Origin of the sequence: Gordonia sihwensis NBRC 108236, assembly GCF_000333035.1 — a bacterium.
Classification (GTDB): domain Bacteria; phylum Actinomycetota; class Actinomycetes; order Mycobacteriales; family Mycobacteriaceae; genus Gordonia; species Gordonia sihwensis.
This window is the reverse complement of record NZ_BANU01000012.1, coordinates 1-49,800: the sequence shown is the minus strand read 5'-3', so window position 1 is coordinate 49,800 and position 49,800 is coordinate 1. Positions and strand designations below refer to the sequence as shown.

Sequence of the window (49,800 nt, the reverse complement as noted above, 5' to 3'; positions counted from 1 at the left end):
AAGATCACCTCGAACTTCGCCCGCAACTCCGGAGTCGTCGCGCCGCGGACTCTGCTCATCAACTGCCGATCCTGCGGGAGGATCGTGATTCCGCGTTGGCGTTGCCGGTCGACGTGATCGCTCTCCTGCCCGTCCGGATCCAGGTGAGCGAGCAGCCGGTCACCGACCTTGCCCAGATCATCCGGATTCAACCCAGCCGCAGCCTCGGCCAACTCCGCCTCGGCACGGGCTTTGACCTCCGGCGAGATACAGCCGGGCACTTTCGCCAAAACGCCCGAGATCACCAACGCGTGTTCGGCGCCGACAGTCCCGCCCGCCACCGCGGCAGCGGTCGCCGGCTTGCGCGGAGGCAGGGTCTGCCCCTGGAAGTTCGAGAACTCACCGATCGCCTCAGCCATCCGCAACCGCCGACCCGCCTCCCGGGTCCCCAGCCGCAAGCCCTGTGAGAGGTATTGGTGCGGATTCAGATAGCCGGCGGTGCGGTGCGCGTTGCGGTCGGAGACCTCCACCAGCAGCGCCGCGGAGATGCCGTCCCAGCGTCGCCGAATCCGTTCGGCAGTCTGTGTGTGGGCCAGCAGTTCCGGTTCGGTCTCCGGCGACAGGGAGGTCTCGGCGAGTTTGACCGCCGCGGCATCGATCAGTGCCAGTAGTTCGGCGGGCCGCCCCGGCAGCGCACCGGTGGCAACGACAGTCGCGATCGAATCGGTGATCGGACCGCTCATCACTGCCACCTCCCCCGAGTGTTTCAGCTGGTCAAACCATGTTTTCTTGACCTACCAGAACTCTACCAACGGGGTATGACAGAACACATTAGGGAATCGATCATATGTGCCAATCTGCCTCAGCCAGTCCCCACCCTCACCGGTCCTCAGCGGCGCCCGACAGCGTCTCCGGCAGGCCCGCCAGCGAGAACAGTTCGGGCTCGAAGAAGGCACCGACGTGCGCCACCCGACCGTCGACGATCGTCAGGACATCGAGTTGGAAACGACGCCAGACGTCGCCGTCGCGCATGAACATCCCGGCCGCCGGCAACCCGTTGCAGGACGTCTTGATCATCCTGATGTCGCCGGCTTCCTTGGCCGGGCACTGGCTGAGGGTGAGCACGCCGATGTTCTCGGCACCGAGATACCAGCCCGGGAACGGCGGCATCTCCCACACCGCATCGGCGGCGAGCACGTCCACCACGCCGGGGATGTCGTGCCGCTCGAACGCAGCGCAGAACTCGTCCCACACCTGCCGCTCGTGGTCGGACAGTTCCGCGACGCGCCGACCCTCTAGCCGGGTGCCCTCGCCGACCGCCCTGCGTGCGCGCGACAACGCGCTGTTGGCCGCCTCGACTGTCATGTCGAGTGCTTCGGCGGTCTCGGCCGCACTGAACGCGAGCACGTCGCGCAGAATCAACGCCGCGCGCTGACGCGCCGGAAGCTCCTGCATGGCGGCGACCATCGCCAGCCCCACCGACTCCCGCGCCGTCACCGTCGACGCGGGATCGCCCAGCGCGCCGTCCGGCAGCGGCTGCAGCCACGGGATCTCATGGTTCGGGATCACCGGTTCACGGGGATCGGAGGCCTCGGTGCCCAACCCGCTCGGCAGAGGCCTCCGCGCCCGGCTCTCCAGTGCGTTGAGACAGGTGTTGGTCGCGATCCGATACATCCACGTGCGGACCGACGACCGTCCTTCGAAGCTGTGAAAGGCCTGCCACGCACGCAGATACACGTCCTGCAGCACATCTTCGGCGTCGGTGGCCGATCCCAGCATGTGATAGCAGTGCACGAGAAGCTCGGCGCGCAGGGCACCGGTGGCCGCTTCGAAGTCACGGTCGTCGGTCATCGCCTCGTCAACTCCTCCGCCGCTCCTGGGCGGTCACTGGTGTCCCGGTCGTCACTGCGCCTGCTGCTGCGCGGCGTACGCCTCAGGTCCGGTCTCCACCGCGGCCGGATCCATCCACATGATCTCCCAGCCGTGGCCGTCGAGATCGTAGAACGAGCTTCCGTACATGAACCCGTGGTCTTCCACGTCCCCGGCCGTCGCACCGGCTTCCAGGGCCTTGCTCACGATGCCGTCCACCTCCTCACGGCTCTCCGCGCTCAGGCACAGGATCGCGCCGCTGGTGGTCGTGGCGTCGATGATCTGCTTGGTGGGCACGAAACTCTGGTAGAAGTCGCGGCGCAGCAGCATCGCGACGATGGTCTCGCCCAGCACCATCGCGGCGGCGTTCTCATCGGTGAAGCGGTCGTCGAACGTGTATCCCATCTTCCCGAAGAACTCCCGGGACGCGTCCAGGTCGGCGACGGGCAGGTTCACGAAGATCATCTTGTGCATCGGGTTCTCCTTGCAGTCTGCGGCGTCCCTCTCGGAGGCCGTCATAGAGATAGACAGCCCGGCCCGGCAGAACTGATCGGTCGACGTGAGATCTATTTCCGCGAAGAGCTCACAGATCCCGGATCGCGGGGGCGTCCGGGACGGTCAGCACCTCGATCGGATCGCCCGCGGTGATCGTTCCTCGCTCGACGACGCGCAGGTAGGGCCCCACGCGGCGGGCCTGAGCGAATCGTTTCACCCACCCGCGGCCGTCTTCGCCCATCCATCGTGCGAACGTCTGACAGGGGATCCGCGGCGACGTGACCTCGACGATCACCTTCTCGCCGATACGCCATCGCTCACCGATCCGCGCACCGTTCACATCGATTCCGACCGTCCGCAGGTTCTCCCCGAAGAAGCCGGGCGGAATCTCCCGGCCGAGCTCGGCCGCCCAGTAGTCGGCGTCCTCCTGCGCATAGACGTACAGCGCCTTGTCCGGGCCGCCGTGATGCTTGCGATCGGCCTGCACATCGGCGAACGCCCCGTATTCGCCGATCCGGACCGGCCCGCTGACCGGCCGCTTGTCGATGGCCGTCGTCCCCACACTGCCTGGATCCGGATGCAGGGCTGCTACGACGCAGATCGCGGTGACTTCGGCCATGCGGTCAGCCTACGGCGAGGATCTCCCGGGGATCGAAGGTGACGTTCACACGAGTGATGAGGCCGGCCTCGACATGCGTCCAGTTCGCGACCGCGGTCGGAGGCGCCCCGGCCATGCCGAGATCGAACCAGGTGATGACGTCGGTGTCGTCGGCGAGCCGTTTGCGGATCTCGAGGCTGTCGGTCCCGGCCGCCATGCCGTTCAGCCCCTGCAGGAACTCATCGGGTCCGGATGCCGTGCCGAGAACTCCGACGAACTCGCAGTCATCCGCCAGATGAGGCCGCAGGTCGGAGAAGTCCTTGCGCCGCCAGCAGTCGACGTAGAGTTCCGCGATCTGGAGCGGAGTGCGTGCGGGGATGGCAGATGGTGTATCAGTCATGTCTTCACTGTCCGCCCATACGAGGGCATACGTCCAACAGCTGGTACTTCTGCGAACTAGAATCACTGGTTATGGAGCTGCACCAGCTGCGATATCTCGTCGCGGTCGCCGACCACGGCTCGTTCACCGCCGCCGCCGAGGAGTTGCTGGTCAGCCAATCGGGAGTCAGCGCCCAGGTCGCCAAGCTGGAGAAGGAACTAGGGCATCGCCTTCTCGACCGCTCCGGCCGGACCGTCGTCCCGACCGCGGAAGGCGATGAGATCCTGGTCCACGCGCGCGCAGTCGCGCGGGCAGTCCAGGCGGTCCGGACCACCGCTGACGAGCTCACCGGTCTCGTCCGCGGGCACGTTCGGCTGGGCACCGTGATCGGCTGCACCATCCCCGGCTACCTGCGTGGGTTCGCCGACTTCGGGAGTGCCCACCCCGACGTCTCGGTCACCGTCACCGAGGACAACTCCGACCGGCTGATCGCCGATCTGGAACGCGGCCGGCTCGACGTCGCGGTGGTGGCGCACGCCGAACCGCTGCCGGCCGCCCTCGGACCTCGCACCCTGATTCGCGAGCCGTTGGCGGCCGTGGTTCCGAACCGTCATCCGTGGGCCGACTACGACCGTGTCCCGCTGTCGGAACTCGCCGACGTCACCGTGCTCTCGCTCCCCGAGGGCACCGGTGTCCGGGCGGCCCTCGCCGAGACCGCCGCAGCCGAGCAGGTGCCCATCGTTCCGGCCGTGGCAGCGCATTCGCCCTCCGCGGTGCTGGCGCTCGCCGAACTCGGCAGCGGCGTCGGACTGCTCACCGCGTCGATGGCCGCCGGCCATCCGGGGGTGGTAGCGATCCCGGTGGCGCGCTCGCGGCGGACGTCGCTCTCGCTGGCCCGCCGACCGGACCCCTCCGCGGCAGCCCGGGCCATGACCGCAGCGCTCGCCCGCCGGCTCACCCCCGCGCAGTGATCTCCGGACCCGGCGGTCAGCGGATCGTGGTCGCGAACGACCCCGCGGCCAGAACGGTGCAGCCGAACACGACGATCGCCATCGGCGTCGCGCTGGCCTCCCCACCGATACCGACCAGAGGCGAGACGATCGCACCGACTGTGAACTGAAGGGACCCGAGGACCGCGGAGCCGGTGCCCGCGCGCTCCCGGACCTCGCCGAGTGCCAACGCGGTCGCGTTGCCCGCAGTGAAACCGAAACTCGAGGTGAGGCAGAACATCAGCACGAGCAGCAGCCAGTGGACGCCGGGCACGGCCAGTGCGACGACCAGCATCGCGACGCCCACAGCCGAGAGCACGGCCACTCCCGCGGCGAGCAGGGCGTGCGGGCGGAACCGCCTGAGAAGCCGGTTGTTGGTCCACCCCGCGATACCGATGCCCACCGCGTTCACGGCGAACAGCACCGAGTACATCCCGGGCGAGAATCCCATCACCTCTTGGATCACGAACGGCGAGGCCGAGATGTACGCGAACATCGCACCGAACCCGATGCCGAAGGTCAACGTGTAGCCGAGGTAACGGCGGTTGCCGAGAACCGCCCCGATGCCGCATCCGATCGCCCGCGGCTCGATCGGATGCGGCATCGGGGCGGGCAGCGTCTCGGGGACGAAGGCGACGACGGCCATGAGCATCACCGCCGCCAGGCCGGCGAGGACGAAGAACACACCGCGCCACCCGATCGGCCCCACCAGCGCTCCGCCGAGCAGCGGCGCGACCACCGGCGCCGCGCTGGTGATGATCATCATCACGCTGAACAGTTTCGCCGAGCGGTCCCCCGAGGTCCGGTCCGCGATCACTGCACGAGCGACCACGACACCGATCCCGCCGGTGACTCCTTGCAGGAAGCGGCAGGCGATGAGGACGATGATCGACGGTGCGAGTGCGCACCCGAGCCCCGCGACGGCCAGCAGAACGGTACCGACGATCAGCGGCCTGCGGCGTCCGAGTCCGTCCGAGAGCGGTCCCACCAGCAATTGCCCCGCCGCCAGCCCGAGCATGAAGGCGGTGAGCGTGAGCTGAACCGACGACGGCGACGCCTGAAGATCGTCCGCCACCCGCGGGAGTCCGGGCAGATACATGTCCGTCGCGAGCGGAGCGATGGCCGACAGCAGGGCGAGGCTGAGCAGCATCGCCAGACCGATGCCGCTGCCGGGAGCGCTCGCACCGTCGAGGCGGGACGTCCGGTCAGACGTATCCGATGCCATGAGTCGAAGTTACCGGCCACGGCCGGCGATGCCGGATCCGCCGCCGCGGGCCGGTAACCTGCGGGCGTGGACTTCTCCCTGCTGCGACGTGCCCCCGACGTCGAAGGCCCCGGTCTCGTCGCAGCCGATGCCGCCGACCGGTTGATCCTGGACGAGGCGGCCGATCTGCTCGCGGCCGCACCGGACGGCACGGTGGCGGTGATCGACGACGCCTACGGCGCCCTCGCACTCGGCGCGGTCGACGCGGGGGCGACCGACGTCCGCAGTCATCAGGACCTGATCACCGGCGAACGCGCTCTGCAGCGCAACGCCGAGGCGATGGGTGCGGGTGCGGACATCCGCAGTCTGCCCTCTGTAGCCGACGCCGTCGCCGACGCCCGGGTGGTGCTGGTACGACTGCCCCGCGGCCTCGACCGGCTCGCCGAGGTGGCTGCGCTGATCGCCGCCCACGCCGACGCGGACGTGACCTTGGTGGCCGGCGGCCGGATCAAGCACATGTCGGTCGCGATGAACGACGTGCTCGGCGAGTTCTTCGATCGCGTCGACGTCAGCCACGCCCGGCAGAAGTCGCGAGTTCTGTTCGCCCGCCGACCGCGCGCCCGGCTCGCCGACGAACGAGCCCGTTCGTGGCCGCAGACCCGGCGGGACGGCGACCTCGGTCTCACCGTCGCGGCCCACGGCGGCGTGTTCGCCGGAGCCCGCGTGGACGTCGGCACTCGATTCCTGCTCTCGGTACTCGACGGCGCACGACCCGATGCGGCCACCGCGGTGGACCTCGCCTGCGGCAACGGCGTGGTCGGCGCCGCGCTCGCGCGGTCGCGGCCCGGACTCACCGTTCTCGCGACCGATCGGTCGGCCGCCGCGGTGGCGAGCGCACGAGCGACGGCCGAAGCGAACGGCCTCGCCGACCGCGTCCTCGCGGTTCAGGCCGACGGTCTGGAGACGACCCCGGACGGGACCGAGGAATTCGTGGTGCTGAATCCGCCGTTCCACAGCGACGCCGCTCTCTCGACGGGTATCGCCCACCACCTCTTCGCGGAGGCCGCCCGCGCCCTGCGGTCCGGTGGCGAACTGTGGTGCGTGTGGAACTCGCACCTGCGCTACCGCCGGTCACTCGAACGGATCGTCGGCCCCACCAGGCAGATCGCGCGGAATCCGAAGTTCACCGTCACCGCGTCGGTAGCGCGCTGACCCGCCCGATTCAGCGCGGGAGGATTCCGTCGAGCACGATCGACAGGTACTGGTCGGCGATCTGCTCGACGGTCTTGGCACCCCCCGGCCGGTACCAGCGCACCGCCACCCAGACCGTGTCGCGGATGAACCGATAGACGAGTTCGACGTCGAGGTCTTCGCGGAAGTCACCTTCCTCGACGCCGCGCCGCAGGACCGCCGCCCACAGGGCGCGGAACTCCACATTCCGTTCGGCGATGTAGTCGAACCGCTCCTGCCCGATCAGTTGCCGGGATTCGTTCTGGTAGATCGCCACGGCGGTGTGCTGGGAGTCGATGGCCTCGAAGGACACGATCACGAGCCGACGGATAGTATCTGTCGCGGACAGCCCGGCTTCGGTGATCTCCCGATAGCGTGCGAACAACGCGTCGAGGAAGCTCCGGAGCAACTCGTCGACGATCGACTCCTTGGAGTCGAAATGGTGGTACAGGCTGCCGGACAGGATGCCTGCGGCGTCGGCGATGTCACGGACCGTCGTCGAGCGGAGCCCGCGTTCGGCGAAGAGCTGACCGGCGATCCCGAGCAGTTCGTCGCGGCGGGTGGGTCCGGTCGTGGATGTCTTCGACGCCAACGTGCCTCCTCGTACGACTTCCCCCACCCTAGCAAGTGCTTGTTTGGCTGGGGAACGTCGCCGGGATACGGCCGCGCGCGAACACGTTGCGCGCGCGGCCGCCGGCTCAGCGCTTCTTGTTCGACTTCTTGATCGCGCGACGGTTGAGGAACCGCCACACCTTCATCTGCATCGCGGTCATCCGCGCGTCCCGCTTGGTGAACGGCGGAGTCATGACCTCGGCGAAGGAGATCGGCAGCGACGACACGGTGACGGCGCGGGCATGACTGAACGTGTTGAACCCGAACTCACCGTGGTAGTTGCCCATGCCCGACCGTCCGACGCCGCCGAAGGGCAGGCCCTGCGAGAGCATGTGCAGTCCGAAGTCGTTGCCGGAGATGGAACCGCTGCGGGTGTTGTCGGCGACCGTCCGCAGATTCGCGTTGTCGTCCCCGGCCCAGTAAAGGGTCAGCGGGTGACCCGCCGAGTTGATCTTGTCGATCGCCTCCGACAGTTCGCGGTACGGGTAGACGGTCAAGACCGGGCCGAAGACCTCGTCGTCCTCGATCTTCATTCCGGGCTTCACTCCGGTCAGCAGAGTCGGCGGAATCTTGCGCTCCTGCGCGTTCGGCAGTTCCTCGCCGGCGGGCACCACCTGCCGCTTGGTGGCGCCGAGGCTGACCGCGTCGTCGATGAGGCCGACGATCCGCTGGTAGTTCTTCTCGTTGATGGTGGAGGTGTAGTCGCCGTTCCCGACGATCGTCGGGAAGTTCGCCGTCCACCGCGCGATCACCTTGTCGGTGAACTCGCCCACCTTGTCCTCGGGTACGAAGACGTAATCGGGACACAGGCACACCTGGCCGCCGTTGATCATGCGGGCGTCGGCCAGGAAGTGCGCCGCCTTGGTGATGTCGGTGCCGCGGTCGACGATCGCCGGATTCTTGCCGCCGAGTTCCAGAGTCACCGGCACGAGGTTCTTCGCGGCCTCCTGCGCCACCGACGAACCGACCTCCGGCGAACCGGTGAAGAACATGTGGTCGACCTTCAGCTTCGCGAAGTCCGAACCGCCGCCGTGCTTGCTGGTGATGACCGCGAGCTCCTCGATCGAGAAGTAGTCGGGGGCCACCCGGGCGATGACGTCGGTGGTCTTCGCGGTGATCGACGACGGCCTCATGAGGACACGGTTGCCCGCGGCGAACGCGGACGCGGCGGGCACGATCGTCAGCTGCAGCGGGAAGTTCCACGGCCCCATGATCGCGACGACACCCAGCGGGTCGCGGCGCAGCCGCTGGGTGAATCCGACCATCCCGGCCACCTTCGCCACGTTGGTCTCGCGCATCCACTTCTCGGCACTGCGGCGCTGGTGCGCGAGGTCGATCATGCAGCCGGCCACGTCGGCCGCGATCGAGAGATCTGCGGGCCGGGACCCGAAGTCCTCGGTCAGGGCGGCGGTGATCTCGTCGGCGTGGTCGAGCAGCAACTGCCCCAGGCGATTGATCCGGTCGATGCGCGTCTTCGCATCCGGAATGCCGTCGCGCAGGAATGCGGCCTTCTGGATGTCGACCAGTTCTTCCATGGTGTGCGCCTCGGACGACACCTTGTCTCCCGCACGCACTGCCACATCCGCCGGCTTGGTCATTCCACTCTCCACTCGTGAGTCACTGACGTTCTGTGAGACAAATTCTCGTAGTCATCCCAAGTGTAGCCACCGGGTGGCGCGAATCACAGGGCGGGCGGTACGGCGCCGGTCAGCGACTGTCGCGCCGGGTGAGTGGTCACCGTGCGCCGTCTCAGCTCAGCCGAGGCGCTCGATGATGGTGACATTGGCGGTACCGCCGCCCTCGCACATGGTCTGCAGTCCGAATCGGCCGCCGGTGCGCTCCAACTCGTTCAGCATGGTGGCGAACAGTTTGGCTCCGGTCGCGCCGAGCGGATGCCCCAGCGCGATCCCGCCGCCGTTCGGATTCACCCGAGCCGGATCGGCTCCGGTCTCCTTGAGCCACGAGAGCACGACGGGCGCGAAGGCCTCGTTGATCTCGACGACGTCGATGTCGTCGATGCTCATTCCGGTCTTCTTCAGCGCGTACTCGGTGGCCGGAATCGGCGCCGAGAGCATCATCACCGGATCGTCGCCGCGCACCGACATGTGGTGGATGCGCGCGCGGGCCGTGAGACCGTACTGCTTCAACGCCTGCTCGGACACCACGAGAGTGGCCGACGCTCCGTCGCAGATCTGCGACGCGACGGCCGCGGTGAGCTGCGACCCCTCGGCCAGGACGTCGAGCGAGGCCATCTTCTCCAGGGAGGTCTCGCGCGGGCACTCGTCGACCACGCAGTCGCCCAGCGGCACGTACTCGTTGTCGAAGCGACCCTCGGCGATGGCCGTCTTGGCGCGCTGATGGCTCGCGAGCGCGAACTCCTCCATCTCCCGCCTGCTGATGTCCCACTTCTTGGCGATCATGTCGGCTCCGACGAACTGACTGATCTCCTGATCGCCGAAGCGCTGCGTCCAGCCCTTCGACTCGGCCGTGGGAGTGGTGAAGCCGAACGGCTGACCGGCGATCATCGCCTGGCTGATCGGGATCGCGCTCATGTTCTGCACACCGCCGGCGATGACGACGTCCTGCGTCCCGCTCATCACGCCCTGTGCGGCGAAGTGGATGGCCTGCTGGCTCGAGCCGCACTGGCGGTCGACGGTGGTGCCGGGGACTCCCAGCGGCAGTCCGGCCGCGAGCCATGCGGTACGTGCGATGTTGCCGGCCTGCGGACCGATGGTGTCGACACAGCCGAAGACCACGTCGTCGACCACCTCGGGGTCGATGCCGGTGCGGTCGACGATCGCCTTGATGACATGTGCGCCCATGTCGGCGGGGTGGACGGCGGCGAGTGAGCCGTTGCGCTTGCCGACGGGAGTGCGGACCGCGTCGACGATGTAAGCGGAAGTGGTCATGGGAGAGCTCCTAGAGAATCACGGGGTCGGGTCAGGCACGCTGGCTGGAGACGGACACGATCTCACCGGTCATGTACGTGGTGTAGTCGCTCGCGAGCATCGCGATCACCGACGCGATCTCCCAGACCTCGGCGGCGCGGCCGTAGGCCTCCCGCGCGGCGAGTTCATCGAGGAGATCGTCGCTGGTGACCTTCGCCAGGAAGGGATGCTTGGCGATCGAGGGCGAGACCGCATTGACGCGGACTCCGTAGTCGGCGGCCTCGACGGCCGAACAGCGGGTCAGCGCCATCACGCCGGCCTTGGCCGCGGCGTAGTGGGCCTGGCCGCGCTGCGCCCGCCAGCCGAGGACTGAGGCGTTGTTCACGATCACCCCGCCCCGAGGCGACCGGGACTGCGCCGCGTCGTTCTGCGCCGCGTCGCGGAAATAGCGCAGTGCGGCGCGCGTGGCGCGGAACGTGCTGTTCAGCGTGATGTCGAGGACGCGGTCCCACTGCTCGTCGGTCATGTCGGCGACGGGTGTCTCGCCGCCGAGGCCGGCGTTGTTGACCAGGACGTCGATGCGGCCGAGTTGCTCGGCGGCATCCGCGACCAGCGCATCCACCTGTTCGGTGCTTGAGACGTCGCAGACGAAGGAGGCCACCTGCTGCTCGGGGAACTCGGCCGACAGCTTCTCCACCGTCTCGCCGAGGCGGCGCTCATGGAAGTCGGAGACGAGGACGTCGGCGCCTTCGAGCAGGACCCGACGTGCGGTCGAGAACCCGATACCGGTGCCGGCGGCCGCGGTGACGATCACCTTTCTGCCCGTCAGCAGGCCGTGGCCGCCGACCTCCTCGGGCGCGGTCGCCAGCGGCGAGACGGGTCGGGTGTCACTCATGCGCGTGCCTCTCGGGGAAGGCCGAGCACTCGCTCGGCGATGATGTTGCGCTGCACTTCGTTCGAGCCGCCGTAGATGGTGTCGGCGCGGGTGAAGAGCAGAAGTCGTTGCCACTCGTCGAGTTCGACGTTCTCGGGGTCGGTGATGTCGTTCGCGCGACCCTCGGTGGTGGCGGGCGGACCGATCAACGAGGGCGCACCGACCACCGCGACCGCGAGCTCGCCGAGGTCGCGATGCCAGTTGCCCCAGAGCAGCTTGGTCACCGACGCCGCGCCGGCCTCCGACACGATGTCGCCGGCGAGCGTGCGCCGCGCATTGGCCTCCATCACGGTGAGACCGACCTTGGCCCGGCGCAGCCGTTCGGCGACGGCGGGATCGTCGATCGACCCGTTGGCCCGCGCGATGGCGACGATGTCGTCGAGTTCCCTCCGGAAGCCGACCTGCTGGCCCAGTGTGGAGACGCCCCGCTCGAACTGCAGCAGCCCCATCGCGACCTTCCAGCCGTCGCCGGGTTCGCCGACGATCAGGTCGGCGCTGGTGCGCGCGTCGTCGAAGAACACCTCGTTGAACTCCGAGGTTCCGGTGATCTGCTGGATCGGCCGGATGGTGACGCCGGGCTGGTCGAGCGGGACGAGCAGAAAGCTCAGTCCCCGGTGCCTCGTCGAGCCCTTCTCCGTGCGGGCGATCACGAACGCCCACTGCGACAGATGCGCCAGCGAGGTCCAGATCTTCTGGCCGTTGACCACCCACTCGCCGGACGCGTCGTCGAGAACCGCGGTGGTCGCGACCCCGGCGAGGTCGCTGCCCGCGCCCGGTTCCGAGTAGCCCTGCGCCCACAGTTCGGTCACCTCCACGATGCCGGGCAGGAAGCGCGCCTGCTGGTCCGGTGTGCCGTACTCGATGAGCGTCGGGCCGAGGAGTTCCTCGCCGAGGTGGTTCACCCGCGCCGGAGCGTTGGCTCGCGCATACTCCTGGTGGAAGATGATGCGCTGCTCGATGGTCGCGCCGCGGCCGCCGTGCCGTACCGGCCAGCCGAGGCAGGTCCAGCCCGCCGCTGCGAGATGGCGATCCCACTCCAGCCGCTCGGCGAAGAACTCGTGCTCGCTGCCGGGTCCGCCGCGACCGCGGAGCTCGGCGAAGTCGCCGACGAGATTGGCTTCGAGCCAGTCCCGGACCGCTGCCGCGAAGACTTCCGCGGCGTTCGGCGTCGCCGCTGCCCATTCGCCCAGATCGACGCTGCGATCGGCGAGATTGATCGTCGTCATGACCGCTAGCTTAACCTACCAAGCATTTGCTAGGTTTTGGATATGCTCCCGAATCCGCTCACCACTCCCGCCGCCCTGCATCGCGCCGAGAGGCAGTGGCCCGACGGCGTCGCGATCGTCGACGACCAGTGGGGCGAGCGCGTCTCGCTGACCTGGCCGCAGTTCGCCGACCGCGTCCGGCGGTTCGCGGCGGGCCTCATCGGACTCGGCGTCGAACACGGCGACCGGGTCGCGGTATGGGCGCCCAACAGTCACCACTGGCCGATCGCCGCGCTCGGAATTCAGTACGCCGGCGCCGTTCTGGTCCCGCTGAACACTCGCTACACCACAAGCGAGGCCGGTGACATCATCGACCGTTCCGGCGCGAGCGTCGTCGTCGTCTCCGGTGAGTTCGCCGGCATCGACCGCCTCGGCGAAGTGCTGTCGTCGTCGATCCCCGAAGGTCGCACCGTTATCTCGATCCCGCTCGGCGACGCTGCCGAGAGTCCGGGCGCGGTGCCGTGGGAGTCGCTGCTGGAGTCCGCGACCGACGACCTCGTCCGGCAGGCCCGGGCAAGGGCCGAGGCGGTGCGGGAGGACGACCTCTCCGACATCCTGTTCACCTCCGGAACCACCGGGGCCCCGAAGGGCGTGATGGCCGAGCACCGCCAGACGCTGCACGGATCACATGCCTGGGGCGACAACGGCGGCCTCCGCGACACCGACCGCTACCTGATGGTGAACCCGTACTTCCACACCTTCGGCTACAAGGCGGGGATTCTGCCGTCGATCCTGTTCGGCGCCACGATGTTCCCCCTGGCCGTCTACTCGCCGAGCGCCTCCATGGAGTCAGTCGCACGCGAGCGGATCACGGTGTTCCCCGGCGCCCCGACCATCTTCCAGACGATTCTCGACGACCCGGCCCGTGCGGACTTCGACCTCTCGAGCCTGCGGCTCATCGTGACCGGTGCGACCATCGTTCCCGTGGTCCTGGTGGAGCGACTGCAGTCCGAACTCGGCGTCGACACCGTCATCACCGCGTACGGCCAGACCGAGACGAGCGGATTCATCACCACCTGCCGCCCGGACGACGACGCGCAGACCGTCGCCGAGACCTGCGGCCGCGCCTTCTCGGGCATGGAGGTGACACTGTCGGAGCAGGGCGAGGTGCTCACCCGCGGACTCATGGTGATGCGCGGCTACCTCGACAACCCCGAGGCCACGGCGGAGACCATCGACGCCGACGGCTGGCTGCACACCGGCGACATCGGCACCCTCGACGACCGCGGCAATCTCACCATCACCGACCGCCTCAAGGACATGTACATCTGCGGCGGTTTCAACGTGTACCCCGCGGAGGTTGAACAACTGCTCTCACGGTTCCCCGACGTCACCGAGGCCGCCGTCATCGGTGTCCCCGACGAGCGCCTCGGCGAGGTCGGCAAGGCCTTCCTGACCGTCCGCCCCGGAGCGTCGGTCGAGCCCGAGGCGGTGATCGCCTTCGCTCGCGAGCACCTCGCGAACTTCAAGGTCCCGCGCGTCATCGAGATCGTCGACGCATTCCCCCGCAACGCCGCGGGCAAGATCCTCAAGCGCGAGATGCACTGACCGCTCGCAGCGCGGCCGGTCAGCCGCGCTGCGAGCGCGAGAACTCCGTCTCGCACATCGAGACGCCGAAGTCGTGCATCCCGAGGACGGCGACGCCCATCGCGATCAGTGTCACCACACCGACGATCACCCACGTCCGCGTGCGCTGCGACAGCGAGACCGCAGCCAGGGACCCCACCACGACGACGGCGAGATAGGCCGTCCACGCGATCCACGCCCCGCGCGCCGCGGCATCGGTATGCGAATCCTGCAGAGCCGGCAGACAGCGATCGACCCCGTCGTCCATCAGGATCAGGCCGCCCACCGACGCGATGGCTCCGACCACTGATCCGAACAACGCGGCGATACCGGTCCGAATCCAGACATTCTGCACATGACAACTGTGCCACATCCAAAACCGGTCAACCGGTACGTTTCCATCTTCGGCGAGTGATCACCCCTCACGGCGCAGGACGAAGCGCTGGATCTTTCCGCTCGGCGTCTTGGGGAGCGCGTCGACGAAGTGCACCGTCCGCGGATACGCATGCTTGGAGTACTCGTCGCGGACCAGGTTCTTGAGCTCGGTCGCGAGAGCGTCGCCCGCGGCGTAGCCCTCCGAGAGCACGACGAAGGCCTCGACCACTTCACCGCGGATCCCCTCCGGATCCGGCCGGCCCACCACCGCGACCTCGTTCACCGCGGGATGGCCCGCGAGGACGCTCTCGACGTCGAAGGGGCCGATCCGGTAGCCGGCGGCCAGGATCACGTCGTCGTCGCGCGACGTGAAAGAGAAGTAGCCCTCGTCGTCGACCTTGCCGGTGTCGGCGGTCAGGTACCACTTGCCGTCGGCGGTGAATCGTTCGGCGGTCTTCTCGGGAGCCGCGTCGTAGCCGGAGAACCACAGCAGCGGGCTGGCCTGCACGTCGAGCGCGATCTGCCCTTCGGCGATGCCGCCGGTGAAGCCCGGCATCGCCTGCCCCATCGAGCCCGGCTTGAGCGGCTCGGCCAGTTCCGGATGCCAGTGGTTGCCGATCACCATGCCGAGCTCGGTCTGCCCGTAGTGGTCGCGCACCTCGCAGCCGAGGTTCTCGACTCCCCACGACACGATGTCGGGCGTCAGCGGCTCCCCCGCCGACGACGCCCGTCGCAGGACGATCCCGTCGAGGTCGGCACTCGCACGCATCGCGCGATAGATGGTCGGCGCCGCCGCGAAGTTGGTGACGCCGAACTCGCGGATGACGGCGACGGTCGACTCAGGGGTGAAGCCCTGGTTCAGCAGCAGGCTCGTCCGGCCCGCCACCATGGGCGCCAGCAGCGCGTAGTAGAGGCCGTACGCCCAGCCCGGATCGGCGGCGTTCCAGAACACATCGTCGGCGTTCACGTCGAGCGAGTAGTGCAGATACGTCTGGAACGCCGCGAGGCTGAAGAGCGGAACCGGGACACCCTTGGGCTTGCCCGTGGTGCCGGAGGTGTACAACTGCGCCAGCGTGGCGTCGCCGCCGATGGCGACCGACTCGGCCAACGGCTCGGCCGAGACCGATTCGGCGACCAGCTCGTCGACGTCGAGGACCGTCACCGCATCGATCGGATCCACCTTGTCGCGCTGCGAGGCGTCCGTGATCACGAACTGGGCGCCCGAGCCCTCGGTCCGCAGTTCGATGGCCCCGGTCGCGAAGGCGGTGAACAGCGGCACGTGCACTGCGCCGAGCCGCCACAGCCCGAGCAGCGTCACCACCAGCGCACGACGTTTGCCGAGTAGCACCGGCACCCGATCTCCGCGCCGCACGCCCCGCCCGGCCAGCACGGTCGCCATCGCGCGAGACTCGTGGGCGAGCTGGGCCCAGGTCATCGACTCGAAGGTCAGGTCCGGCTCGACGAGCGTGAACGCGACACCCTCCGGATCGTGCCTGTCGCAGAGCAAGTGGGCCGCACTCGCGTCCGGCGCCCGGTACTCCTCGAGCCAGGCCCGGGTCTGCTGCTCTGCATTCATACGACTCTCCACTCGTGTCGACGGCATGATTTGGGACAATCATTCTTGTGACCCGTGACACCGACAACCCTCCGAAGAGGGGTGCGCCCCACGACGAGCTGGCTCGGCAGCTCCGGCGCCCGCTCGAGCGGCTCCGCCGGCACACCGGCGCCAGTCTCGCCTTCGCCGGCCGCGTGGTGCCCGACGCCGCCTCGGGCGACGGGCACGCCGTCGAGCTCAGCTACTTCGACGGCGACGTGGTCGGTCCGCTCCGGGGAGTCCAGCTCGACTACGGTCACGGTCTCGGCGGACGGGTCCTGACGAGGCGCCGGGCCACCGCTGTGCACGACTACGTCCAGTCGCCGCTGATCACGCACACCTATGACGCGATCATCCGCGCCGAACAGCTGTATTCGATGGTCGCCGCACCGATCATCGTGGGCCGCAAGCACATCGGAGTCCTGTATGCGGCGCGTCGGAGCCGGCACGATCAGCTCGACGCCACACTCGACGTCGTCACCGACGAGGCCCGCGCCGTCGAGCAACAACTCACCGTGGCCGAGGTGCTCGGGGCGATCCGCACGGACGACGAGGAGCGTGAGCTGACCGCGTGGCGGAGCCGCGTGCAGGCCTCGTACACCGAACTGCGGACCCTCGCGGCCGACATCGGCGACGCCTCGGTGCGCGCACGGATGCTGGAGATCGCCGCGCAGTTGGCGGGCGAGGCGCCCGCAGAGGAACTGCCCGTCCGTCTCACCGCCCGCGAACAGGACGTGCTCAGTCTCCTCGGCGCGGGGCTCACCAATCCGGCGATCGCCGCGCGGCTCGGCATCGGACTGCACACGGTCAAGGGCCACGTGAAGTCGCTGCTGGTGAAGCTCGACGCGAACTCCCGCTTCGAAGCGGTCGTCAACGCCCGTCGAATCCGTCTCCTCCCCTGACTGCGCCGTGTGAGTGAAATCGCAGTTCACCGCGACTGAAGCGTCATTCGTTCGACCGACCGACGGGCTAACGGTTCGCCGATCCCTCGTGACATTCCGGGTAGCGGTCGACATACACCGACACACGCAGGACGACACCGCGGCCCGGCCGCTGCCGCTGCACCTGCGAGAGGAGTGGTCATGATGCGAAATCCCATTCGCAGCACGACACGGATCGCCGCGGCGGTCGCCATCGCCGCATCCGTAGCGGTCGGAGCCGGAGCGGTCAGCGCCGGTGAGGCCGCGGCCGACGGCTTCCCGAACGGACCGTACTGCAACGGCCCGGCGAAGGTGCTCGCGGAATCGGCATGGTCGCAGGTCGCGATCTGCCCGGTTCAGGGACCCACCGGCTGGGAGTACAGCGGGAAGGGCAAGGTCACCGGGAACACCATCGACCTGTGGGGAGCCACCCAGAACGGCTACGGCTTCCACGCCTACAACAACGGCTACACCTACCACGTGCACCGCGACCGGTTGCTGATCACCGGCCCGAACGGAGGTGTGGTCTCCAACGAACCGTGGATCAGCTACATGGAGCGCTGACCGCGTGCGTCGGTCGCCGGCCGGTCGGGACGCGATCCCGGCGGCCGGTGACTGCCGCTACTGAATCGGCTTGACGAGCGGGAACAGCACCGTCTCGCGGATTCCGAGGCCGGTCAGCGCCATCAGCAGCCGGTCGATGCCCATGCCGGTGCCCGCAGTGGGCGGCATGCCGTGCTCCATCGCGGCCAGGAACTCCTCGTCGAGGACCATGGCCTCATCGTCGCCGGCCGCGGCCAGCCGCGCCTGGTCGACGAAGCGTTCACGCTGAATCACCGGGTCGACGAGTTCGGAGTAGCCGGTCGCCAGCTCGAAGCCGCGCACGTACAGGTCCCACTTCTCGACCACGCCGGGGACCGTGCGGTGCGAGCGCACCAGCGGCGAGGTCTCCACCGGGAAGTCGCGGACGAAGACCGGCTCGTCGAGCTGAGAGCCCACCAGGTGCTCCCAGAGCTCCTCCACCAGCTTGCCGTGTCCGTAGCCCTTGTCCTTCGGCACCTCGAGCCCGACCCGGTCGGCGATAGCCAGCAGTTCCTCGACGGAGGTCTGGGCGGGGACGATCTCCTCGCCGAGGGCCTCCGACAGCGACGGGTACATCGACAGCGAGGTCCACTCGCCGGAGAGGTCGTACGTGCTGCCGTCGGGCATGGTCGGCGTCAGGGTGCCGAGCGCGCCCATCGCCACCGACTGGACGAGTTCGCGGGTCATCACGGCGGCGTCGTCGTAGGTGCCGTAGGCCTGGTAGGTCTCCAGCATCGCGAACTCCGGCGAGTGCGTGGAATCGGCGCCCTCGTTGCGGAAGTTGCGGTTCACCTCGAAGACGCGTTCGATGCCGCCGACCACGCAGCGCTTGAGGAACAGTTCCGGCGCGATACGCAGGTACAGATCCATGTCGAAGGCGTTGGAGTGGGTCACGAAGGGGCGTGCCGCCGCTCCGCCGTGCAGCGTCTGCAGCATCGGCGTCTCGACCTCGAGGAAGCCGCGGTCGGTCAGGAACTTGCGGAGCTGCGCCATCACCTCGATCCGGGTGCGCGCGATGGCCCGCGCCTCGGGACGGACGATGAGGTCGACGTACCGCTGGCGGACGCGCGACTCCTCGTTCATCTCCTTGTGCGCCACCGGCAGCGGTCGGAGCGCCTTCGACGCCATCTCCCACGAGTCGGCCATGATCGACAGCTCGCCGGTGCGGGAACTGATCACCTCGCCGTGGACGAAGACGATGTCGCCGAGGTCGGTGTCGGCTTTCCACCGCGCGAGCGACTCCTCGCCGACGCCGTTGAAGCTCACCATCGCCTGCAACTGCGTGCCGTCGCCCTCCTGCAGGGTCGCGAAACAGAGCTTGCCCTTGTTGCGGAGGAAGATGATGCGGCCGGCGACGCCCACCTCGACCCCTGTCTCGGTGCCGGCTTCCAAATCCGGGTACTCCGCACGGATCTCGGCGAGGCTGTGCGTGCGCGCGACGGCGACCGGATACGCCTGCCGCCCCTCGTCGAGGATGCGCTCACGCTTCTCCTGACGGACCCGCACCTGCTCGGGGGTCTGGTCGGCGGCTGCGGTCTTGGTGGTCGGCGCGCTGGAAACCTGGTCACTCACGCACCCAAGGTTAAGCGGCCCACCAGGGGCAAGACCAATCAGCGGGTCATTACGGCGTATCGAACAGTCCGAGCACGTCAGCGCCGACGGAACCGTTGATCCCGCGCTCGCGCAGCGCGGCGTGCCCGCCGACCACGAACCGTGCGCCGAGGACGCCGCGCGCCTGCAGATGCCATGCCAGCATCTCGGCGTCGTATCCGTCGTCGCTCACCAGCACCCACCGCGCGTCGACGGTGGCCGTGCGCAGGCGATCGGGCGAGTCCGGGGAGAGCAGATCGAGGGCGTCGTCCACGTCGAGCGCCATCGCGCCCACGAGTGCGCCGGCGGCCGATCGTGCGACGGCGCTGCGAAGGTCGACGGCCACGGCGCCGTCGGCGAGCGTCGCGAGGTACTCCTCGGCCTGCAGGGACAGCGGAGCGTCGGTGTACGAGGTGGTGACGGGTGCAGAGAATGCGAGAGTCATGGAGAGGTGATCCTGTGATCGAACGAGCGGGGGTTGGCGAAATCGGCCGACCGCGTAAGCGCGGTGTCAGCCTCGACAACACTCCTGACAGCTCTTGATCACGACGACGAGTTTGCCACAGCTTCGCGCCGTTGACCAGACTCGGCGCAGTCGTGAGTTAAATTCGCTGCCTGCGCTTATGCCGTATTGCGTTACCTGAATCGGGTAATCGAATACGGCACAGGCTCACTCGAGCCGATGCCGGCCGCGGTGCGGCAGGGGCGGTCGACCGTCTGCCCCCCATCCGAGCCGGATGGTCCGCTTACGGCCATAGGCGATCGCGTCCAGGTCGCGCTCGAGGTCGCTGTCACGAGCGCGCGCGGTGTCGTGGTGTGCTCGGCCGTCGAGTTCCACGATCAACCGCCAGTCCGGATACTCGACGTCGCGGAACCCGCGTCGTCCGACGCCGGTCGGCGTCTGCCGCACCGACGCCGGCAGTCCGTGGGCCCGTTCCACATCGCGTAGATAGCAGTGTTCGAGCACCGAGCACGTGCCGTCGCGGACGTCGAAGAGCACACGCTCGAGGAAATCCCGCCTGCTCGTCCGCTGCCTGCTCGCCAGCGCCGCGAGGAGCCGGTCCGCCGTCGTCGCACGGGCCTGGACGGCTCCGGAGAGGCACGCGACGGCGTCGAAGTCGGTCCGCGCCCGGCCGGCCACATCGAGTACCGCGTGCTCGGGCCGCACACGCGGCGGGTGCGTGTGCATCAGCGCCCGCTCCGCCAGGTGACGGCTGTAGTGGACCACCACGCCCGGCCGACTCGACAGCCGTCGTCGGGCATCCACGACGACATGGATCGGACCCGAGGCGGTCGACGACGAGGCGGCGAGAATCGCCGACTCGTGACTCAGTGCCGCAGGCATCGCCCACAGCACCGCGATCCATTGGCGTTGCCGCTCAGTCGGCGGTCCGGTGTGCGTCACGTAGACACCGGGGCATGCGGCGACCCAGTCCCAGCTCCGCAAGCGTTGCCTGACGAACGCGGACGTCAGTTCGCACTCGAGGACCTGTCGTCGCGCGACCACACCCTCCTGATTCGCCAGCAGATGTGTGAGCGCCACCCGTGGTCGATCCCCCGATTCCCCCATCCGTCGAGTGTGAGCCGGGCCCGGTCGCCACGGACGACGTTCGGGTCGCCTGTGGACAACGGGCGACCCGAAAGCCATGTGCCGTACGCCGTTACCCGATTCGGGTCAGGAAGTACGGCGTAAGGCGAACGCCCGGTCAACTACTTCTGACACGAATTCGTCGCAGACGCATAATCCGAGTGTGCTCCGCATTACAGTGTCTGCCATGCCGTCGAACCGCTTGTCCCGCCGCCAGTTCCTGCGTGCGAGCGCAGCGACCGCCGGAGCCGTCGCCGCGGGCAGTGTCCTGGCCGGACACGTCCACGCCGACCCCGCCTCCGCCGCGAACACCGCGGGTACCACCCTCGCGCAGGTCGCGGCTCCGGGGCGGGCTCGCAAGGGCGGCTACCGGCAGCTGGTCGCGGGCAAAGGCTGGCCGCTGTTCATCCGGCAGGAGCTGGCGGCTGCCAAGCCCGGACGCGAGACGGCCCGGAGCGCCCTCGCCTCGTTCGTCCAGCTCACCGACATCCACATCGCCGACGTGCAGAGCCCCGCGCGGTTCGAGTACGTCCATCCCGTGCAGGCCCCGGCCTTCCGCCCGCACGAGGCGCTCGGCACACAGGGCGCCGTCGCGCTGGTGAAGCGCATCAACGCTCTGGCGCGCGGGCCGTTCACCGGAAGGTCGTTCGACTGCGTCGTCTCCACCGGCGACAACACCGACAACCACGAGATCGTGGAGCTCGGTTGGTTCCAGCACATCCTGTCGGGCGGTTCCATCACCCCGAACACGGGGGCGAAGAACCGATTCGAAGGACTGCAGGCGCTGGGGTCGTCGCTCTACTACCGTCCCGAACTCGACTCGTGGGACATCTACAAGGACCGCGGCTTCATCCAGATCCCCGGCCTGCTTCACGCCGCGATCAAGACGCACTCCAGCCCAGGCCTCGACATGCCGTGGTACGCGGTGTTCGGCAACCACGACGATCAGCTGCTCGGCACCGTGCCGAACAACATCGTCGACTGGCTGTACCACTCGAACGTCAAGTACGACCTCCCCGACACCGATCCCACGGCGGCCGCCATCGGCAGGGCGCTGAGCACCGACCCGGCGGCGCTCGGTCCGCTGCTCGCGAAACTGCGCACCACCGGCCCCGTGATCCCGGTGACGGCCGACGCCGGCCGACGGCCGTTCTCGCCGCGGGAATTCATCCGCAGGCACTTCGACCCCGCGATCAAGGGCGCGGGTCCGCTCGGGCACGGTTTCGCCGATCCCGACGGGCCGTCCTGGTACCGATTCGACATCTCCGAGAACGTCCTCGGACTCGCACTCAACACGACGAACAGTCTCGGCATCGCCGACGGGTCGATCAGCCAGAAGCAGCTCGACTGGATGAACCGCACCATCGCCGCCAACCGCGACAAGCTCGTGATGGTGTTCAGCCATCACACATCCAAGACGATGACCGCGAAGCTGCCCAACCCGGAGACTCCCGGCGAACAGCAGTACGGCGGCGACCACCTCGTCGCGCAGCTCCACCGGCACACCAACGTGATCGCGTGGGTGAACGGCCATACGCACCGGAACGAGATGATCGCCCACCGCGGCGCCACGCCGAAGAACAGCTTCTGGGAGATCAACACCGCCAGCCACATCGACTACCCGCAGCTGGCCCGGATCATCGAGGTCGCCGACAATCGCGACGGCACACTCAGCATCTTCACACCGCTGATCGAAGCCGACAGCCGCTACACCGCCGACCCGTCCGACCTGTCACCTGCGGGGCTGGCCAGCCTCTACCGCGAACTGTCGTACAACGACATCCACCGCGACGACGCGCTGCTCGGCGCCCCGAACGACCGCAACTGCGAGCTCTTGCTGCCGAACCCGCTGCACTGAGCCGGAGAACCCGAACACCTTCTCCGAGATCGCTAAGCCCAGAGGTCTTGAGCCCGCGACACCGCAGGCTCGCCGCCGACCTCGGAGAATGCCGTGAGTGCGCGGACCAGTTCATGCCGCTGCTCCGCGGTGAGACGGCTGATGACCTGCTCGATCTCGGCACGTCGGCGATCAGTGACCTCCCGCACCGTCGCCGCCCCGTGAGAGGTCAGCGTGACGATGAGTTCGCGCCGCGTCTGTTCGCTCGGAGTCCGTTCGACCAGCCCGGCGTGAGAGAGCCGATCGATCATCCGCGATGCGGTCGACGGCTGGACCGCAAGTCTGTGCGCCAGCGATGAGAGGTTCATCGGGCCACTGTTCGACAGCAGCACCAAGACGCGGAACTGGGCGATGGTGATCGAATCATCCACTTGAGCAATAGATTTCGCCGATAGCGAGACCAGAAGACGCGAGGCGGTCAATACGGCGTCGGCCACGTCGTCGACGCTGATCGAATGTCCGTCCGCGGGGCGTCCTGCTGCTGCCGTCACAAGAGAAAACTACCCTACCCATCGATTAGCCGATGTAACTGTTGCATACTGCAATCGTGCTTGCGTTCACTTCTGGAAGTCCGAACGGCGCGATCATGCCGCGCCGGACGCCGTTCCCGACATGGCTGCGCGAGTCGTCCACGGGCATCGTCCCGGTGGCGGTCTCGGTGGGAGTGGCCGTCGGTGTGGCCGCCGTCGGATTCCGGTGGCTCATCGTCGGCGCCACGATGTTGTTCACCGGTTACACCGACTTCTCGGCGCAGGGCCGGGTCGGGCACAACGGTGTACCGGCGTTGGGCTTCTGGTTCGTCGTGTTGACTCCGGTGATCGCCGGGCTCGTCTACGGGCCGTTGGTGTCGTGGCTGGCGCCGGAGGCGCGCGGCCACGGGGTGCCGGAAGTGATGTTCGCGGTAGCCGAGCGCGGCGGCCACATACCGGCACGGATCCCGATGGTGAAGTCACTGGCGTCGGCCCTGTGCATCGGCGGCGGAGGGTCGGTGGGCCGTGAGGGACCGATCGTCCAGATCGGCGCCGCACTGGGCTCGACGGCGGCGCAACTGCTGAAACTGAACACTCCTCGCATGCGGTTGCTGGTCGCATGCGGCGCATCGGCGGGGATCTCGGCGACGTTCAACGCCCCGCTGGCCGGGCCGTTCTTCGCGATGGAACTGATCCTCCGCGACTTCGCCGCCGAATCGTTCGCCGCAGTGGTCCTGGCCAGTGTGACCGCGAGTGTCGTCGGCCGGTCGCTTCTGGGCGACAGTCCGTTTCTGACACTGCCTTCGTTCACTCCGCACGGCGGCGTGGAATATCTTCTGTTCATCGTTGCGGGCGCGGTTCTCGGGCTCGTCGGTGTCGCCTTCTCGAAGGTCCTCTACCTCATCGAAGACGTCTGCGACTGGGCGTGGCGAGGCCCCCAATGGCTCCGACCGGCCGTCGGCGGGCTCCTGCTCGGCGGCGTACTGTGGGTGCTTCCGCAGCTCTACGGCGTCGGATACCCCGTGCTGGAGAACGCCATCGCCGGCCGATACACGGTGGCATTGCTGATCGCGCTGATGGTGGGGAAGATGCTGGCGACCAGCCTGACCATCGGTATCGGCGGGTCCGGCGGAGTGTTCGCGCCCACCCTGTTCATCGGGGCCGTCGGCGGCACCGCCGTGGGCGCGGCCGTTCACGGACTGCTGCCATCGATGACCGGCTCACCGGGGGCCTACGGCTTGATAGGCATGGCCGGCGCATTGGCCGGAGCCACCCGGGCTCCGATCACGGCGGTCGTCATCATCTTCGAGCTGACCGGCGAGTACTCGATCATCCTCCCGCTCATGGCCGCCGTCGCCGTGTCCACCGGTGTCGGCAAGCTCCTCTCGAAAGACACGATCTACACGCGCAAACTGACCCGTCGCGGGGTCGACATCGTCTCAGGGCATCGTCACCGCCCTCCGACCGTCCGGGTCGCGGACGTCGTGAGCTCGCCACCGGCGACGCTGCATGAGACGGCCACGTTGGCAACGGCAGCCGAGGCCCTCCAACGGACAGAGGTCGGCGCGGTACCGGTCGTAGACGACTCCGGGGTCTACCGCGGCATCCTCAGCGCGCAGGCCATCGCGGACGCACTCACTCGCGGATACGGTCCGACCACCGTCCGCGAGCTGGTGACGACGTGCCCGACCGTGACGGCCGACGCGCCCCTCGGCCAGGCCATGCCCGTGCTGGACGCCGCCCCCGCCATCGGCGTACCGGTGATCTCGGCCGACGGAGCCCGGCTGGCCGGGTGGCTCACGCATAAGGACGTGCTCCATGCCTCATCACCCCCGGCACAATCACCCTTTACGTTGGAGTACGTCCGGGGCGGTCGCCTCGGACGTTCGTCCGCGGTTCGGGGCGTGGCTCGACAATCACCTGTTGTCGCTGGTGGCTTGGCGTGGAAGGTCACCCCGGACCGTGACGGGTCGTTTCGGCCGCTGATTGAGATGTGTTCGCGAACTTGTCGCTGTGTAAAGGTGTGCCGGCGAAACCACCCTGACGAGCCAACCGCACACGGAAGGACAGTATGGACGAAAAGATCTGGGTAGGAATTGATGTCGGTCGGCATGCGCATCACGCCGCCGCGGTCGATGAGGCGGGAACGGTGCTGTGGTCTCGGCGGCTTCCCAACGATCAACCGGCGATCGAAGCGCTCATGGACCGGGTCGCCGACATGAAATTCGTGGTGTGGGCGATCGACATGACCGCACCGGAATCGGCGCTGCTGAGGGGTGTGCTGGCTGCGCGGCGCCAGCAGATCCGCTACGTGCCCGGCCGGGTCGTGCACAGCATGACCGGTGCGTTCGCGGGTGAGGGCAAGACCGATGCCCGCGATGCGGTCGTGATCGCCCAGACAGCCCGCCTACGTGGCGATCTCGCCACCGTCTCGGCGCCCGACGACGTCGCGATCGAACTCGACCTGCTGACCGGACATCGCAACGACCTCGTCGCTGAACGTACGCGAGGCATCAACCGCCTGCGCGGCCTGCTGACCCGCATCTTCCCTGCACTAGAACGGTGTTTCGACTACTCGACACTGACCGGTCTAACGTTCCTCACCCGCTTCGCCACGCCATCTGCGATCGCTGCGGTCTCTGACGACGAGATCTACGACCACCTGCGCAGTCACGGCGTCCGCCGACCCACGATCCCGAAGATGATCGACAAAGCCCGTGCCGCGGCGGCCGCGCAGACCGTCACCCTGCCTGGCGAGGCGACCACAGCCCTACTGGTGCAACACGCGGCTACCTCGTTGGTCATGCTGACCCGTCAGATCGCCGACCTGGATAAGCAGATCACCGAGGTGTTCCGCCGCCACCGTCACGCACGGATTCTCGAATCCGTGCCAGGCATCGGCACCCGAAGCGGCGCTGAGCTCGTCGCGATCACCGGCGGCGACCTCACTTCGTTCGGCTCGCCCGCCAGACTCGCCGCCTACGCCGGTCTTGCTCCGGTACCGCACGACTCCGGTAACCGCCGGGGAGCCTTGCGTAGACCCCAGCGTTACCACAGAGGACTTCGCAAGGTGTTCTACATGGCCGCACTCAACAGCTCGCAACGCGACGGCCCGTCCCGCGAGTTCTACCAGCGCAAACGACGCGAGAAGCGTTCCCACGTCCACGCTCTCATCGCTCTCGCTAGACGTCTGGTTGACGTGGTCTGGGCACTGATCCGCGACGGTAGGGTGTGGTTGCCGCGGCCGACCGTCGAGCGGGTGTCAGTCGATGAGGTGGGCGCGATGGCTGGATGACTGGCGGGGCCGGTCAGATCTCGGCACGTGCGTGCGTACTAGCGGGACACTGGATGCGTGTCGGTTCGGGTACTCGGCCACCAGCTTGCTCTGCCGACAAGTGTGGCGATGGTCGGCACAACGATGGTGCGGACGATGAAGGTGTCGAGCAGCAGGCCGATGCCGATGATGAGTCCGACCTGGGTCATGATCGAGATGGATCCGGCCATGAGTCCGAACATGCTGGCAGCGAAGATGAGGCCGGCCGAGGTGATGACTGATCCGGTGTTGGTGACGGTTCTCAGGACGCCGATGCGGATGTTGTTTTGGGATTCTTCGCGTAGGCGAGAGATAAGAAGCATGTTGTAGTCGGCGCCGACCGCGACGAGGACTATGAAGGCCAGTAGTGGTACGGGCCAGGCGATATCGGTTTTGAGGATGTGTTGAAAGATCAGGACACCGATACCCAGTGCCGCGGTGTAGTTGAGTATGACGGTGCCCAGAAGGTATAGCGGCGCGATGAGTGCTCGGAGTAGGAGTATCAGGATCAGGCCGACGATGGTGAGGGTGGCCAACGCTAGGAGTCGGAAGTCTTCGGTGAGTAGACGTTGCAGATCGGCGTTGATGGCGGGGAACCCGGCTATCGCGATGTTGGAGTCCTGCAGGGTTGTGTTCGGTCTGGCGGCGAGTGCGACATCGGTGATTGTGTCGGCCAGTTGCATGGCCTCGGTGCTGTAGGGGTCGAAGCTGGTTTGTATTGCGTAGCGCACGGTATGGCCGTCGGGCGAGACGAACTGGCGAGCGACGTCGACGAAACGGCGGTCTGCGTTGGCCTGAGGTGGGAGGTAGAAGCCGGTTGCTGAGTTTGTTCCGGCGGTCTCGCGGGCGGAGGTTTGTAGTTGTGTGGCTAGCGCGGCCATCCCGGCGAGTTGTTGAAGGTTGCTGTCGATCAGCGCGGATACACCGGCGGCGAGTTGGCGTGATCCCGCCGCGAGTTGACTGATACCTGTTTGCAGTTGGGTGAGCTTGCCGGGAAGGTCTTGGCTGCTGATGCTTCCCAGCGTGGAGCCCAGTGAGTTGACGGTGGAAGTGAGTTGGTCGGTGACTGTTGAGATCGGTGTATCCAGCTGCGCGAGTTGTGTTGACAGCGTGGCGATCTGGTCGAGGGTCCCGTTGCTCAGTAGGGCGTCGAGATTGCGGGTCTGCGCGCGCAGAGCTGCGCACTGCGGGACTTGGGTGCACCAGGGCGCATTATCGAGGATGGGCAGGATCGAGGTCACTGTTGCCAGGGCTGCAGATGTTTGGCGGGTGAGCGCGGCCAGCTGTGGGGCATTCTGAGAAGCGCGATCGAGCGCTGGTGCAGATGCGGCGAGTTGGCGGAGTATCGGCTGGTACTGCTGAATTTGCTGCCCTGCTGTGCTTGCCTGATCGAGGATGCCGGCCAGGGGGGCCAAGTTGGTGCGTACCTGGGTGTCGAGCTGAGTAAGCCCGTCGGCGAGTTGGAATGCGCCGGTACGGAGCTGTTCGAGGTCACCTCGGCGGTTCTGGCCATCGTCGACCGCACCCGCCAGCCGGTCCCCGATCTGACCGTTCTGCCAGGACAGCTCGGCTTGCTCGAGCTTGTCCCCGGTGGGACGGGTAACACCGATGACTCGAGTCACTCCGGGGATCTGGGATACACGTGAGGCCATTTGCTCAAGATCGGCCAGCCCGCTGGCAGTACGGAGATCGATCGGTGCATCTACAACGAGGAACTCAGTGATAGTGACGTCTTGAGGGAAATGACGGTCGAGCAACGCGTAGCCTTCGTTGCTGTCGGTTGTCGCGGGCTGCCCCTCACGATCGTCGAAGGTGATCTGGATGCCCATCGCGAAGACGCTAAGCACGATTAGCCCGACCAGGGTTAGTGCCAGCAGAGGCACAGGACGCCGCACGACGAGCACGGCGACGCGATTCCAGTACTTTCGGGTCAGATCTCGTCTGGGTGCGCCCCAGCCGAATCGCGCCGCCCACAGCAACACCGGTGGTAGCAGGGTGACCGTGGCGAGGAATCCGATGAGGATGGCGATCGCGCATGCCGGACCCAAGGTGGAGAACACGCTCAGCTGACCAAACACCATCGCCAAAAAGGCCAGCGCCACCGTGGCAGCTGAAGCCAGGATGACCCGTCCGATAGTTGCTGTCGCGTCCACGAGCGCAACCTCAGTGGTAGCGTCCTGGCGTAGCCGTTCGTGATAGCGACTGATGAAAAAGACTGAGTAGTCGACCCCGGCTCCGAGCAGGATGACGGTCATGAACGCGACGGTGAACTGCGATACCGGCATACCGAGTTCGCCGAGTGCGGACAAGACCCCGCGGCCCACGCCGAGGCTGACACCGATCACCAACAACGGCACCAGCGCGGTGAACAGCGATCGGTAAACGATCAACAGAATGATCGCGATAAGCGCCACCGTCGCCACAGTGATCACGACTAAATCGCTTTCAGCACTGACGATCTGGTCACTGAAAGTGGCCGTCGGCCCGGTGACATGGACAGTGGTGTCCGTACCGTCAAACACGCGCTGCGCGGTTTGGCGCACGGTCTCCACAGCATGCGTGGCCGTTGGCCCTCCCAAAGTTCCGGTGACCCCGACAGGCAAGTACCAGGCTTGCCCGTCCTCACTCAAGGCCTGGCCGGCCGTCGTCGGATCGGAGAGCAAATCCCGCACTGACTGCACATCGTCGAAATTTTCGCGCAACTGCAGAACGAGCATGTCGTAGCGTTCCCGCGCCACGTCGGTGAACCCGTTCGGGTTCTCCATGGTCACGAAAACAGTGGTCTTGGCGCCCTTCTCACCGAACGCACCACCCATCTGATCGAGTGCTTGAAACGATGGAACCCCAGCAGGGATCGGATCAACAGACTGCTGCCGCACCACCGTCTCCAGCTGGGGAAACAGTATCGCCAAGACGATACCCACAGCCACCCACGCCCCGATGACGAGGAATCTGTGCGCCAAGGTGAACCGTGCCAACCGCCCCAATGTCGTGCTGTACTCGCTGCGTTCCGCCAACCGGCGCGCCGCCAAGCGCCCACCACTTGGACGTTGGACCACCATACGCAGCACCTCACCCTCGACCCAGCCCGTCTACGAAACCGACGGTATCGTTACGGTACTAGCAGTACCGTAGATGGGGAAGGAGGTCAGGAGGTTTGGTGTCGCCGGTGGGCCATGAGGAAATCGTCGACAAGCTGTTCGAGATCGCCAACGGTCATCGACCGAATGCCCGTGAGCTTGGCAAAGACAAGGGGGCCCGCCAGTTGAGTGACTGCCATGGTCAAATCGAGGTCGCCGAGCTCCGCCGTGGCCACGTCACTCGTCAAAACTCGATCGAATGGTTCTCGATACTGCTCGACGACTCGACGACGCAGTGGCGCGAGCGCGTTCTGATCCCCGTCGGATTGCCCGGATTGCCGGGGCTGCTCGGGAAGCATTGCCAACCATGCCAGCGTCGTCAACTGCAGCGGTGCCTGCTCAATAAGCTCAGCCTGCCGCTGCATCAGCTTCAGCAGGTCATCACGGATCGACGTCGTCGTCTCGGGGGTCTCGGCCTGAGGCAACAATCGCTCGAAGGCAGCCGCCACCAGATCTGTGGAGCTCTCGAAGTGACGATACAAGGTGGTGCGAGCAACACGAGACAGTCGAGTGACCGCCTCCACGGTAACGGCTTCGACCCCGCCACTGTTCAGCAAGGTCACCGCAGCATCCAACAAACGCTGACGCGACCGAACCCGCCTCGGGTCAACATCGTCGGAATCGATGGTTTCCACCTGGCCACTCCCTATATAGCCAAAATCACGAACCCCTGACTGCACAACAATACCGTCGGTAACAGAGCGAAACTGCCAGTGGCGGTACCGATTGAAGGCTCAGAAAGGTCACTTATGAGGGGCGACAAACCACTACCAGCACACGCACCATGGTGCATGGGATGCGGCGAAGACAACCCCAATGGCCTGCACCTCGAGGTACACCTGCACGGCGACCACGTCTACGCCGACCTGCAATTCGACGAGCGCCACTCAGGAGCCCCGGGACTCGCCCACGGCGGAGCCATCTCAGCGGCATGCGATGACATCATGGGTTTCACCCTGTGGATCGCCGAGACACCCGCAGTCACCCGAACCCTCACCGTGGAGTATCGACGCCCGGTCCCACTGCACACCCCCGTGCACATCACCGCCTCCCTCGTCGACGAAACCGACCGCGCGCTCTTCATCGAAGCCAACGGTACTGTCGGCGACACAACCTATTTCGCCGCAGAAGCGGTCTTCGTAAAGGTCGACTTGAGTCATTTTCTTCGTCACGGAGACTGGGGCGCCACAGCAGACCTCATCACCAGATTCTTTCAGGCCGACTAGCGACCGCCAGGCACGCCACCAAGCAGAAGAGTCGCCCCGCATCCACCAGCTGGCCCATCCTTGCGCACCCGCATTGAGATCCCCGGCGCAGACATGAGAACGGCGGCGCCTCCCCCGGCCTGGCCCCAGGTCCTGACGGTCTGGACCGCGACCCCCGTGGCCACAGCGCTGATCGCGGTGCTGACCGCGGCATATGTTCTGTGCGTCCTGGTCCGACTGCGCGGCGGACGGCCATGGCCGCGATCCTGCCTGCTGTGGTGGTTCGCCGCGGTCGCCACAACGATCGTCGCGCTGAACAGCCCGCTGGCCACGTACTCGGGCAACCTGTTCTGGGCGCACATGATCGTGCATCTGCTGTTGATCACCGTCATTCCGGCGCTGCTGGTCGCCGCGGCACCGATCCGGCTGATCCGCTCGAGTTCGGCGAGAACACGGACGGCAGTCACGTCAGCGGTGTCCAGTACGCCGTTCCAATTGCTCACTAGGCCGGCTGTGACCGTCCCGCTGTACGCGGCCGTGCTCGTGACCACCCACCTGACCGGATTTCAGCAGGCCATGGCCCAGCACATGTGGATCCATCACGCCGAGACAGTCCTCTACCTCGTCACCGGCTATCTGCTTCTGCTTCCTCTGCTCGGCAACGAGTACGTCGGCCGCCACCTGGTCTTCCCGCTGCGCGCCGCCACGATCATCGCGTGCATGGTCCCCGACGCGATCGTCGGAGTGACATTGATGATGTCGCCGCACATCATCGCCCCCGCGTACAGCCGATCGCGCCCCGACTGGGGACCTACCGCGCTGGCCGACCAGACCGCGGCCGGAGCGATCATGTGGGTCGCGGGAGACGGACTGATGATGGTCCTCATCCTGGTCATCGCCCGCGAATGGGTGGCGACGAGGGAGTCGAGCTTCGGCGGCTGGCTCGACGGAGTCCGCGCCCGCGCGACCATCGGCGCGAACACCGCCGCGCTCGACGACGACGCCGCCGCTCTGGACGCCTACAACGCCAGGCTCGCCGCACTGCACCACATGCCACGGCCACACCACCAATCAGAGGAGTCCGTCCATGACGATCGACCACATCGCCGCTGACCGCCCGGCCGGCGGAACCCGGCTGCGGTACGCATGCCTCACGCTGTGCGCATTGCCGCTGCTCGCCGGCTGCTCCAGCGGCGGCACCGAGCGACACGACGACGCCCCGCCGCCACCGCCCAACGAGGCCGCGATCCTGAACGACGCGTCGCCCCAATCCATCATCGACACCTACCGTCGCGGGGGTCTGCAGGTCTCGAACGACCACGACACGACCGCGACCGCCTGCGGCGAGGCCCATTGTCAGGCTGCCGCCGCAACGGACCAGGTCACGGTGATGCAGTTCAGCACCACGCGCGAGGCCACCACCTATCACCAGACCCACCCCGACACGTTCCTCGTGGAGAACATCGTCGTCACTCTGCCGTCCGCCACGCCGGCCGACGCCCGCGCTCAGTACGAGCACCTGACCACCATGGCCGTCGAGTAGGCCGATCAGCGCTGCCTCCCCCGCGCTCTGCTATACGTTCGTACCGTACGCATTGCAGATGTAACGACGACGCGTCGGCATCGTAGAATCTGCGGCGGACGAGGAGGAGACGATGAGCGATCCCAGGGCGGGCGAAGCGGACCTGACTGCGAAGGCCAAGATCCGCAACGCGGCACTCGATCTGTACGCCGAGCACGGCGAGGAGCGGGTGTCGATGCGAGCCGTGGCCGCTGCCGCCGGAGTCACCGTCGGACTGGTCCAACACCATTTCAAGACCAAAGACGGTCTGCGGCGGGCCGTCGAAGAACTGATCGTCGAATACCACCGCGCGGCGATCGCAAGCGTGCCGAACGACGGCACGCCGGCGGAAGTGGCTGCGGCACGAGACGCCGCCGTACGCGCGATGCTCAACGACAATCCGGTCGTCGTCGGCTACATGCGCCGCGTTCTCCTCGACCCGAACAGCCCTACGACGCTGCTGCGCCAACTGACCGAACTCGCACGCGACGAGGTGAGCAAGATGCGCGACGCCGGACTGGCCTCGACGCGGCGCAGCGTCGCGGAACAGACCGTGGCCATGATGGTCCGCAACGTCGGACAACTGTTCCTGCAGCCGATGGTCGACGCGATGTGGGGCCAACTGGTCGACGGTCCGGCCGACGACGCGAAGCCCGCGCTCACGGTCGACGCCCGAAACTGAGGCCCGTACGCCGGGCGGCGGAGAGTTCAGTCGGCGGGTGCCGGCGGACGCGCGTGGAGATAGGACGCCGAGTGCGTGCGCAGGACCGGCTTCCCCTCCACCGTCAGCTCGGTGTCGACCTCGACCAATGCCCGGTCGCGGTCGTCGAAGGTGACGCCGGTGACGGTGAGTGTCCCGGTCAGCACGTCGCCGGGACGCACGGGCCGGAGAAAGGCGACGTCGCGGATCTCCTTGCCCGCGATCACCGCCCAGTGGTCGTAGACGGCCAGGACACTCAGGCGTTGCATGATCGCGAAACTCTGCACACCGCTGGCGATCAGGCCGCCGTAGGGGCTCGAGGCGGCGATGTCCTCGTCCACATGAAATCCCTGGGGATCCCAGCGCTGCGCGAAGTCGACCAGGTCGTCGGCGGTGAGGGTGTACTCCCCGAGCCGATAGACCCGCCCGACCTCGATGTCGCGACCGTACGCGACGGTCCGGCTGCCGGTCTCAGCGGTCATGCCCGCCCCCTTCCGATGCGGCGGCTGCGCTCGTGGACGCGCCGCAGTCCGTCGAGCGCGAGGTACGGGTGATGTTCGGCGATGGTGCGACACTCGCCCACCATCAGCGGCGCCATGAATCCGGTCGCCACAACGGTCACGTCGGGGCCGTCGAAACCCGGCACGTCGCGCCGGATGCGTTCCACCAGACCGTCGACCTGACCCGCGAAGCCGTAGATGATGCCCGACTGCAACGCCTCGACGGTGTTCTTCCCGATGACGCTGCGCGGCGGCATCAGCTCTACTTTGCGGACGGTGACGGTGTGCTCGCTGAGCGCTTCGACGGAGAGGTCGACGCCCGGGGCGATGACCCCGCCGAGGAACTCGCCCTTGGCCGAGACCGCGTCCACCACGGTCGCGGTGCCGAAGGCGACCACGATGCACGGTCCGCCCGGATAGTTCTCGTGCGCGGCCAGACTGTGGGCCACGCGGTCGGTCCCGACCTCCTTCGGGTTGTCGACCAGCAGCGGCACACCGGTGCGGACCCCCGGTTCGAGCAGCACATGCGGACCGCGCCCGAAGTATCGCGGCAGCATCTCCCGCATCTCACGCAGCAGCGACGGCACGGTCGACAGACCGGCCACGCCCGTCACCTGCTCGATGTCGGGCCCGAGGAGCCCGCGCAGCTGCAAGGCGAACTCGTCGGCAGTCATGTGCGGCTGCGTGTGGATCCGCCAGTCGCGGATCAGTTCCGCGTGGTCGCCGGAACCCGCGAACACCCCGAGATGGATGTTCGTGTTCCCGACGGTGACGGTGAGGAGCACGGGGTCCGCCGGCCTCAGACCGCGGCAGTCGCGAGCCGGCGCGGGTCCTTCAGCCCGGAGCCCTCCGGAACGTCGGCGGGATCGTCGCCCAAGGTGACCGGGCGGTTGTCGGCGTCAACGAAGACCACGTGCGGCGCGTACTCGGCGAGCTCGGCTTCGTTCATGATGCCGTAGGCGATGATGATCACCAGGTCACCGGGATGGACCAGGTGCGCTGCGGCACCATTGATCCCGATGACGCCGCTGCCGCGCTCGCCGGCGATCACATAGGTCTCGAGCCGGTTGCCGTTGTCGATGTCGACGATGCACACCTGCTCGCCCTCCATCAGGTCCGCAGCGTCGAGCAGATCGGCGTCGATGGTCACCGAGCCGACGTAGTGCAGGTCGGCCTGGGTGACGGTCGCGCGATGGATCTTCGACTTCATCATGGTGCGGAACATAGTGTCCTTACCCTTCTTCTCGCTGCGTGAAGCCGGTGCCGATGGCGACGCCGACGTTGTCGATGAGTCGTGCCGGTCCGACGCGGGCGGCGACCAGAAGTCGGCCGTCACCCTCCTCCGGCGGTTCTTCCAGACCCCGCCCACGCAGTTCGAGGTAGTCGACCTCGATCTGCGGGGCGGTGGCCAAGACTGCGTGTGCCGCGGCGAGGATCGCTTCGCGGCCGCCCTCGGCCGCGTGCGTTCCCGCCAGCAGTGCCGCCGACAGCACGGTCGCGAGTTCGCGCTCCTCTGCCGACAGGTAGCGATTGCGCGACGAGAGAGCGAGGCCGTCGGCCTCGCGCACGGTGGGCACCCCGATGATCTCCACGTCCATGTTCAGGTCGTTGACCATCTGGTTGATCAGCACCAACTGCTGGTAGTCCTTCTCTCCGAAGTACGCGGCGTGCGGTGCGACGATGTTGAGCAGTTTGTTGACGACGGTGAGCATGCCGGCGAAATGCGTGGGTCGCGACGCACCCTCGAGGATCGCCCCCGTCTCGCCGGGCTGCACCGTGGTGCGCGGGCCGGTCGGGTACATCGACGACGCCGTGGGCGCGAAGACGAGTTCCACTCCGAGCGGTTCCAGCAGGGCGCAGTCGGCGTCGAAGGTGCGCGGATACGCGTCGAGGTCCTCGCCGGCACCGAACTGCAGCGGATTGACGAAGATCGAGACGACAACGACGTCGCACCGCAGCTTCGCGGTCTTCACCAGCTGGAGGTGCCCCTCGTGCAGCGCCCCCATCGTCGGCACCAGCGCGACACGCTTGCCCGCGGCGCGCAGCGCCTTCGTGACGCGGTGCAACTCGGCCGGGTCGCGATGCACCGTCGTCCGGCCGGGAGCGTAGAGAGCGGATGCGGTCACGCGTGTTCCTCCAGGAGCTCGTGCAGTTCGCGGCTCGCGCCGCTCTGAACGGCGGCCCGCGCCGAGAGCGCACGGTAGCCGTCCACCAGATGACGGTCGGGCAGTGCCGCCAGCGCGGCGAGATGGCGACGGACCGCCTCGGTGTCGTCACGCGCCACGGGACCGGTGAGCGCGTCGCCGCCCATCTCGAGCACGTTCTCGAGCGAGGCGCGGACCAGCGGCCCGAGCACTCGCTGCGCGATCCCGGAGTCGGGCCCGTCGACGGTGGCGGTGGCGCTCCGCTCCCCCGCCGGCCCGGTGATGGCCGCGGTGAGTGCGGTCAACGCATCGGTGACCAACGCGATCAGATTGTTCGCTCCGTGCGCGAGAGCGGCGTGGTACAGGGTTCGGTCGGCCTCGGCGATGCGGACGGGAGTGCCGCCCATCTCGAGCACCAGCGATGCGGCGATGGCGTCGCCGATCTCGTCGGCAGAGGTGATTCCGAAACACGCCGACGCCAGCCGGGCGGTGTCGTCGGACGTGCCGACGAAGGTCATGGCGGGGTGCAGCGCGACGGTGACCAGACCGAGGCGGGCGAGCGGTTCGAGGATCGCCACTCCGTGCGCCCCCGCGGTGTGCGCGACGATGGTGCCCGGCCGCGGACCGGCGGCGGCGACGGCGTCGACGACGCCGGGCAGTTCCGTGTCCGGAACCGCCAGAATCAGAAGCTGTGAACCGGCGACGACGCCGGGGAGATCGAGCACGCGGGCTCGCGGCAGGCGGAGCACAGCGCGATCGCGCGACTGGGGAGACCGTGCGGTCAGCGAGGCGACATCGTGGCCCGCGGAGGCGAGGGCTTCGCCGAGTGCGGTGCCGACACGACCGGCCGAAATGATTCCGACGCGCAGGCGCGCCGGGGCCATCGGTGAACTCACCGCCGTTCCTCCATTCGTTCCAGTCCCGGCTCGTGATCTCGGAGCCTCGGGTACCAGACGTTCGCCACAACGATAGGCGCGCCACGACGGTCGAGGCTACGCGGTGTGACAACTTTCACCGGATCGGCGCCGGCTGTGAAGTTCAGTCGCGGCGGCGTCGGCCCCCGCGACCGCGGTTCTCCGCCGAACTCGCGCGGAGCTGGCTCAGGAGTTCACTGGCCGGACGTCCCGCCGAGTGCGCACCGTCGTCGCTCGACGGTGCCGCACGGCGGCCCTGCGGCTGCGGTTCCGGCTCGGGTGCGGCGGGCTGCTGCGGCGCCGTCGGCGGGACTGCCGGCGGCTCGTAGGCCTGGGCGCCGTAGGCGACCCGCTCGATGGGTCCGGTCTCGGTCTGCGGCTCGGGTGAGGCCGCGTCGGCCGGATCGTCGGTGACCACCGGGATGATCTCGGTGAGCTCGCCGGGATCGACCTCTTCGACGTCCTGCGGCTCCTCCGGCACATGCCTGCCCGGGTCCGACGGCGGCGCGGTGGTCGCGAAGTCGCGCTCAGCGGCCACGCGATCGTCGGCCGAAGCCGCCGCGTAGCCCGCTCCGGCGAGTCCCGATCCCAGTTCACGCGGGCGCTCCAGGCCGATCGCCGCACGCATGTCGGGCAGCGGGGTGCCGAGCAGTTGTTCGAGGCTCGCGCGCAGTGCGAGCACCTGCGCCTTGAGTTCTTCCAGTTCGACGTTCGACTCGGCCGCGATCTCCTGGCGGATCGCGGTCTCCACATCCGACTCGTACTGGCGGCGCGCCGCGATCTCGCGCTCCAGCTGAAGCTCGTAGACCAGGCGCAGGTCCCGGCTGCGCGACTCGGCGACGTCGGCCTGCCGCCGGTACTTCGTCACCAGCACGGCGCCGATCACCGCGGCCCACAGCGCCGCGATCACGGCCAACGTGGCGGGAACGGAGAAATTATCACCGATCACCATCAGCAGGCTGGCGACCAGCGCCAGCACGACGAACAAACCGATGAGCCATTGTCCGGCCGACGACGGTCGTCTCTTGGCGGCCTCTTCGGATCGTTCCTTAGTGGTCATGAAGGCAAACTTACCGCCCTTGACACGCCGACAGCCGTCACCGGGTGGCCCGTGTCGGAGAATCAGGCCGGTGCGGGCGGACTGTCGGGTGCGGTCTCGGCATTGTCGGCGGACGGGTCGTCCGGCGCTCGGCAGCAGTGTTCCAGCCACAGTGCCGCGGCTACCAGAACCACGCCCCCGACCAGCCCGACGATGGCTCCGACCCGATCGGCGCGCGCCGCTTCCAGGATCCCGTTCTGCAGGAGGAATACCAGGATTCCGGTCCAACCGCCGGTGGCGACGGCGCCGAGGATCGCCGACGCCTTCGCCAGCGCCACGAGACGCGCGGCGTTGATCGGATGCAACTGCCCCTTGGCCGGGCCGACCTCCTTCTCCGCCACCCGTTTGCGGACGACGAAACCGATCACACCTTCGAGCGCCGCGAGCACGTACAACGAGATGCCCGACGGCCACGGCAGGCTCGGGAAGGCCCCGTAGTTGTAGTGGATGAGGATCCAGAGGGCCACTCCGGCGACCACGGCGACCAGCACCAGATCACGGATTCGGGTGAAGCCGAGCTTGTGACGCTCACCGTCGTCGTCACTGTGGGACGGATCGGGTCCGAGGGGGGTCGGCAGCGTCATCCGAGTTCTCCCGCTCGCCGAACCCCCGCGACCTCGGCAGGATCGAGCGCGGAGACCAGATCGGCCACCGCCCGCACACCGTCGGAGGTCCACAGCCGCGCCTGCGGCTCCACCTCCAGCCACGGCACGAGCACGAACGCGCGGTCGGCCGCCCGCGGATGCGGCAGCGTCAACTCCGGGTCGTCGGAGACGACCGTTTCTCCGTCCACGTCCACCGAGACGACGTCCACGTCGAGCGTGCGCGGCCCCCAGCGCACCTCGCGCACCCGCTGCGCGGACTCTTCGAGCCGCCGGCACAGCTCCAGCCACTCCCGCGGGGTGCGGGCGCCCTCCGCCACCACGGTGATGTTCGCGAAATCGTCCTGCTCCACGCCGCCCCACGGCGGAGTCAGGTACAGCCCCGACACGCGGCGCAGGTCGGCACCGAGCGCCTCGACCACACTCCGCAGGTGCGCGTGGCGATCACCGATGTTGGATCCGGCCGACAGAACCGCGCGCGAGGTCACGACGTCCCCTGTCTAGCGGCGGCCACCGATCGAGTCTTCACCGACCGGCGCGTCACGACGGCGACATCGTCGAAGGCCAGGGGAATCGGCGCGCACGGCTTGTGCACCGTCACCTCGCACGCCGATATGCGCCCATCCTTCATGACGGCGTCGGCGATCTCCGCGCCGACGGTCTCGATGAGATCCCGAGGCGGGCCGGCGACGATGTCGTGCGCCAACTGCGCCAGCGCACCGTAGTCGACGGTGTCGGCGAGGTCGTCGCTGGCCGCGGCCGCCTGCAGATCGAGCCAGAGCGTCACGTCGATGACGAACTCCTGACCGTCGCGGCGCTCATGGTCGAAGACCCCGTGGTTGCCGCGCACACGCAGTCCGCGCAATTCGATGCGATCAGCCATGGTCCCTGCCTCTCCGGCCGCCGCCCCGCCAGGCGAGGGCCACTTCGATGGCGTCGCGGCTGGAGGCGACGTCGTGCACCCGGACTCCCCACGCCCCGCCCGCGGCGGACAGCGCCGAGATCGCCGCGGTGGCCACCTCGCGGCCGCTCGGCGGACGGTCGACGCCGTCGCGCCGGAGAAGGGAACCGAGGAAACGTTTGCGGGAGGCGCCGATCAGGACGGGGAAGCCGAGTCCCACCAGCGTCGGCAGCGCGTGCAGCAGCGCCCAGTTGTGATCGGCGGTCTTGGCGAAACCGAGTCCGGGGTCGAGGACGATCTGATCGGGATCGACGCCCGCCGCGACCGCCGCGTCCACCTGGCCCAACAATTCGCCGGAGACCTCCGCGACCACATCGCGGTATCCGCCGGCCTCGTCCACCCGATGCGTGAAGTGGCGATCGTCGCCGGGTGCGTCGTCGGCCGGGCGCCAGTGCATGAGAATCCAGGGCACGCCCGCCTCGGCCAGCACCGCGCCCATGTCCGGGTCGGCGCGACCGCCGGAGACGTCATTGATGATCGCCGCACCGGCTTCGAGCGCATCGGCGGCGACTGCCGCGCGCATCGTGTCGACCGACACCCGCGCACCGGCCGCGACCAGCTCGCGGATGACGGGTACGACGCGGCCCGACTCGGTGGCCGGATCGACGCGAACCGCTCCCGGCCTGGTCGATTCGCCACCGACGTCGATGATGTCCGCGCCCGCCTCGAGCAGAGCCACACCGTGCGCCACGGCCCGGTCTCGCTGCAGATAGCGGCCGCCGTCGGAGAACGAATCGGCGGTCACGTTCAGCACCCCCATGACGAGGGTGCGATCGAGCTCGTCGGTCTCCGAACTCACCGGACGCTGCGGGCTCACCGCGTTATGAGGTCGAGTGCTTCGCCGCGGGAGACCGCACTGGTCTTGAACAGGCCGCGCACGGCCGACGTGGTGGTCCGGGCGCCCGGCTTGCGGATGCCGCGCATCGCCATGCACAGATGCTCCGCTTCGATCACCACGATGACGCCGCGCGGGTTCAGCTTGCGGACCAGGGCGTCGGCGATCTGACTGGTGAGCCGTTCCTGCACCTGAGGGCGCTTGGCATACAGGTCGACGACGCGTGCCAGCTTCGACAACCCCGTCACCTGACCGGTATCGCCCGGGATGTAGCCGACGTGCGCCACACCGTGGAAGGAGACCAGGTGATGCTCGCACGTCGAGTACATCGGGATGTCCTTGACCAGCACCAGCTCCTCGTGGTCTTCGTCGAAGACCGTCGCGAGCACCTCGTCGGGATCGGTGTAGAGGCCCGCGAACATCTCGCGGTAGGCGTTCGCCACACGCGTCGGCGTCCGCTTGAGCCCCTCGCGGTCCGGGTCCTCGCCGACGGCGAGCAGCAGTTCCCGAACCGCGGCCTCGGCGCGGGCCTGATCGAAGACCCGCTCGCCGGCCGCCGCCGGTACGCCCAGCGCGTCGACGGCGTGCTCGTTCAGATCACCGTCGTGATCGATGCTGCTGGTGGTCATCTCCCCCTGCTCTCCGTTCACTGGACTCCGGCGTTCAACTCGCGTCTCCTTCACTGACCGTCGCGCGAATCATCTGCCGGCGGCCAACCGGGTGCCGACCAGTCGCGGGGGGCGCCGTAATCCGGCCGAGTCCCGTGGCCGTGCCCCTGCCCGGGCTGCTGATCGGCGCCGGGCGTCCCGTACTGGCGCGGTCCGTCGTGCGGTGCCCCGTACTGCGGCGCCCCGTAGTGGGGTCCGCCGTTCTGGGTTCCGCCGTTCTGGGGCGTCCCGTTCTGGTGCGGCACGTGCGGTTCCGGCACCCCGGACGGCTGCTGACCGTAGGGCGTGCCGTACTGCGGTGCCTGCGCGTGAGGCGGAGCACCGTACTGCACGGGCTGCCCGAAAGCGGGCGCCGCCGGATCGGCCTGGCGGGCCGGAACCGGTACCGGCTCCTCCACCCTCGGCCACGGCTCGCCGCGCTCAGCCGCCAACTCGCCGGGAGTCTTGATCGGCGGCTTGGTGCTCGGGATCCGCTCACCGAAGATGTCGAACTTGGTGATGCGCGGGCGCTTGCCCACCTCCCCGAGGATCGCCTCGAGATCCTTGCGGACCAGGGTCTCCTTCTCCAGCAGAGCGCCGGCCAGCACGTCCAGGACGTCGCGGTACTGGTTCAGGATCGACCACGCCTCGGTGTGCGCGGCCTCGATCAGATTCCGTACCTCGTCGTCGATCTCCGCGGCGACGCCCACCGAGTAGTCCGGTGTCGACCCCATGCCGCGGCCGAGGAACGGATCGCCCTGCTCCTGGCCGTAGCGGACGGCGCCGAGCTTGGCGCTCATGCCGTACTCGGTGACCATCGCCCGCGCGATCTTGGTGGCCTGGTCGATGTCGGAGCTGGCTCCAGTGGTGGGCTCGTGGAAGACGAGCTCCTCGGCGGCACGACCGCCCATGGCCATCACCAGCCGGGCGATCATCTCCGATCGGGTCATCAGGTCCTTGTCCTGCTCCGGAACTGCCAGGGCGTGTCCGCCGGTGCGTCCGCGGGCCAGGATGGTGACCTTGTAGATCGGATCGAGGTCGGGCATCGCCCACGCGGCGAGCGTGTGACCGCTCTCGTGATAGGCGACGACCTTCTTCTCATGCTCGCTGATGATCCGGCTCTTGCGGCGCGGGCCGCCGATCACGCGGTCGACGGCCTCCTCCAGCGCCTCGCCGGTGATGACCGTCTTGTTCTCGCGCGCCGTCAACAGTGCCGACTCGTTGATGACGTTCGCGAGATCGGCACCGGACATGCCCGGGGTGCGCTTGGCGAGCCCGTCGAGGTCGGCGTCCGGCGCGATCGGCTTGCCCTTCGCGTGCACGGCGAGGATCGCCTTGCGCCCGGCGATGTCCGGGTTGCCGACCGGGATCTGGCGGTCGAAGCGGCCGGGACGCAGCAGCGCCGGGTCGAGGATGTCGGGTCGGTTGGTCGCGGCCATGACGATGACGCCGGAACGGTCACCGAAACCGTCCATCTCGACGAGCAGCTGGTTCAGCGTCTGCTCGCGCTCGTCGTGCCCGCCGCCGAGTCCGGCGCCGCGCTGGCGGCCCACCGCGTCGATCTCGTCGACGAAGATGATGCACGGGCTGTTCTGCTTGGCCTGTTCGAACAGGTCGCGCACACGCGAGGCGCCGACACCGACGAACATCTCCACGAAGTCCGAGCCGGAGATCGTGAAGAAGGGCACGCCGGCCTCGCCGGCGACGGCGCGCGCGAGCAGCGTCTTACCGGTGCCGGGCGGACCGTACAGCAGCACACCCTTCGGGATCTTGGCGCCGAGTGCCTGGTACCGAGCCGGGTTCTGCAGGAAGTCGCGGATCTCGTCGAGTTCCTCGACGGCCTCGTCAGCACCCGCCACATCGGCGAAGGTGGTCTTCGGCATGTCCTTGCTGAGCTGTTTGGCCTTCGACTTCCCGAAGCCCATCACCCCGCCGCGTCCACCCTGCATCCGGCTCATCACGAAGAAGAAGAGCCCGAAGAGGATCACCATCGGCAGGACGAAGATCAGGATCGACTGCCAGATCCCGGAGTCCTTGGTGACATTCGTCTGGTACTCGGACCCGGTGTCGACCACGGCGTTGAAGATCTGGCCGGTGACGCCGGCCGGGTACTGGGTCGAGATCTTGCTGGCCTCGGAGTCTCCGACCTTGATCGGATCCTTCAGTTCGATGCGGAGCCGCTGCTCCCGGTCATCGATCTGGATCGACTTGGTGTTCTTCTTGTCCAGCTGGGCCATTGCGACCGACGTGTCGACATCGGTGTACTCGCGATCGGAATTCCGCATCATGCTGAAGCCCCAGATGGCGAACAGAATGACGGCCACGATGGCCAGATTCCGGAACAGTGTCTTGCGATTCATGCGTGTACGCGTGGGCGCGGGTCGTTGTGTTCGGTGTTCACCACGCCGCCGTGCCCATTTGTCCTTCCCGTCGGCTCGAAATACGAGGCTACCTGTAGAGGGCCGGATCGTCGCCGCCGTACGGCCTGCTCCGTCGAGCCCCGGCCCGGGTTGCCGGCTGAAGACTCAACGTCGCAGGTGGTCCGGTTGTTCCGCCGACCGTGCCGCGGCCACCCGATCAGGACGAGTAGACCGACGGATGGAGCCTGCCGACGTACGGCAGGTCGCGGTAGCGCTCGGCGTAGTCGAGTCCGTATCCGACGACGAACTCGTTGGGGATGTCGAAGCCGACGTCGGCCACGTCGAGCGTGGCCCGCACCGCGTCGGGCTTGCGGAGCAGCGTCACCACCTCGAGCGAACGCGGCGAACGCGTCGCGAGGTTCTTGATGAGCCACGAGAGCGTGAGGCCCGAGTCGATGATGTCTTCGACGATCAGCACGTCACGGTCGGTGATGTCGCGGTCCAGGTCCTTGAGGATGCGCACCACCCCCGACGACGAGGTCGACGAGCCGTAACTCGAGACGGCCATGAACTCGAGCTGCGACGGGATCGGCAGGGCGCGGGCGAAGTCGGTCATGAACATCACGGCGCCCTTGAGGACTCCGATCAGGACCAGATCGTCCGGAGCGTTCCGATACCGGTCGCCCACCGCACGCGCCATCTCCACCGTTCGAGCACGGATCTGTTCCTGGGTGATCAGGACTTCTTCGATGTCGTCGCCATAGCTGTCGTCGCGCTCCACCCCTATAGCTTCGCACGGCCCGCGGCCCCCGCGAGACCGGGTTCTCGATGAGCGAACTGCGGAAGTGAGTGCGGAAGGAGGTCCGGAGCGCGTCCGCAGCGCCGATTCCGTGACACAAGTGACGCGTTTCTCGCGCATTCTGCGCATATCTGGTCCGGATCGCCCTGTTCACGCCCTTCGTAGCGGAACGTTGTCGGCGACCGAGCCTCGTGGCGGCGAGGTCATCGAACCACCTCGAAAGAAGTACGAGCATGTCTGTCCGAAACGCACCGCGGGCGATCATCGCGGTCATCGCTGCCGTCGCCGCAATACTCCCCTTCCTGGCCGCGCCCGCGCACGCGGACCCGAACGACCCGCGGCCGCACGCCCGGGTGCAGTCGAACCGCGACCACGCCATCGTCACAGTCGCCAATGCCTCGGTCAGCCGCGAGGACGACACCCTGGTGCTTCGCGACCGGTCCGGACGGGTGCTCGAACGGTTTCCCCTCACGTTCATCGCACCCGACGACCGGACGTACCCCATCGACGCCGATGTCTCCGGACGCACCGTGCGACTGACCCCGTCCAGGGACCTCGCGCGGTCGTCCCGGACCGACGCGGCGCTTCTGGAGAAGGTCCGCGTCGCCGACGCCAACGGCTACAAGAGCAAGGACGAACGCGACGACGCCGCGTTGTCGCGCCTGAGCCGCGAAGTGACCACCGGCGCCACCGTCTCGACCGTGATCGGCGCCGCCTTGGGCGCAGTTCTCGGCGGTGCGGCCGGCTGCCTGTTCGGTCTCGCGGCGGGGCCGCTCGGGTGCTTCTTCGCCGGAGTGCCGCTCGGCGCGACCGCCGGCGCCGGTCTCGGTGTGATCATCTCGGGCGGTGTCGCCGGGGCGGCCGTGCTCCACTACTTCGACACCGTCAACCGGCCCTTCAAGGACCTCACACCGCCGACGTCCACGTCGCCCTCCAAACACTGATCCGTCAGCACTGACTCGGCGACCGCCGAGCCGACCGCGGCCCGCCCGGCTATCCGGGCGGGCCGCTCGGCGTCGTCCGAAGGAACCCTTTTGGCGCATCCCCCGTCACATGAGTCACAGTGTGTGCCGTTCTGGCACATATTTGTCGGGGAAGTCTTAGTTTTCTCTCAGCTCAGTTGCGATCCGGCGTCGAGACCGTCACTTCCGGTGCCGGGTCACGATCGGGGGTTCCGGGCTCACAGCCAGTCACATGAGAGGGAGTCATGTCTCTTCGCACATCACTACGCAGCGTCTTCATCGCCTTACTCGCGCTCGCCACGGCCCTGCCGTTCCTGGCGTCGCCCGCGCATGCCGCACCGCAGCAGCCACGCGCACAGGTCCAGCGCAACGCCGACGACGTCACCGTCAAAGTCTTCGGGGCAACGGTCGCCGTGGAGGGCGGCAACCTGGTGTTCCGTAACGCGTCCGGCAAAGCGCTCGACGTGGTTCCGCTGACCTACGTCGGCAAGGACGCCCGCACGTACCCGATCGACGCCACGGTCAAGGGCGACGTCGCCACGCTGGTGCCGTCGAAGGACGCGGCGCGGTCGACGACCACGCCGGCGAGCGTCCTGGAAGCGGGTAAGAAGCCGGCTCAGCGGGTCATCTGCGGACCGCAGACCCGCAAGCAGCGCGATAAGGAAGCGCTGGACCAGATGAACTCCGAGCTGTCGACTGCTGTCACCATCGGCGGTATCGCCGGTGCCATCATCGGCGCGGTCCTCGGCCTCATCCTCGGAGCTGGCACTCCGACAATTGCCTTCATCGCGGGCCCCATCGGCGCACTGCTCGGTGCCGGCGGTGCGGTCGCGGGTGCCGCCATCAACGGTACGTTCGCCCGCTACTTCAAGACCATCAACAGCCCGTTCAAGCCGAAGATCTGCAACATCTGACTCACCTCGGTACTCGCTTCACCGTGAGCTCTTGAGCCCGCCTCGTCACGACGAGGCGGGCTCGCTCGTCGCCGCCCACCGCGACCGGCCCCTGTCCGTGCCAGTCCGTGATGAGCGCGTCCACGGCGCGGACCACCCGGTACACGGGGTCGTTCGCCCCCACCGATCGGAGCCACCCGCGGAGCACGCGGGTCCGCAGCGCGGCCGGGGCCGAGCGCAGCGGTTGAACGTCCAGCGCCCGGCCGTAGGCACACTCTTCGAGCAGTTCGGTGGCCGGTGGGTCGAGTGCGTCGGCGTCGTCCTGCAGCTGCGACGCGGTGCGCGCGAGTGACTCGGCGGCACCGCCTCCGATGACCTCGTCGAGCAGAGGCAGCACCTCCTTGCGGATCCGCACCCTGGTGAACCGGGGATCATCGTTGTGCGGATCGTCCCAGATCGGGAGTCGCCACCCGGCGCAGGCCTCGCGGGTGTCCGCACGCCGCACTCCGAGCAGCGGCCGTCCCCAGGGCGCGGACCACTCCCGCATCCCGGCGATCGACCGGGCCCCGGAACCTCGAGCCAGCCCGAGCAGGACGGTCTCGGCCTGGTCGTCGAGCGTGTGGCCCAGCAGTACGGGCCGGGAGTCGCGGGCCTCGCCGAGCGCCGCGTACCGCGCGCGACGCGCGGCCGCCTCGAGTCCCCCCGCACCCTCCACGGTCACCTCGCGCACCTCGGCCGAGGCACCCAGTTCGCGGGCCGTCTCGGCGGCTCGCGCGGCCACGGCGGCCGAGCCGGTCTGCAGCCGATGGTCGATCACCACCGCGTGCACGGTGAGGCCGGCCCGGATCGCGGCGGCCGTCAGAGCGAGTGAGTCCGCACCGCCGGACAGCGCGACGCACACCGCGTCGTCGTCCAGGTGCCGATCGGCGAAACCGCGGACCGCGCCGATCAGCGTCTGCTGCGCTCGCCTGGTCATCGCCGCTAGCCGAGCACCCGCTCGATCCAGTCGTCCGGCGCGTCGATCTCCGACATGAGCGGCATCGTCTCGGGCGACGACCAGACGGTGTTGAACCGGTCCATTCCGACGCGGTCGACCACATGGTCCACGAAAGCCTTGCCCCGCACGTACTGCGCCATCTTCGCGTCCATCCCGATCAGCGCGCGGATGAGCCGCTGCAACGGATTCCGGGGCGCCTTGCGACGCTGGTCGAAGGCCGCGCGGATGGTCGCCACCGTCGGCACCTGCGCGGGACCGACAGCGTCCATGACGTGATCGGCGTGCCCTTCGAGCAGCGTCCCGAGCACCAGCACTCGCTCGAACGCCGCGTACTGTTCGGGCGATTGCAGCAGTTGCATGAGGCCGATCACGCCCTTCTCGCGCGGCTTGCCACTGCGGACCGACTCGGTGATGCGGGTGACGAGTTCGGCTACCGACTCGTCTCCTTCGCCGGTGAGCGCGCCGACGTTGGAGCGCATGTAGTCGGCGAGCCACGGGTTCGCCGAGAATTGCACCCGGTGGGTCACTTCGTGCAGGCACACCCACAACCGGAAGTCGGACGGGTCCACGCGGAGCTGACGTTCCACCGCGATGATGTTCGGAGCCACCAGCATCAGCACGCCCGGTTCCCCGGTCTGCGGATCGAGGCTGAATGGGTCGTACTGACCCAGAATCGCGCTCGAGAGGAAGGCCAGCAGACCTCCGGCCTGCACTCCCGCGATCCGTCCGGTGAAACCGGGCCGGTGCGGGCGGACCTCCGGTTGCCGCGTGGCCGCATCGTCCGGACCGAGCATCGCCGGCATCGAGCGCGCGGCGGCGTCGATCCACCCCGATCGGTCCAGGATCTGCGCGGCGGGGACGGCGAGTCCGTCGGCCAGCCCCGTGACCTCCCGTACCGGGCCCTCCGCACGCACCGCCGCGTCCGACAGTTCGGCGTACGCCTGGTCGGAGGTGTAGCGCGTGATCCGCGGGCCGGGCCGGGCGACTCGCTTGCCCACCGTGGCGGCCAGGCCCCAGTCGATGTTCTCGACCGGCGTGGCGGAGGACTCGTCGGAAGCCGAGTGCTCGGGAACGTTCATTGATCTTCCTTCCGGTCGGTCAGCCGCGGCAGCCGCAGTCGCGGAGCGCCCCGACCACCGCGTCCACGGCCGGACGCGCGTCGGCCGGTGAGGTCCCGCCGGAGATCATCGCGAACGCCAGGACTCTGCCGTCGACCGTCTGCACTGTTCCGGTCAACGAACTGACGCCGGTCAGTGTTCCGGTCTTGCCGCGAACCCATCCCGCCCCGTCGGTCGACGCCGGGAAGAACCGGTCGGCCAGGGTTCCGGTGCCGTGAGCGACGGGCAGCGAGTCGAGCAGCGAGCGCAGCTTCGGCCGACCGTTCCCGGCGGCCGCCGACATCAGTTCGTCGAGCAGCGACGCGGGCACGCGATCGGAGTACGAGAGGCCCGAGGAATCCACCAGCGTCGCATCCCCCACGTCGAAACCGTTGGTGCGGAGGGTCTTCAAGACCGCCTGCGCTCCGCCCGAGATGCTCGGCTCACCGCCGGTCGCCTCCGCCAGCTCGATGCCGAGCGACTCGGCGAGGACGTTGTCGCTGTACCGCATCATGTCGCCGACCCGGACCGTCAACGGTGCCGACTTCACCGAGGCGATCACCGGCGCACCCGACGGGGCCGTGGTCTCGGCGACCGGGCTGTTGAGTCCGAGCGCCTCGGCGAGTGCGCGGCCGGCGGCGAGCGCCGGCTGATCGGTGCGCGGCGAGTACTCGTCGTTCGGCTTTAGTCGGCCGCCGTCGACCATCAGCGACTCGATCGGCGTGATGTCGCCGCCCTCGATGTCCCGACGGTCCCAGGTCTTCTGCATCGTCGGGCCGGTGAACAGCGAGGTGTCGACGGCGATGGACGTGACGTGCCTGCCGCTCCGCTTGATCTGCTCGGCCAGATCGGAGATCCGGCCGGGCGAGGAGTAGAACGACGGCTCGCCCGCGGGCGTCGACGTCAGAGTCGGATCGCCCGCTCCCACCAGGATCGCTTCACCGTTCGCGCCGAAGACCACCTCGGTGCTGACGCGCGAATCGTGCGGCAGGGCCAGCAGCACGGCCGATGCGGTGAGGATCTTGGCGTTGGAGGCGGGCACACGTGGTTCGTCGGCGCCCTGCGACCACAGCACTTTTCCGGTCAGCGGGTCGGACACCTGCCCGGTCAGTTTGCCCAGTGCCGGATCCTTCAAGGGCTTCGCCAGTTGCTTCGCGACCCCCGCGGCCGTCGGGACCGGCGCGTTCGGCGACACCGGAACGATGGCCGGGTCCAGCGATGCCGCAGCCGGACGAGCCGGGGTTCCGGGAGGAACCGGATCGGCCCGGTTCTGGTAGAGCCACCAACCGACGCCCGCGCCTGCCACCAGCACCATCACCAGCACGACGATCAGGATCCAGCGCAGCACTCTGCGCGGCCGCCGGGCGGCGGGACTTGTCGGCTGGGCCACGTATCCTCCGGTCTGCGGTCTGCGTTCGACGGTGTTAACAGTATCCTTGACAGCCGTTGAAGCAATTTCCGGACAGTCCGTCAGCAACGCCAGGAGGCAGCATGGAGTTCGAAGTCACCGTCGAGATCCCCAAGGGTGGCCGCAACAAGTACGAGGTCGATCACGAGACGGGCAAGGTCTACCTCGACCGCTACCTGTACACGCCGATGGGCTACCCGGCCGACTACGGCTACATCGACCACACCCTGGGCGAGGACGGCGATCCGCTGGACGCGATGGTGCTGCTCACGGAGTCGGTGTTCCCGGGTGTCATCGTGAAGGCGCGGATCGTCGGCATGTACACGATGACCGACGAGGCAGGCGGCGACGACAAGCTGCTCGCCGTTCCGGCCGGCGACCCGCGCTGGGACCACATCCAGGACATCGACGATGTCAGTGAGTTCGAGCTCAACGCCATCTCGCACTTCTTCGAGCACTACAAGGATCTCGAGCCGGGCAAGGAAGTGACCCCCGGCGGCTGGGTCGGCAAGGCCGAGGCGGCCAAGGTGGCCCAGGCGGCTGTCGACCGCTACCAGGGCTGAGCCCTCCCCGCACAGACCGAAGAGGAGCAGAGCGCACCCGCGCCCTGCTCCTCTTCCGTCTGCGGCTCGTCCCCCG

At 67.9% G+C, this 49,800-nt stretch carries 50 protein-coding genes; 15 read left to right on the top strand and 35 right to left on the bottom strand.

Going from position 1 to position 49,800, the window contains the following annotated elements; translation table 11 throughout:
• From GSI01S_RS08920 to GSI01S_RS08900, 5 genes are all read right to left on the bottom strand, one after another.
• A partial coding sequence (locus GSI01S_RS08920; protein ID WP_006896214.1) for a DUF222 domain-containing protein occupies positions 1-722 on the bottom strand: 722 nt, incomplete at its 3' end.
• 136 nt (positions 723-858) lie between these two features.
• Positions 859-1,830 carry a sigma-70 family RNA polymerase sigma factor gene (locus tag GSI01S_RS08915; protein WP_006896213.1) on the bottom strand — a complete coding sequence of 324 codons (972 nt, stop codon included), beginning with the start codon at positions 1,828-1,830 and terminating at the stop codon, positions 859-861.
• A 51-nt stretch (positions 1,831-1,881) separates the two neighbouring features.
• Entirely contained in the window at positions 1,882-2,322 is a 441-nt protein-coding gene (locus tag GSI01S_RS08910) for a VOC family protein (RefSeq protein WP_006896212.1), read from the bottom strand.
• Positions 2,323-2,431: 109 nt separating this feature from the next.
• On the bottom strand, positions 2,432-2,962 hold the full coding sequence (locus GSI01S_RS08905) for an MOSC domain-containing protein (protein WP_006896211.1): 531 nt from the start codon (positions 2,960-2,962) through the stop codon (positions 2,432-2,434).
• 4 nt (positions 2,963-2,966) lie between these two features.
• On the bottom strand, positions 2,967-3,341 hold the full coding sequence (locus GSI01S_RS08900; protein ID WP_006896210.1) for a nuclear transport factor 2 family protein: 375 nt from the start codon (positions 3,339-3,341) through the stop codon (positions 2,967-2,969).
• Between the two features lie 71 nt (positions 3,342-3,412).
• Between GSI01S_RS08900 and GSI01S_RS08895 the strand changes: the two genes are divergently transcribed.
• A complete protein-coding gene (locus GSI01S_RS08895; protein ID WP_006896209.1) occupies positions 3,413-4,291 on the top strand; it encodes a LysR family transcriptional regulator in 879 nt (292 codons plus the stop codon).
• Between the two features lie 16 nt (positions 4,292-4,307).
• On the opposite strand, the gene GSI01S_RS08890 is transcribed toward GSI01S_RS08895, so the two are convergent.
• Positions 4,308-5,534, bottom strand: a complete 1,227-nt coding sequence (locus GSI01S_RS08890; RefSeq protein WP_006896208.1) for a multidrug effflux MFS transporter — start codon at positions 5,532-5,534, stop codon at positions 4,308-4,310.
• A gap of 66 nt (positions 5,535-5,600) precedes the next feature.
• Here GSI01S_RS08890 and GSI01S_RS08885 point away from each other — a divergent pair, with 66 nt between their 5' ends.
• A complete protein-coding gene (locus GSI01S_RS08885; protein ID WP_006896207.1) occupies positions 5,601-6,725 on the top strand; it encodes a class I SAM-dependent methyltransferase in 1,125 nt (374 codons plus the stop codon).
• Positions 6,726-6,735: 10 nt separating this feature from the next.
• Here the strand turns inward: GSI01S_RS08885 and GSI01S_RS08880 are convergent, their stop codons facing one another.
• From GSI01S_RS08880 to GSI01S_RS08860, 5 genes are all read right to left on the bottom strand, one after another.
• Entirely contained in the window at positions 6,736-7,335 is a 600-nt protein-coding gene (locus tag GSI01S_RS08880; RefSeq protein ID WP_006896206.1) for a TetR/AcrR family transcriptional regulator, read from the bottom strand.
• A 106-nt stretch (positions 7,336-7,441) separates the two neighbouring features.
• Positions 7,442-8,953, bottom strand: a complete 1,512-nt coding sequence (locus GSI01S_RS08875; protein WP_006896205.1) for an aldehyde dehydrogenase family protein — start codon at positions 8,951-8,953, stop codon at positions 7,442-7,444.
• A gap of 156 nt (positions 8,954-9,109) precedes the next feature.
• Positions 9,110-10,264, bottom strand: a complete 1,155-nt coding sequence (locus GSI01S_RS08870) for an acetyl-CoA C-acetyltransferase (RefSeq protein WP_006896204.1) — start codon at positions 10,262-10,264, stop codon at positions 9,110-9,112.
• A 31-nt stretch (positions 10,265-10,295) separates the two neighbouring features.
• Positions 10,296-11,138, bottom strand: coding sequence for an SDR family oxidoreductase (locus GSI01S_RS08865; RefSeq protein WP_006896203.1), 843 nt, complete (start codon positions 11,136-11,138; stop codon positions 10,296-10,298).
• Positions 11,135-12,403: an acyl-CoA dehydrogenase family protein gene (locus GSI01S_RS08860; RefSeq protein ID WP_006896202.1), complete on the bottom strand. Its 1,269-nt coding sequence runs from the start codon at positions 12,401-12,403 to the stop codon at positions 11,135-11,137. Before GSI01S_RS08860 ends, GSI01S_RS08865 begins: the two co-directional genes overlap by 4 nt.
• A gap of 42 nt (positions 12,404-12,445) precedes the next feature.
• On the opposite strand from GSI01S_RS08860, the gene GSI01S_RS08855 reads away from it, so the two are divergent.
• Positions 12,446-13,990: a FadD3 family acyl-CoA ligase gene (locus GSI01S_RS08855; protein ID WP_006896201.1), complete on the top strand. Its 1,545-nt coding sequence runs from the start codon at positions 12,446-12,448 to the stop codon at positions 13,988-13,990.
• A gap of 19 nt (positions 13,991-14,009) precedes the next feature.
• Here GSI01S_RS08855 and GSI01S_RS08850 read toward each other — a convergent pair whose 3' ends face one another.
• Both GSI01S_RS08850 and GSI01S_RS08845 read right to left on the bottom strand, forming a co-directional pair.
• Positions 14,010-14,363: a hypothetical protein gene (locus tag GSI01S_RS08850; RefSeq protein ID WP_231650100.1), complete on the bottom strand. Its 354-nt coding sequence runs from the start codon at positions 14,361-14,363 to the stop codon at positions 14,010-14,012.
• 60 nt (positions 14,364-14,423) lie between these two features.
• Positions 14,424-15,959: an AMP-binding protein gene (locus tag GSI01S_RS08845; RefSeq protein ID WP_006896199.1), complete on the bottom strand. Its 1,536-nt coding sequence runs from the start codon at positions 15,957-15,959 to the stop codon at positions 14,424-14,426.
• 47 nt (positions 15,960-16,006) lie between these two features.
• On the opposite strand from GSI01S_RS08845, the gene GSI01S_RS08840 reads away from it, so the two are divergent.
• Together GSI01S_RS08840 and GSI01S_RS08835 are read left to right on the top strand one after the other, a co-directional pair.
• Entirely contained in the window at positions 16,007-16,879 is an 873-nt protein-coding gene (locus tag GSI01S_RS08840; RefSeq protein WP_006896198.1) for a LuxR C-terminal-related transcriptional regulator, read from the top strand.
• 183 nt (positions 16,880-17,062) lie between these two features.
• The gene (locus GSI01S_RS08835) at positions 17,063-17,461 is read left to right on the top strand and encodes a hypothetical protein (protein WP_101841655.1); all 399 of its coding nucleotides are present in this window, start codon (positions 17,063-17,065) and stop codon (positions 17,459-17,461) included.
• Between the two features lie 57 nt (positions 17,462-17,518).
• Here GSI01S_RS08835 and lysS read toward each other — a convergent pair whose 3' ends face one another.
• The 3 genes from lysS to GSI01S_RS08820 form a co-directional block, all read right to left on the bottom strand.
• Positions 17,519-19,051 (bottom strand): lysine--tRNA ligase, encoded by a 1,533-nt coding sequence (lysS, locus tag GSI01S_RS08830; protein ID WP_006896196.1) that lies wholly within the window; start codon positions 19,049-19,051, stop codon positions 17,519-17,521.
• A 49-nt stretch (positions 19,052-19,100) separates the two neighbouring features.
• Positions 19,101-19,514, bottom strand: a complete 414-nt coding sequence (locus GSI01S_RS08825; RefSeq protein ID WP_006896195.1) for a hypothetical protein — start codon at positions 19,512-19,514, stop codon at positions 19,101-19,103.
• A gap of 225 nt (positions 19,515-19,739) precedes the next feature.
• Positions 19,740-20,639 (bottom strand): putative endonuclease domain-containing protein, encoded by a 900-nt coding sequence (locus GSI01S_RS08820; RefSeq protein WP_157225323.1) that lies wholly within the window; start codon positions 20,637-20,639, stop codon positions 19,740-19,742.
• 205 nt (positions 20,640-20,844) lie between these two features.
• Between GSI01S_RS08820 and GSI01S_RS08815 the strand changes: the two genes are divergently transcribed.
• Positions 20,845-22,515, top strand: coding sequence for a TIGR03767 family metallophosphoesterase (locus tag GSI01S_RS08815; RefSeq protein WP_006896193.1), 1,671 nt, complete (start codon positions 20,845-20,847; stop codon positions 22,513-22,515).
• A gap of 32 nt (positions 22,516-22,547) precedes the next feature.
• On the opposite strand, the gene GSI01S_RS08810 is transcribed toward GSI01S_RS08815, so the two are convergent.
• Entirely contained in the window at positions 22,548-23,045 is a 498-nt protein-coding gene (locus GSI01S_RS08810; RefSeq protein WP_006896191.1) for a MarR family transcriptional regulator, read from the bottom strand.
• Between the two features lie 56 nt (positions 23,046-23,101).
• Between GSI01S_RS08810 and GSI01S_RS08805 the strand changes: the two genes are divergently transcribed.
• Both GSI01S_RS08805 and GSI01S_RS08800 read left to right on the top strand, forming a co-directional pair.
• Positions 23,102-25,117, top strand: a complete 2,016-nt coding sequence (locus GSI01S_RS08805) for a chloride channel protein (protein WP_233500158.1) — start codon at positions 23,102-23,104, stop codon at positions 25,115-25,117.
• Complete coding sequence (locus GSI01S_RS08800) at positions 25,096-26,319, top strand: IS110 family RNA-guided transposase (RefSeq protein ID WP_006896189.1); 1,224 nt, start codon at positions 25,096-25,098, stop codon at positions 26,317-26,319. Before GSI01S_RS08805 ends, GSI01S_RS08800 begins: the two co-directional genes overlap by 22 nt.
• Positions 26,320-26,357: 38 nt before the next feature.
• Here the strand turns inward: GSI01S_RS08800 and GSI01S_RS08795 are convergent, their stop codons facing one another.
• Together GSI01S_RS08795 and GSI01S_RS08790 are read right to left on the bottom strand one after the other, a co-directional pair.
• Positions 26,358-29,399, bottom strand: a complete 3,042-nt coding sequence (locus tag GSI01S_RS08795; protein ID WP_006896188.1) for an MMPL/RND family transporter — start codon at positions 29,397-29,399, stop codon at positions 26,358-26,360.
• A gap of 86 nt (positions 29,400-29,485) precedes the next feature.
• On the bottom strand, positions 29,486-30,112 hold the full coding sequence (locus GSI01S_RS08790; RefSeq protein ID WP_006896187.1) for a TetR/AcrR family transcriptional regulator: 627 nt from the start codon (positions 30,110-30,112) through the stop codon (positions 29,486-29,488).
• 114 nt (positions 30,113-30,226) lie between these two features.
• Here GSI01S_RS08790 and GSI01S_RS08785 point away from each other — a divergent pair, with 114 nt between their 5' ends.
• From GSI01S_RS08785 to GSI01S_RS08770, 4 genes are all read left to right on the top strand, one after another.
• Positions 30,227-30,703, top strand: coding sequence for a PaaI family thioesterase (locus tag GSI01S_RS08785; RefSeq protein ID WP_006896186.1), 477 nt, complete (start codon positions 30,227-30,229; stop codon positions 30,701-30,703).
• Positions 30,704-30,796: 93 nt separating this feature from the next.
• Entirely contained in the window at positions 30,797-31,795 is a 999-nt protein-coding gene (locus tag GSI01S_RS08780) for a cytochrome c oxidase assembly protein (RefSeq protein ID WP_101841521.1), read from the top strand.
• Positions 31,770-32,225 (top strand): hypothetical protein, encoded by a 456-nt coding sequence (locus GSI01S_RS08775; protein WP_006896184.1) that lies wholly within the window; start codon positions 31,770-31,772, stop codon positions 32,223-32,225. Before GSI01S_RS08780 ends, GSI01S_RS08775 begins: the two co-directional genes overlap by 26 nt.
• 112 nt (positions 32,226-32,337) lie before the next feature.
• The gene (locus GSI01S_RS08770) at positions 32,338-32,925 is read left to right on the top strand and encodes a TetR/AcrR family transcriptional regulator (RefSeq protein ID WP_006896183.1); all 588 of its coding nucleotides are present in this window, start codon (positions 32,338-32,340) and stop codon (positions 32,923-32,925) included.
• 26 nt (positions 32,926-32,951) lie between these two features.
• On the opposite strand, the gene GSI01S_RS08765 is transcribed toward GSI01S_RS08770, so the two are convergent.
• From GSI01S_RS08765 to hpt, 13 genes are all read right to left on the bottom strand, one after another.
• Complete coding sequence (locus tag GSI01S_RS08765) at positions 32,952-33,425, bottom strand: MaoC/PaaZ C-terminal domain-containing protein (protein ID WP_006896182.1); 474 nt, start codon at positions 33,423-33,425, stop codon at positions 32,952-32,954.
• Positions 33,422-34,228 carry a type III pantothenate kinase gene (locus GSI01S_RS08760; RefSeq protein ID WP_006896181.1) on the bottom strand — a complete coding sequence of 269 codons (807 nt, stop codon included), beginning with the start codon at positions 34,226-34,228 and terminating at the stop codon, positions 33,422-33,424. The genes GSI01S_RS08765 and GSI01S_RS08760 overlap by 4 nt, the downstream gene beginning before the upstream one ends.
• 14 nt (positions 34,229-34,242) lie before the next feature.
• Positions 34,243-34,668, bottom strand: coding sequence for an aspartate 1-decarboxylase (gene panD / locus GSI01S_RS08755; RefSeq protein WP_006896180.1), 426 nt, complete (start codon positions 34,666-34,668; stop codon positions 34,243-34,245).
• Positions 34,669-34,675: 7 nt separating this feature from the next.
• Positions 34,676-35,569: a pantoate--beta-alanine ligase gene (panC, locus tag GSI01S_RS08750; RefSeq protein WP_006896179.1), complete on the bottom strand. Its 894-nt coding sequence runs from the start codon at positions 35,567-35,569 to the stop codon at positions 34,676-34,678.
• A complete protein-coding gene (locus GSI01S_RS08745; protein ID WP_006896178.1) occupies positions 35,566-36,483 on the bottom strand; it encodes a Rossmann-like and DUF2520 domain-containing protein in 918 nt (305 codons plus the stop codon). Before GSI01S_RS08745 ends, panC begins: the two co-directional genes overlap by 4 nt.
• A gap of 142 nt (positions 36,484-36,625) precedes the next feature.
• On the bottom strand, positions 36,626-37,561 hold the full coding sequence (locus tag GSI01S_RS08740) for a DUF6779 domain-containing protein (RefSeq protein ID WP_006896177.1): 936 nt from the start codon (positions 37,559-37,561) through the stop codon (positions 36,626-36,628).
• Positions 37,562-37,623: 62 nt separating this feature from the next.
• A complete protein-coding gene (locus tag GSI01S_RS08735; RefSeq protein ID WP_006896176.1) occupies positions 37,624-38,184 on the bottom strand; it encodes a DUF3180 domain-containing protein in 561 nt (186 codons plus the stop codon).
• The gene (folK, locus tag GSI01S_RS08730; protein ID WP_006896175.1) at positions 38,181-38,690 is read right to left on the bottom strand and encodes a 2-amino-4-hydroxy-6-hydroxymethyldihydropteridine diphosphokinase; all 510 of its coding nucleotides are present in this window, start codon (positions 38,688-38,690) and stop codon (positions 38,181-38,183) included. The genes GSI01S_RS08735 and folK overlap by 4 nt, the downstream gene beginning before the upstream one ends.
• Entirely contained in the window at positions 38,687-39,085 is a 399-nt protein-coding gene (folB, locus tag GSI01S_RS08725) for a dihydroneopterin aldolase (protein ID WP_006896174.1), read from the bottom strand. Before folB ends, folK begins: the two co-directional genes overlap by 4 nt.
• On the bottom strand, positions 39,078-39,923 hold the full coding sequence (gene folP, locus GSI01S_RS08720; protein WP_006896173.1) for a dihydropteroate synthase: 846 nt from the start codon (positions 39,921-39,923) through the stop codon (positions 39,078-39,080). The genes folB and folP overlap by 8 nt, the downstream gene beginning before the upstream one ends.
• A 53-nt stretch (positions 39,924-39,976) precedes the next feature.
• Entirely contained in the window at positions 39,977-40,627 is a 651-nt protein-coding gene (folE, locus tag GSI01S_RS08715; RefSeq protein WP_006896172.1) for a GTP cyclohydrolase I FolE, read from the bottom strand.
• A 50-nt stretch (positions 40,628-40,677) separates the two neighbouring features.
• On the bottom strand, positions 40,678-43,005 hold the full coding sequence (gene ftsH / locus GSI01S_RS08710) for an ATP-dependent zinc metalloprotease FtsH (protein WP_006896171.1): 2,328 nt from the start codon (positions 43,003-43,005) through the stop codon (positions 40,678-40,680).
• A gap of 217 nt (positions 43,006-43,222) precedes the next feature.
• On the bottom strand, positions 43,223-43,786 hold the full coding sequence (gene hpt, locus GSI01S_RS08705; protein ID WP_006896170.1) for a hypoxanthine phosphoribosyltransferase: 564 nt from the start codon (positions 43,784-43,786) through the stop codon (positions 43,223-43,225).
• Positions 43,787-44,037: 251 nt separating this feature from the next.
• Here hpt and GSI01S_RS08700 point away from each other — a divergent pair, with 251 nt between their 5' ends.
• Together GSI01S_RS08700 and GSI01S_RS08695 are read left to right on the top strand one after the other, a co-directional pair.
• The gene (locus GSI01S_RS08700) at positions 44,038-44,748 is read left to right on the top strand and encodes a DUF456 domain-containing protein (RefSeq protein WP_006896169.1); all 711 of its coding nucleotides are present in this window, start codon (positions 44,038-44,040) and stop codon (positions 44,746-44,748) included.
• A 263-nt stretch (positions 44,749-45,011) separates the two neighbouring features.
• Entirely contained in the window at positions 45,012-45,680 is a 669-nt protein-coding gene (locus tag GSI01S_RS08695; protein ID WP_006896168.1) for a DUF8020 domain-containing protein, read from the top strand.
• 1 nt (position 45,681) lies between these two features.
• On the opposite strand, the gene tilS is transcribed toward GSI01S_RS08695, so the two are convergent.
• Genes tilS through dacB form a run of 3 tightly spaced genes read right to left on the bottom strand, consistent with a single transcriptional unit; the run spans position 45,682 to position 49,068 of the window.
• Positions 45,682-46,635, bottom strand: a complete 954-nt coding sequence (gene tilS, locus GSI01S_RS08690) for a tRNA lysidine(34) synthetase TilS (protein WP_006896167.1) — start codon at positions 46,633-46,635, stop codon at positions 45,682-45,684.
• Positions 46,636-46,640: 5 nt separating this feature from the next.
• A complete protein-coding gene (locus GSI01S_RS08685; RefSeq protein WP_006896166.1) occupies positions 46,641-47,735 on the bottom strand; it encodes a zinc-dependent metalloprotease in 1,095 nt (364 codons plus the stop codon).
• A gap of 19 nt (positions 47,736-47,754) precedes the next feature.
• On the bottom strand, positions 47,755-49,068 hold the full coding sequence (gene dacB / locus GSI01S_RS08680) for a D-alanyl-D-alanine carboxypeptidase/D-alanyl-D-alanine endopeptidase (RefSeq protein WP_081598098.1): 1,314 nt from the start codon (positions 49,066-49,068) through the stop codon (positions 47,755-47,757).
• Positions 49,069-49,244: 176 nt separating this feature from the next.
• Between dacB and GSI01S_RS08675 the strand changes: the two genes are divergently transcribed.
• Positions 49,245-49,724 (top strand): inorganic diphosphatase, encoded by a 480-nt coding sequence (locus tag GSI01S_RS08675; protein WP_006896164.1) that lies wholly within the window; start codon positions 49,245-49,247, stop codon positions 49,722-49,724.
• Positions 49,725-49,800 lie beyond the last annotated feature (76 nt).

Bases quoted from the DNA above. Each gene is read 5' to 3' on its own strand.
- GSI01S_RS08910 (WP_006896212.1), bottom strand. From the start codon at position 2,322: ATGCACAAGATGATCTTCGTGAACCTGCCCGTCGCCGACCTGGACGCG.
- folP (WP_006896173.1), bottom strand. From the start codon at position 39,923: ATGGGGGTGCTGAACGTGACCGCCGATTCGTTCTCCGACGGCGGCCGC.
- GSI01S_RS08740 (WP_006896177.1), bottom strand. From the start codon at position 37,561: ATGACCACTAAGGAACGATCCGAAGAGGCCGCCAAGAGACGACCGTCG.
- GSI01S_RS08800 (WP_006896189.1), top strand. From the start codon at position 25,096: ATGGACGAAAAGATCTGGGTAGGAATTGATGTCGGTCGGCATGCGCAT.
- GSI01S_RS08820 (WP_157225323.1), bottom strand. From the start codon at position 20,639: ATGGGGGAATCGGGGGATCGACCACGGGTGGCGCTCACACATCTGCTG.
- GSI01S_RS08785 (WP_006896186.1), top strand. From the start codon at position 30,227: ATGAGGGGCGACAAACCACTACCAGCACACGCACCATGGTGCATGGGA.
- panD (WP_006896180.1), bottom strand. From the start codon at position 34,668: ATGTTCCGCACCATGATGAAGTCGAAGATCCATCGCGCGACCGTCACC.
- GSI01S_RS08855 (WP_006896201.1), top strand. From the start codon at position 12,446: ATGCTCCCGAATCCGCTCACCACTCCCGCCGCCCTGCATCGCGCCGAG.
- GSI01S_RS08815 (WP_006896193.1), top strand. From the start codon at position 20,845: ATGCCGTCGAACCGCTTGTCCCGCCGCCAGTTCCTGCGTGCGAGCGCA.
- GSI01S_RS08875 (WP_006896205.1), bottom strand. From the start codon at position 8,953: ATGACCAAGCCGGCGGATGTGGCAGTGCGTGCGGGAGACAAGGTGTCG.
- GSI01S_RS08700 (WP_006896169.1), top strand. From the start codon at position 44,038: ATGTCTGTCCGAAACGCACCGCGGGCGATCATCGCGGTCATCGCTGCC.
- GSI01S_RS08865 (WP_006896203.1), bottom strand. From the start codon at position 11,138: ATGAGTGACACCCGACCCGTCTCGCCGCTGGCGACCGCGCCCGAGGAG.
- folB (WP_006896174.1), bottom strand. From the start codon at position 39,085: ATGGCTGATCGCATCGAATTGCGCGGACTGCGTGTGCGCGGCAACCAC.
- GSI01S_RS08845 (WP_006896199.1), bottom strand. From the start codon at position 15,959: ATGAATGCAGAGCAGCAGACCCGGGCCTGGCTCGAGGAGTACCGGGCG.
- GSI01S_RS08695 (WP_006896168.1), top strand. From the start codon at position 45,012: ATGTCTCTTCGCACATCACTACGCAGCGTCTTCATCGCCTTACTCGCG.
- GSI01S_RS08780 (WP_101841521.1), top strand. From the start codon at position 30,797: ATGAGAACGGCGGCGCCTCCCCCGGCCTGGCCCCAGGTCCTGACGGTC.
- GSI01S_RS08915 (WP_006896213.1), bottom strand. From the start codon at position 1,830: ATGACCGACGACCGTGACTTCGAAGCGGCCACCGGTGCCCTGCGCGCC.
- GSI01S_RS08675 (WP_006896164.1), top strand. From the start codon at position 49,245: ATGGAGTTCGAAGTCACCGTCGAGATCCCCAAGGGTGGCCGCAACAAG.
- GSI01S_RS08900 (WP_006896210.1), bottom strand. From the start codon at position 3,341: ATGACTGATACACCATCTGCCATCCCCGCACGCACTCCGCTCCAGATC.
- tilS (WP_006896167.1), bottom strand. From the start codon at position 46,635: ATGACCAGGCGAGCGCAGCAGACGCTGATCGGCGCGGTCCGCGGTTTC.
- GSI01S_RS08890 (WP_006896208.1), bottom strand. From the start codon at position 5,534: ATGGCATCGGATACGTCTGACCGGACGTCCCGCCTCGACGGTGCGAGC.
- GSI01S_RS08895 (WP_006896209.1), top strand. From the start codon at position 3,413: ATGGAGCTGCACCAGCTGCGATATCTCGTCGCGGTCGCCGACCACGGC.
- GSI01S_RS08835 (WP_101841655.1), top strand. From the start codon at position 17,063: ATGCGAAATCCCATTCGCAGCACGACACGGATCGCCGCGGCGGTCGCC.
- GSI01S_RS08905 (WP_006896211.1), bottom strand. From the start codon at position 2,962: ATGGCCGAAGTCACCGCGATCTGCGTCGTAGCAGCCCTGCATCCGGAT.
- GSI01S_RS08735 (WP_006896176.1), bottom strand. From the start codon at position 38,184: ATGACGCTGCCGACCCCCCTCGGACCCGATCCGTCCCACAGTGACGAC.
- GSI01S_RS08770 (WP_006896183.1), top strand. From the start codon at position 32,338: ATGAGCGATCCCAGGGCGGGCGAAGCGGACCTGACTGCGAAGGCCAAG.
- folE (WP_006896172.1), bottom strand. From the start codon at position 40,627: ATGACCACCAGCAGCATCGATCACGACGGTGATCTGAACGAGCACGCC.
- dacB (WP_081598098.1), bottom strand. From the start codon at position 49,068: ATGGTGCTGGTGGCAGGCGCGGGCGTCGGTTGGTGGCTCTACCAGAAC.
- GSI01S_RS08775 (WP_006896184.1), top strand. From the start codon at position 31,770: ATGACGATCGACCACATCGCCGCTGACCGCCCGGCCGGCGGAACCCGG.
- ftsH (WP_006896171.1), bottom strand. From the start codon at position 43,005: ATGAATCGCAAGACACTGTTCCGGAATCTGGCCATCGTGGCCGTCATT.
- GSI01S_RS08860 (WP_006896202.1), bottom strand. From the start codon at position 12,403: ATGACGACGATCAATCTCGCCGATCGCAGCGTCGATCTGGGCGAATGG.
- GSI01S_RS08795 (WP_006896188.1), bottom strand. From the start codon at position 29,399: ATGGTGGTCCAACGTCCAAGTGGTGGGCGCTTGGCGGCGCGCCGGTTG.
- GSI01S_RS08765 (WP_006896182.1), bottom strand. From the start codon at position 33,425: ATGACCGCTGAGACCGGCAGCCGGACCGTCGCGTACGGTCGCGACATC.
- GSI01S_RS08825 (WP_006896195.1), bottom strand. From the start codon at position 19,514: ATGACTCTCGCATTCTCTGCACCCGTCACCACCTCGTACACCGACGCT.
- GSI01S_RS08870 (WP_006896204.1), bottom strand. From the start codon at position 10,264: ATGACCACTTCCGCTTACATCGTCGACGCGGTCCGCACTCCCGTCGGC.
- GSI01S_RS08685 (WP_006896166.1), bottom strand. From the start codon at position 47,735: ATGAACGTTCCCGAGCACTCGGCTTCCGACGAGTCCTCCGCCACGCCG.